The organism is Mesorhizobium sp. URHB0026 (assembly GCF_054059755.1).
The window spans coordinates 1,837,894-1,893,916 of the sequence record NZ_JBSSCN010000001.1; the positions used below are offsets into that span (position 1 = coordinate 1,837,894).

Annotated in this window: 52 protein-coding genes and 1 pseudogene (2 of these 53 running past the window's edge); 31 read left to right on the forward strand and 22 right to left on the reverse strand. The window is 63.9% G+C overall.

What is annotated here, in order from left to right:
• Together ureG and ACVWWD_RS09345 are read left to right on the forward strand one after the other, a co-directional pair.
• Positions 1-268, forward strand: the 3' end of a protein-coding gene (gene ureG, locus ACVWWD_RS09340; RefSeq protein ID WP_023781856.1) for an urease accessory protein UreG. The gene continues 374 nt to the left of window position 1, outside the view; 268 of the gene's 642 nt are visible here — the last part of the coding sequence; its start codon lies off the left edge, out of view; its stop codon occupies positions 266-268.
• A gap of 81 nt (positions 269-349) precedes the next feature.
• The gene (locus ACVWWD_RS09345; protein ID WP_023781855.1) at positions 350-1,117 is read left to right on the forward strand and encodes a class II aldolase and adducin N-terminal domain-containing protein; all 768 of its coding nucleotides are present in this window, start codon (positions 350-352) and stop codon (positions 1,115-1,117) included.
• Positions 1,118-1,120: 3 nt separating this feature from the next.
• On the opposite strand, the gene ACVWWD_RS09350 is transcribed toward ACVWWD_RS09345, so the two are convergent.
• Positions 1,121-1,753, reverse strand: a complete 633-nt coding sequence (locus ACVWWD_RS09350; RefSeq protein WP_352552950.1) for an HAD family hydrolase — start codon at positions 1,751-1,753, stop codon at positions 1,121-1,123.
• Positions 1,754-1,995: 242 nt separating this feature from the next.
• Between ACVWWD_RS09350 and ACVWWD_RS09355 the strand changes: the two genes are divergently transcribed.
• Entirely contained in the window at positions 1,996-2,955 is a 960-nt protein-coding gene (locus ACVWWD_RS09355; protein ID WP_023772211.1) for a sugar-binding transcriptional regulator, read from the forward strand.
• A 25-nt stretch (positions 2,956-2,980) separates the two neighbouring features.
• On the opposite strand, the gene ACVWWD_RS09360 is transcribed toward ACVWWD_RS09355, so the two are convergent.
• On the reverse strand, positions 2,981-3,166 hold the full coding sequence (locus tag ACVWWD_RS09360) for a hypothetical protein (protein WP_023772212.1): 186 nt from the start codon (positions 3,164-3,166) through the stop codon (positions 2,981-2,983).
• A 110-nt stretch (positions 3,167-3,276) separates the two neighbouring features.
• Here ACVWWD_RS09360 and gcvA (ACVWWD_RS09365) point away from each other — a divergent pair, with 110 nt between their 5' ends.
• From gcvA (ACVWWD_RS09365) to ACVWWD_RS09405, 9 genes are all read left to right on the forward strand, one after another.
• Positions 3,277-4,182, forward strand: coding sequence for a transcriptional regulator GcvA (gene gcvA, locus ACVWWD_RS09365; protein ID WP_023772213.1), 906 nt, complete (start codon positions 3,277-3,279; stop codon positions 4,180-4,182).
• Positions 4,183-4,416: 234 nt separating this feature from the next.
• On the forward strand, positions 4,417-5,727 hold the full coding sequence (locus ACVWWD_RS09370) for an ABC transporter substrate-binding protein (RefSeq protein ID WP_023772214.1): 1,311 nt from the start codon (positions 4,417-4,419) through the stop codon (positions 5,725-5,727).
• A gap of 124 nt (positions 5,728-5,851) precedes the next feature.
• Positions 5,852-6,724: a carbohydrate ABC transporter permease gene (locus ACVWWD_RS09375; protein ID WP_023772215.1), complete on the forward strand. Its 873-nt coding sequence runs from the start codon at positions 5,852-5,854 to the stop codon at positions 6,722-6,724.
• A gap of 11 nt (positions 6,725-6,735) precedes the next feature.
• Positions 6,736-7,560, forward strand: a complete 825-nt coding sequence (locus ACVWWD_RS09380) for a carbohydrate ABC transporter permease (RefSeq protein ID WP_023772216.1) — start codon at positions 6,736-6,738, stop codon at positions 7,558-7,560.
• Positions 7,561-7,611: 51 nt separating this feature from the next.
• Positions 7,612-8,616, forward strand: a complete 1,005-nt coding sequence (locus ACVWWD_RS09385; protein ID WP_023772217.1) for an ABC transporter ATP-binding protein — start codon at positions 7,612-7,614, stop codon at positions 8,614-8,616.
• A gap of 52 nt (positions 8,617-8,668) precedes the next feature.
• Complete coding sequence (locus tag ACVWWD_RS09390) at positions 8,669-9,439, forward strand: L-iditol 2-dehydrogenase (protein ID WP_352552943.1); 771 nt, start codon at positions 8,669-8,671, stop codon at positions 9,437-9,439.
• A 164-nt stretch (positions 9,440-9,603) separates the two neighbouring features.
• A complete protein-coding gene (locus ACVWWD_RS09395) occupies positions 9,604-11,082 on the forward strand; it encodes a mannitol dehydrogenase family protein (RefSeq protein ID WP_457103037.1) in 1,479 nt (492 codons plus the stop codon).
• Between the two features lie 15 nt (positions 11,083-11,097).
• Entirely contained in the window at positions 11,098-11,781 is a 684-nt protein-coding gene (locus ACVWWD_RS09400; RefSeq protein WP_352549910.1) for an HAD family hydrolase, read from the forward strand.
• Positions 11,778-13,364 (forward strand): FGGY-family carbohydrate kinase, encoded by a 1,587-nt coding sequence (locus ACVWWD_RS09405; protein ID WP_352549909.1) that lies wholly within the window; start codon positions 11,778-11,780, stop codon positions 13,362-13,364. The genes ACVWWD_RS09400 and ACVWWD_RS09405 overlap by 4 nt, the downstream gene beginning before the upstream one ends.
• Positions 13,365-13,375: 11 nt before the next feature.
• Here the strand turns inward: ACVWWD_RS09405 and ACVWWD_RS09410 are convergent, their stop codons facing one another.
• The 6 genes from ACVWWD_RS09410 to ACVWWD_RS09435 all read right to left on the reverse strand — a co-directional run bounded on the left by ACVWWD_RS09410 (position 13,376) and on the right by ACVWWD_RS09435 (position 19,750).
• Complete coding sequence (locus ACVWWD_RS09410) at positions 13,376-14,461, reverse strand: ABC transporter ATP-binding protein (RefSeq protein WP_352549908.1); 1,086 nt, start codon at positions 14,459-14,461, stop codon at positions 13,376-13,378.
• A gap of 2 nt (positions 14,462-14,463) precedes the next feature.
• Positions 14,464-15,510 carry an NAD(P)-dependent alcohol dehydrogenase gene (locus tag ACVWWD_RS09415; RefSeq protein WP_023772224.1) on the reverse strand — a complete coding sequence of 349 codons (1,047 nt, stop codon included), beginning with the start codon at positions 15,508-15,510 and terminating at the stop codon, positions 14,464-14,466.
• Between the two features lie 15 nt (positions 15,511-15,525).
• Positions 15,526-16,338 (reverse strand): carbohydrate ABC transporter permease, encoded by an 813-nt coding sequence (locus ACVWWD_RS09420; protein WP_352549907.1) that lies wholly within the window; start codon positions 16,336-16,338, stop codon positions 15,526-15,528.
• Positions 16,335-17,201 (reverse strand): carbohydrate ABC transporter permease, encoded by an 867-nt coding sequence (locus ACVWWD_RS09425; RefSeq protein WP_352549906.1) that lies wholly within the window; start codon positions 17,199-17,201, stop codon positions 16,335-16,337. The genes ACVWWD_RS09420 and ACVWWD_RS09425 overlap by 4 nt, the downstream gene beginning before the upstream one ends.
• 118 nt (positions 17,202-17,319) lie before the next feature.
• Positions 17,320-18,591: an ABC transporter substrate-binding protein gene (locus ACVWWD_RS09430; RefSeq protein ID WP_023772227.1), complete on the reverse strand. Its 1,272-nt coding sequence runs from the start codon at positions 18,589-18,591 to the stop codon at positions 17,320-17,322.
• Between the two features lie 241 nt (positions 18,592-18,832).
• Positions 18,833-19,750 (reverse strand): AraC family transcriptional regulator, encoded by a 918-nt coding sequence (locus ACVWWD_RS09435; protein ID WP_352549905.1) that lies wholly within the window; start codon positions 19,748-19,750, stop codon positions 18,833-18,835.
• 240 nt (positions 19,751-19,990) lie between these two features.
• Between ACVWWD_RS09435 and ACVWWD_RS09440 the strand changes: the two genes are divergently transcribed.
• Both ACVWWD_RS09440 and ACVWWD_RS09445 read left to right on the forward strand, forming a co-directional pair.
• Entirely contained in the window at positions 19,991-21,394 is a 1,404-nt protein-coding gene (locus ACVWWD_RS09440) for an MATE family efflux transporter (protein WP_352564459.1), read from the forward strand.
• A gap of 149 nt (positions 21,395-21,543) precedes the next feature.
• Positions 21,544-22,461: an NADP-dependent oxidoreductase gene (locus ACVWWD_RS09445; RefSeq protein WP_023781843.1), complete on the forward strand. Its 918-nt coding sequence runs from the start codon at positions 21,544-21,546 to the stop codon at positions 22,459-22,461.
• Positions 22,462-22,607: 146 nt separating this feature from the next.
• Here the strand turns inward: ACVWWD_RS09445 and ACVWWD_RS09450 are convergent, their stop codons facing one another.
• The 4 genes from ACVWWD_RS09450 to speB all read right to left on the reverse strand — a co-directional run bounded on the left by ACVWWD_RS09450 (position 22,608) and on the right by speB (position 25,848).
• On the reverse strand, positions 22,608-23,255 hold the full coding sequence (locus tag ACVWWD_RS09450) for an amino acid ABC transporter permease (protein ID WP_023781842.1): 648 nt from the start codon (positions 23,253-23,255) through the stop codon (positions 22,608-22,610).
• A complete protein-coding gene (locus ACVWWD_RS09455; protein WP_352549903.1) occupies positions 23,252-23,908 on the reverse strand; it encodes an amino acid ABC transporter permease in 657 nt (218 codons plus the stop codon). The genes ACVWWD_RS09450 and ACVWWD_RS09455 overlap by 4 nt, the downstream gene beginning before the upstream one ends.
• Before the next feature lie 6 nt (positions 23,909-23,914).
• Positions 23,915-24,718 carry a transporter substrate-binding domain-containing protein gene (locus ACVWWD_RS09460; RefSeq protein WP_031240273.1) on the reverse strand — a complete coding sequence of 268 codons (804 nt, stop codon included), beginning with the start codon at positions 24,716-24,718 and terminating at the stop codon, positions 23,915-23,917.
• 68 nt (positions 24,719-24,786) lie between these two features.
• Complete coding sequence (gene speB / locus ACVWWD_RS09465; protein ID WP_352549902.1) at positions 24,787-25,848, reverse strand: agmatinase; 1,062 nt, start codon at positions 25,846-25,848, stop codon at positions 24,787-24,789.
• 210 nt (positions 25,849-26,058) lie between these two features.
• Here speB and gcvA (ACVWWD_RS09470) point away from each other — a divergent pair, with 210 nt between their 5' ends.
• The 8 genes from gcvA (ACVWWD_RS09470) (at position 26,059) to ACVWWD_RS09505 (ending at position 34,750) form a co-directional block, all read left to right on the forward strand.
• Positions 26,059-27,030 (forward strand): transcriptional regulator GcvA, encoded by a 972-nt coding sequence (gene gcvA, locus ACVWWD_RS09470; RefSeq protein ID WP_023781839.1) that lies wholly within the window; start codon positions 26,059-26,061, stop codon positions 27,028-27,030.
• A gap of 119 nt (positions 27,031-27,149) precedes the next feature.
• Positions 27,150-28,454, forward strand: coding sequence for a nicotinate phosphoribosyltransferase (gene pncB / locus ACVWWD_RS09475; RefSeq protein ID WP_023772236.1), 1,305 nt, complete (start codon positions 27,150-27,152; stop codon positions 28,452-28,454).
• Between the two features lie 3 nt (positions 28,455-28,457).
• Positions 28,458-29,903, forward strand: coding sequence for a hypothetical protein (locus tag ACVWWD_RS09480; protein WP_352549901.1), 1,446 nt, complete (start codon positions 28,458-28,460; stop codon positions 29,901-29,903).
• A 158-nt stretch (positions 29,904-30,061) separates the two neighbouring features.
• A complete protein-coding gene (locus tag ACVWWD_RS09485; protein ID WP_352549900.1) occupies positions 30,062-31,366 on the forward strand; it encodes an ABC transporter substrate-binding protein in 1,305 nt (434 codons plus the stop codon).
• 102 nt (positions 31,367-31,468) lie between these two features.
• Entirely contained in the window at positions 31,469-32,350 is an 882-nt protein-coding gene (locus tag ACVWWD_RS09490; protein WP_352549899.1) for a branched-chain amino acid ABC transporter permease, read from the forward strand.
• Positions 32,347-33,309, forward strand: a complete 963-nt coding sequence (locus ACVWWD_RS09495; protein ID WP_352549898.1) for a branched-chain amino acid ABC transporter permease — start codon at positions 32,347-32,349, stop codon at positions 33,307-33,309. Before ACVWWD_RS09490 ends, ACVWWD_RS09495 begins: the two co-directional genes overlap by 4 nt.
• On the forward strand, positions 33,306-34,031 hold the full coding sequence (locus tag ACVWWD_RS09500) for an ABC transporter ATP-binding protein (protein WP_457103038.1): 726 nt from the start codon (positions 33,306-33,308) through the stop codon (positions 34,029-34,031). The genes ACVWWD_RS09495 and ACVWWD_RS09500 overlap by 4 nt, the downstream gene beginning before the upstream one ends.
• The gene (locus tag ACVWWD_RS09505; RefSeq protein WP_352549896.1) at positions 34,028-34,750 is read left to right on the forward strand and encodes an ABC transporter ATP-binding protein; all 723 of its coding nucleotides are present in this window, start codon (positions 34,028-34,030) and stop codon (positions 34,748-34,750) included. The genes ACVWWD_RS09500 and ACVWWD_RS09505 overlap by 4 nt, the downstream gene beginning before the upstream one ends.
• Here ACVWWD_RS09505 and ACVWWD_RS09510 read toward each other — a convergent pair whose 3' ends face one another.
• Together ACVWWD_RS09510 and pncA are read right to left on the reverse strand one after the other, a co-directional pair.
• The gene (locus ACVWWD_RS09510) at positions 34,751-36,133 is read right to left on the reverse strand and encodes a sodium:proton antiporter (RefSeq protein ID WP_352549912.1); all 1,383 of its coding nucleotides are present in this window, start codon (positions 36,131-36,133) and stop codon (positions 34,751-34,753) included.
• 66 nt (positions 36,134-36,199) lie between these two features.
• Positions 36,200-36,811, reverse strand: coding sequence for a bifunctional nicotinamidase/pyrazinamidase (gene pncA / locus ACVWWD_RS09515; RefSeq protein ID WP_352549895.1), 612 nt, complete (start codon positions 36,809-36,811; stop codon positions 36,200-36,202).
• A 326-nt stretch (positions 36,812-37,137) separates the two neighbouring features.
• On the opposite strand from pncA, the gene ACVWWD_RS09520 reads away from it, so the two are divergent.
• The 6 genes from ACVWWD_RS09520 to ACVWWD_RS09545 are packed head-to-tail and all read left to right on the forward strand — an operon-like array spanning position 37,138 to position 44,199.
• Positions 37,138-37,989 carry an FAD binding domain-containing protein gene (locus ACVWWD_RS09520; protein ID WP_352549894.1) on the forward strand — a complete coding sequence of 284 codons (852 nt, stop codon included), beginning with the start codon at positions 37,138-37,140 and terminating at the stop codon, positions 37,987-37,989.
• Positions 37,989-40,742: a molybdopterin-dependent oxidoreductase gene (locus tag ACVWWD_RS09525; RefSeq protein ID WP_352549893.1), complete on the forward strand. Its 2,754-nt coding sequence runs from the start codon at positions 37,989-37,991 to the stop codon at positions 40,740-40,742. The genes ACVWWD_RS09520 and ACVWWD_RS09525 overlap by 1 nt, the downstream gene beginning before the upstream one ends.
• Positions 40,739-42,280: a 6-hydroxynicotinate reductase gene (locus ACVWWD_RS09530; protein WP_457103039.1), complete on the forward strand. Its 1,542-nt coding sequence runs from the start codon at positions 40,739-40,741 to the stop codon at positions 42,278-42,280. The genes ACVWWD_RS09525 and ACVWWD_RS09530 overlap by 4 nt, the downstream gene beginning before the upstream one ends.
• On the forward strand, positions 42,280-43,164 hold the full coding sequence (locus ACVWWD_RS09535) for a UPF0280 family protein (RefSeq protein ID WP_352549891.1): 885 nt from the start codon (positions 42,280-42,282) through the stop codon (positions 43,162-43,164). Before ACVWWD_RS09530 ends, ACVWWD_RS09535 begins: the two co-directional genes overlap by 1 nt.
• Complete coding sequence (locus tag ACVWWD_RS09540; protein ID WP_352549890.1) at positions 43,157-43,741, forward strand: amino acid synthesis family protein; 585 nt, start codon at positions 43,157-43,159, stop codon at positions 43,739-43,741. Before ACVWWD_RS09535 ends, ACVWWD_RS09540 begins: the two co-directional genes overlap by 8 nt.
• The gene (locus tag ACVWWD_RS09545; protein ID WP_352549889.1) at positions 43,738-44,199 is read left to right on the forward strand and encodes a MarR family winged helix-turn-helix transcriptional regulator; all 462 of its coding nucleotides are present in this window, start codon (positions 43,738-43,740) and stop codon (positions 44,197-44,199) included. Before ACVWWD_RS09540 ends, ACVWWD_RS09545 begins: the two co-directional genes overlap by 4 nt.
• A 117-nt stretch (positions 44,200-44,316) precedes the next feature.
• Here the strand turns inward: ACVWWD_RS09545 and ACVWWD_RS09550 are convergent, their stop codons facing one another.
• The 3 genes from ACVWWD_RS09550 to ACVWWD_RS09560 are packed head-to-tail and all read right to left on the reverse strand — an operon-like array spanning position 44,317 to position 48,178.
• Complete coding sequence (locus ACVWWD_RS09550) at positions 44,317-45,285, reverse strand: substrate-binding domain-containing protein (protein WP_023772253.1); 969 nt, start codon at positions 45,283-45,285, stop codon at positions 44,317-44,319.
• Entirely contained in the window at positions 45,282-46,595 is a 1,314-nt protein-coding gene (locus ACVWWD_RS09555; protein WP_352549888.1) for an ABC transporter permease, read from the reverse strand. The genes ACVWWD_RS09550 and ACVWWD_RS09555 overlap by 4 nt, the downstream gene beginning before the upstream one ends.
• Complete coding sequence (locus ACVWWD_RS09560) at positions 46,592-48,178, reverse strand: sugar ABC transporter ATP-binding protein (protein WP_457103040.1); 1,587 nt, start codon at positions 48,176-48,178, stop codon at positions 46,592-46,594. Before ACVWWD_RS09560 ends, ACVWWD_RS09555 begins: the two co-directional genes overlap by 4 nt.
• Before the next feature lie 221 nt (positions 48,179-48,399).
• Here ACVWWD_RS09560 and ACVWWD_RS09565 point away from each other — a divergent pair, with 221 nt between their 5' ends.
• Entirely contained in the window at positions 48,400-49,419 is a 1,020-nt protein-coding gene (locus ACVWWD_RS09565; RefSeq protein WP_352549886.1) for a LacI family DNA-binding transcriptional regulator, read from the forward strand.
• A 40-nt stretch (positions 49,420-49,459) separates the two neighbouring features.
• Here ACVWWD_RS09565 and ACVWWD_RS09570 read toward each other — a convergent pair whose 3' ends face one another.
• The 4 genes from ACVWWD_RS09570 to ACVWWD_RS09585 form a co-directional block, all read right to left on the reverse strand.
• Entirely contained in the window at positions 49,460-50,254 is a 795-nt protein-coding gene (locus tag ACVWWD_RS09570) for an inositol monophosphatase family protein (protein WP_352549885.1), read from the reverse strand.
• 76 nt (positions 50,255-50,330) lie between these two features.
• Positions 50,331-51,332, reverse strand: coding sequence for an LLM class flavin-dependent oxidoreductase (locus ACVWWD_RS09575; RefSeq protein WP_352549884.1), 1,002 nt, complete (start codon positions 51,330-51,332; stop codon positions 50,331-50,333).
• Positions 51,329-52,162 (reverse strand): arylamine N-acetyltransferase family protein, encoded by an 834-nt coding sequence (locus ACVWWD_RS09580; protein ID WP_352549883.1) that lies wholly within the window; start codon positions 52,160-52,162, stop codon positions 51,329-51,331. The genes ACVWWD_RS09575 and ACVWWD_RS09580 overlap by 4 nt, the downstream gene beginning before the upstream one ends.
• A gap of 69 nt (positions 52,163-52,231) precedes the next feature.
• Entirely contained in the window at positions 52,232-53,401 is a 1,170-nt protein-coding gene (locus tag ACVWWD_RS09585) for an AI-2E family transporter (RefSeq protein WP_457103041.1), read from the reverse strand.
• 93 nt (positions 53,402-53,494) lie between these two features.
• Between ACVWWD_RS09585 and ACVWWD_RS09590 the strand changes: the two genes are divergently transcribed.
• Positions 53,495-54,271 carry a carboxymuconolactone decarboxylase family protein gene (locus ACVWWD_RS09590; RefSeq protein WP_352549881.1) on the forward strand — a complete coding sequence of 259 codons (777 nt, stop codon included), beginning with the start codon at positions 53,495-53,497 and terminating at the stop codon, positions 54,269-54,271.
• 122 nt (positions 54,272-54,393) lie between these two features.
• Positions 54,394-55,207: pseudogene (locus tag ACVWWD_RS09595) on the forward strand (helix-turn-helix domain-containing protein).
• A 56-nt stretch (positions 55,208-55,263) separates the two neighbouring features.
• Here ACVWWD_RS09595 and ACVWWD_RS09600 read toward each other — a convergent pair.
• A protein-coding gene (locus tag ACVWWD_RS09600; RefSeq protein ID WP_352564434.1) for an LLM class flavin-dependent oxidoreductase crosses the window boundary here: on the reverse strand, positions 55,264-56,023 show its 3' portion. It continues 302 nt past the right edge of the window; 760 of the gene's 1,062 nt are visible here — the last part of the coding sequence; its start codon lies beyond the right edge, outside the window; the stop codon is at positions 55,264-55,266.

Here is a 56,023-nt window from a genome sequence, read left to right on the forward strand (position 1 = left end):
CATCTCGGTCTGCCAAGGTGAAGAAATCCCGCGCAAAGGAGGCCCGGCGATCACGCGGTCCGATTTCCTGGTTATCAACAAGAGCGACCTAGCGCCCTATGTGAACGTCAATCTCGATGTCATGGAGAGCGACGCCGGCCGCATGCGCGGCAAGCGACCGTTCGGCTTCACCGATCTTTCGCGCGGCAAGGGCCTGCGGGAGGTGATCGATTTCATCGTCGAGCACGGCGGACTGCGAACCGTTGGCGCCGCAAGCACGGCGGCATAACCGACTTTCTGCACCAAGCGAAAGCGGTTGCGGGCACCAGCGGCGCGCGGCATTCTGGATCAAACCGGAGGATCTTTTACGATGAGCATCGCCCGCCTGCAGAAGGAAACGCTGACCAACCTGCCCTTCTACGAGGAGCGCGTCGATCTCGCCTGCGCCTTCCGCTGGACGGCGCGGCTCAACATGCACGAAGCGGTGGCCAACCATTTCTCGCTGGCGGTTAACGACGACGGCACCAGGTTCCTGATGAACCCGAACCAGGTGCATTTCTCGCGTATCAAGGCGAGTGACCTGATCGAAATCGACGCCAACGACCCCGAGACGCTTTCTGGGCCGAATGCGCCAGACCCGACGGCATGGGGTCTGCACGGCGCCGTCCATCGCAATGTGCCGCACGCGCGCTGCGTCATGCACGTCCACTCGATCCACGCCACCGTGCTGGCCTCGCTTGCCGACTCGACGCTGCCGCCAATCGACCAGAATTCGGCGATGTTCTTCAAGCGTCACGTCGTCGACGCGCATTATGGCGGGCTGGCCTTCGAGGAAGAGGGCGAGCGCTGCTCGCAGCTTCTCGCCGACCCTAAGGTCAAGGTGATGGTGATGGGCAACCATGGCGTGCTGGTCATCGGCGACACCGTCGCCGACGCCTTCAACCGCATGTTTTATTTCGAGCGTGCCGCCGAGACCTATATCAAGGCGCTGTGGACCGGCCGGCCGCTGCGCACCCTGTCCGACGCGATCGCCGAGAAGGCGGCGAGCGAGATGGACGACTATCCCGGTCAGGCCGAACGTCATCTCGCCGAGTTGAAAGCGATCCTCGACGAGCAGGAGCCGGTGTACCGGAACTGAAGGCTACAGTCCGAGCTGAGCCCGCAATTCCCCGGCGCTGTTGATGACAATGGCGCCGGGCGGTCCTTCCATCGGCTTTTCAGGCCAGAAGATCGTCTTCATTCCCGCCGCCAGGCCCGCCATGGCGCCCGGCCAGCTGTCGTCGACCGCGACGGCTTGCGCGGGATCGACGTCGGCCAGATAGGCGGCGCGAAGGAAAGGCTCTGCGTGCGGCTTGCCTTCCCGCACATCGTTGCGGCTGATCGTCTTCATGCCGGGGTAGGTCAGCCCGACCATATGCAGATTGGCGTCGACGATCATCCGATCCGAGTTTGAGACCACTGCCTGCTGCACGCCGAGCGCGCGCAACTCCTTGAAGACCTCGATGGCGCCTGGGCGCGGCTTCAGCCCTTCGACCAGCGGCAGGTAATGCTCATATTTGTGAACGATCCATTCGTCGAAGGGCAGTCGCAGCCCGAACTCGTCGCGCATCATTTCGTAGACCGGCCAGGCAGCGACGCCGAGCACGCGCTCATGCAGATCAGCCGGTGGGGTGAGGCCGGCGTTGCGCATCGCTGCGATGAGGGCTGCCTCGTGCAGCGGTTCGCTGTCGACCAGCGTGCCGTCCATGTCCCAGAAAACCGCCTTCGGTGTCATGAAGCGCTCCTTTTTGCGATCCCTTAAAGGGTTTGCGCCGTGAGATAAACCTTTGGCTGCAATTCAACATGCTTCCAGATGGTAAAACGGACCCGCCGCGCCTTCTCCGATAGGAATGCCGGCGGAGAACCACCGCGGCTTCGGCGCAAGCATTTGCTCTTGAGATTGACAATTGCGCAGGCGATCATTCCCTGCGAAACTGATACGACCGCCTGATGATCGGCGATTTCGGGAGGCAGGACGTGAATACCCGGCAGGACAGCGGCAGCAACAGGCTGGACGACGCCGCGCGCGCCGGCTGGCTCTATTATGTTGCCGGCAACACACAGGACCAGATAGCCGCCACGCTCGGCATCTCGAGGCAGACGGCGCAGCGGCTGGTGTCGCTGGCGGTGTCGGAAGGCCTGATCAAGGTCCGCGTCGATCATCCGATCGCCAACTGCCTGGATCTTGCCGCGCGGCTGAAATCGCGCTTTGCGCTCGACCTGGTCGAGGTGGTGCCGAGCGATCCCAATTCATCCTCCACCACCATCGGCATCGCCGAAGCGGCGGCCGCCGAGATCGAGCGGCGGTTGCGGTCGCCAACGCCGATCGTCATGGGCATCGGCACTGGACGCACGCTGAAGGCGGCGATCGAACAATTGCCGCCGATGGAATGCCCGCAGCACAAGGTGGTGTCCTTGACCGGCAACATCTCGCCGGACGGCTCGGCCGCTTTCTACAACGTTATTTTCACCATGGCCGACAGGGTCAAGGCGCGGTCCTTCCCAATGCCGCTGCCGGTCATCGCCTCCTCGCCGCAGGAGCGCGAGATGCTGCTCGCCCAGCCGATGATCCAGCCGACACTGGTGCTTGCGGCGGAGGCCGACGTCACCTTCATCGGTATCGGCGACCTTGGCCCGAAGGCGCCGCTCTACGAGGATGGCTTCATTTCCGAAAGCGAACTGAAAGCCTTGCAGAAAGCCGGCGGCGTCGCTGAAATCGTTGGCTGGGTGTTCGATCGCGAGGGCCGCATGATCGACGGCATCACCAATGACCGGGTGTCGTCGGCGGCGCTGCCGTCGCGCGAGAAGTCGCTGGTGATCGCGCTCGCCATGGGCGAGCGCAAGCTGCCCGGCATCATGGCGGCGGTCAACCGACGGCTGGTCAACGGGCTCATCACCGACGAGCGGACGGCGGCCGCCCTGCTGGCCAGCATTTGACGGCTTCGCGATAAAGCCAGCAAGGCTATTGGTGCCGGCCGAAAGGATCGTTGCCATCGAGGAAACCGAGGTCGCGCTGCAGATGCGGCGACAGGTCCCTGATGTCGAGATGCGCCCTTTTTCTGGTCGCGAACCAGCCAAATCCGTCCGCAAGCCACGAAATCCAGCGATGATCGGGAGCGGGAGTGCATTTTTGCTGCGCCATGGTCATGATCGTCAACCTTCGTTATCCTGAACCCGAATGACGGGTTGAGGATGAATGTCGGCCTTGCCAGCCGCTTTTGCCAATCGAACGTCGATAACGACCCATAAGGAGGTTTTATGCCTGACCTCAGCGCGCCACAGGTTTCGCAGCTGCCGCCATTGCAGGCGATCCGGGTGTTCGAGGCTGTGGCGCGGCATCTTTCCTTCACCAAGGCCGCCGGGGAGCTCGCCATGACGCAGGCGGCGGTCAGCTATCAGATCAAGGTGCTGGAGGATCGCGTCGGCACTCCGCTGTTCCTGCGCCGGCCGCGACAGATCGAACTGACCGAAGCCGGCCAGCGCCTGGCGCCGGCGGTCAGCGAGGCCTTTGCCATTCTTAGCCAAGCCTACGCCGCCGCGCGCGGTGGCGCCGACGGGTTGTTGTGCGTCACCACGGTGCTGACCTTTGCCTCGAACTGGCTGGCGCACCATCTGGGCGCATTCCAGATCGCGCATCCGTCCCTTGCCGTGCGGCTCGACACGTCGAGCCGGCTGACCGATTTCGCCCGCGAGGATGTCGACCTCGCCATCCGTTCGGGCGGCGGCAAATGGCCGGGGCTGGAAGCCCACAAGCTGCTCGACGCCGATTTTACGCCGATGCTGAGCCCGAAGCTCGCGGCGAGCATCGGCGGCATCAACGAGCCGGCCGATCTGCTCAAGCTGCCGATCCTCGACCCAAGCGACATCTGGTGGACGCAGTGGTTCGAGGCCGCCGGCGTGCACAGCCACGACCTTGCCAAGCGGCCCGGCAGCAGCATGGGCGCGCAGGCCTACGAAGCCAACGCGGCCATATCGGGCCATGGCGTGGCGATCCTGACCCGGGCGCTGTTCAAGGCCGAACTCGCCGACGGCCGGCTGATCCAGCCATTCGACCTGGTCGGCGACGACGGGCACGCCTACTGGCTGGTCTACCCCGAGGCGCGCCGCAACGTGCCCAAGATCCGCGCCTTCCGCGACTGGCTGCTGGCTGAGATCGCCTGCTGACCGGCACATAAGCTGACGTCAGACCGGGGCAACAAACGATAGCCGTTCGAGAGGCTTTGACCCCGCTGCCTGGACGCCAGCCGCAGCAATCCGAGCGCTGTCGCCGAACCTCCACCCCATTTGCCGGCCGTGTGCTGCGCTGCAGCATCGAATCCGGCTTGACATAATTAAGACTAAGTGAGTAATTGCTCACAACCAAGGCAAATGCTCAACTTGGTTTATGGGAGGAATTTGATGAAACTTCGCACGCTCACCCTGGGCTTGTTGTCGGCCAGCACGCTTGCATTCGCCGCACACGCCGAATCCATCACCATCGCCACCGTCAATAATGGCGATATGGTCCGCATGCAGAAGCTGACCGACGACTTCACCAAGGCTAACCCGGACATCCAGCTCAACTGGGTCACGCTCGAAGAGAACGTGCTGCGCGAGCGCGTCACCACCGACATCGCCACCAAGGGTGGCCAGTATGACGTGATGACCATCGGCACCTACGAGGTTCCGATCTGGGCCAAGCAGAGCTGGCTCCTGCCGCTCGACAAGCTCGGCGACGACTATGATGCCAAGGACATCATTCCGGCCATTGCCGGTGGCCTCTCGGTCGATGGCAAGCTCTACGCCGCGCCTTTCTATGGTGAGAGCTCCTTCGTCATGTACCGCAAGGACCTGATGGAAAAGGCCGGCCTCAAAATGCCTGATGCCCCGACCTGGGACTTCATCAAGCAGGCGGCCGACAAGATGACCGATCGCGCCAGTGGCGTGAACGGCGTCTGCCTGCGCGGCAAGGCCGGCTGGGGCGAGAACATGGCCTTCCTGACGGCCATGTCGAACTCCTTCGGCGCCCGCTGGTTCGACGAGAACTGGAAGCCGCAGTTCGATCAGCCGGAATGGAAGAAGACGCTGCAGTTCTATGTCGACCTGATGAAGGCCGACGGTCCCGAGGGCGCCTCGTCCAACGGCTTCAACGAAAACCTGGCGCTCTTCCAGCAGGGCAAGTGCGGCATGTGGATCGACGCCACCGTCGCCGCCTCCTTCGTCTCCGACCCGAAGAACTCTACTGTCGCCGACAAGGTCGGCTATGCACTGGCGCCGGATAATGGCTTGGGCAAGCGCGGCAACTGGCTGTGGGCGTGGTCGCTGGCGATCCCGGCCGGCACGCAGAAGGCAGATGCCGCCGAGAAGTTCGTGTCCTGGGCGACCAGCAAGCACTATGCTGAGCTCGTCGCGTCGAAGGAAGGCTGGGCGAACGTGCCTCCAGGCACACGCTCCTCGCTCTATGCCAATCCCGAGTACCAGAAGGCGGCTCCGTTCGCCAAGATGACGCTGGACTCCATCAATGCCGCCGACCCGACGCATCCGACCGTCAAGCCGGTGCCCTATGTCGGCGTGCAGTTTGTCGCCATCCCTGAATTCCAGGGCCTTGGCACCACCGTCGGCCAGCTCTTCTCGGCGGCTCTTGCCGGCCAGTCGAGCGTCGACGATGCGCTGAAGCAGGCCCAGGACGCCGCCACCGCGTCGATGACCGAGGGCGGTTACATCAAGTAAGGCTCCTCCCGGTGCCGAACGCCGGTCACCTCCTTGACCGGCAACGGCCGCCCGAAACCCAGTTCGGGCGGCCGCCTTTCCAGAGCCTGTGAAAATTCAGCCTGATCCTTGAAGGGTGACCGTCATGGCTACTCAGCAGACCCGTTCGCTTGCCCGATTCATGATGGCGCCTTCCGTGGTGCTGCTGTTCGTCTGGATGATCGTGCCGCTGGTCATCACGATCTGGTTCTCCTTCCAGCAGTACAATCCGCTCAACCCGATGCGCGACGGGTTCGTCGGCTTATCCAACTACGCGCTGTTCTACTCCAATCCGGCCTTCCTGCAGTCGATCCTCAACACGCTTGTCCTGGTGGTCAGCGTGCTGCTGATCACGGTGATCGGCGGCATCCTGCTGGCGCTGCTCATCGATCAGCCAATGTGGGGCCAGGGGATCGTGCGCATCCTCGTCATCTCGCCGTTCTTTGTCATGCCGCCGGTGGCCGCATTGGTCTGGAAGAACATGATCATGCATCCGCAATATGGCGTGTTCGCCGACATAGCGCGCTTCTTCGGGGGACAGCCGATCGACTGGTTCGGCCAGCATCCGATGACAGCGATCATCATCATCGTCGCCTGGCAGTGGCTGCCTTTCGCGACATTGATCCTCTTGACCGCGTTGCAGTCGCTCGACGGCGAGCAGAAGGAAGCCGCTGAGATGGACGGGGCCGGCTTCATCAGCCGCTTCATCTATCTGACGCTGCCGCACATGTCGCGGGCGATTACCGTTGTCATCCTGATCCAGACGATTTTCCTGCTGTCGGTCTACGCCGAGATCCTGGTCACCACCAATGGCGGTCCTGGATACGCCTCCACCAACCTGCCCTTCCTCGTCTACCAGAAGGCGTTGCTGGAATTCAAAATCGGCCAGGCATCCGCGGGCGGCGTGATCGCCGTCATTCTCGCCAACATCGTCGCCTTCTTCGCCATGCGCGCCGTCGGCAAGAATCTGGACAAATAAGGGAGGATACGATGGCACGCTCAGTCACCACCCAGCACAAGACAATCGCGACAATTGCCGCCTGGGCCGTCGCGCTGCTGATCTTCTTCCCGATCCTCTATACGATCATCACCTCGTTCAAGTCGGAACAGGAAGCGATCCAGGGCTTCAACCTGATCCCCTCCGGGACCTTCGAGAGCTATGCCGAAGTCCAGGCGCAGAGCGGCTATTTCAAGTTCTTCCTGAACTCGGTGCTGCTTTCGGTCGGCTCGACCATCCTGGCGCTGTTGGTCGCCATTCCGGCGGCCTGGTCGATGGCGTTTTCGCCGACCAAGCGGACCAAGGACATATTGATGTGGATGCTGTCCACCAAGATGATGCCGGCGGTCGCCGTGCTGTTCCCGATCTACCTGATCTTCCGCAATCTCGGCCTGCTGGACTCGCGCATCGGCCTGATGATCATGCTGATGCTGATCAACCTGCCGATCGTGGTCTGGATGCTCTACACCTACTTCCGCGAAATCCCGGGCGAAATCCTGGAAGCCTCGCGTATGGACGGCGCATCCTTGTGGGGTGAAATCTGGTACGTGCTGACGCCGATGGCGGTGCCGGGCATCGCCTCGACCATGCTGCTCAACATCATCCTGGCCTGGAACGAGGCGTTCTGGACGATCCGGCTGACCACCACGGAAGCCGCACCGCTCACCGCCTTCATCAGTTCCTTCTCCAGCCCGCAGGGCTTGTTCTGGGCCAAGCTTTCGGCCGCCTCGACGCTGGCCATCGCGCCGATCCTGATCATGGGCTGGTTCAGCCAGAAGCAGCTGGTGCGCGGCCTGACATTTGGCGCGGTGAAGTGACGGAAATTGCCTGAAGCAATCGGCGAAAAACAGCCCTCGGGGAAGGAAACCATGGGAAACATCACGCTCAAGAACGTCTCCAAGTCCTTTGGTTCGACGTCCATCATCCCCGGCCTCGACCTGGTGATCGAAAACGGCGAGTTCGTCGTTTTCGTCGGCCCATCGGGTTGCGGCAAGTCCACGCTACTCAGGCTGATCGCCGGCCTTGAGGACACCAGCGGCGGCACCATCAACATCGATGGCCGCGACGTCACCGGCGAGGCGCCGGCCAAGCGCAAGCTCGCCATGGTGTTCCAGTCCTATGCGCTCTACCCGCATATGACGGTGGCCAAGAACATCGCCTTCCCGCTGAAGATGGCGGGCGAGGACCAGGCGACCATCGACAGGAAGGTGAAGGACGCGGCGCGCGTGCTCAACCTCACCAATTACCTCGAACGCCGTCCCGGCCAGCTCTCCGGCGGCCAGCGCCAGCGCGTCGCCATCGGCCGCGCCATTGTGCGCCAACCCTCGGCCTTCCTGTTCGATGAGCCGCTGTCCAACCTCGACGCGGCACTGCGCGGCACCATGCGGCTGGAGATCAGCGAACTGCACCATCAGCTCAAGACCACGATGATCTACGTCACCCACGACCAGGTCGAGGCCATGACCATGGCCGACAAGATCGTCGTGCTCAACGCCGGCAACATCGAGCAGGTCGGCTCGCCGATGGAGCTCTACAAGACGCCGAAGAACCTGTTCGTCGCCGGCTTCATAGGCTCGCCCAAGATGAACCTGATCGAAGGCGCGCCGGCTGGCAAATATACCGCCAAGACCATCGGCATCCGGCCCGAACATATGCAGATCTCGACCACGGCGGGCGACTGGAAGGCGACGGTCGGCGTTGCCGAGCATCTGGGCTCCGACACGTTCCTGCACGTTCAAGCCGACGGCGTCGGGCCGCTGACGGTGCGTGCCGACGGCGAACTGGCGGTTCGCCATGGCGACACCATCTATCTCACCCCTGACCAAGCCAAGTTGCATCGCTTCGGCGCTGACGGCAAGGCGATGGCCCAGTGAGGATGGGCCAGTGAGGATGGGCCAATGAGGATGGGCCGGTGAGGATAGGACAGTGAGGCTGCAAGGCAAATCGGCGCTGATCACGGGATCGGCGCGAGGCATCGGCAGGGCTTTCGCCGAAGCCTATGTGCGCGAGGGTGCCACTGTCGCGATCGCCGATATCAACCTTGAAGCCGCGCAGAAGACGGCCGCCGCGATCGGCGACAATGCCTATCCCGTGAAACTCGACGTCACCGATCAGGCATCCATCGATGCCGCGGTGAAGGCGGTGGAGGACAAGGCGGGCGGTCTCGACATCCTGATCAACAACGCCGCTCTGTTCGACCTGGCGCCGATCGTGGAGGTATCTCGGGCGAGCTATGAAAAGCTTTTCTCAGTCAATGTCGCTGGCACGCTGTTCATGCTGCAGGCAGCCGCCCGGTCGATGATCGCGCGGGGCAAGGGCGGCAGGATCATCAACATGGCAAGCCAGGCCGGGCGTCGCGGCGAGCCGCTGGTCGCGGTCTATTGTGCCACCAAGGCCGCGGTCATCTCGCTGACCCAGTCGGCCGGGCTCGATCTGATCAAACACCGCATCAACGTCAACGGCATCGCGCCCGGCGTCGTCGACAGCGATATGTGGGACGAGGTCGATGCCTTGTTCGCCAAATACGAGAACCGGCCGAAGGGCGAGAAAAAGCGGCTGGTCGGCGAAGGCGTGCCTTACGGCCGCATGGGCAAGCCGGAAGACCTCTCCGGCATGGCCGTGTTCCTCGCCAGTGACGAGGCCGAATACATCGTTGCCCAGACCTACAATGTCGATGGCGGCCAATGGATGAGTTGAAAAGAACGATTTGAGGGGGACGGCGCCTCTTTCTTTCCTCCGGAGAAGGCGCCGCGGGGGCGGGTGAGGGGCCGCATGCTGGAACACCAGGTGCGGCCCCTCACCCTCGCCCTCCCGAAGGAGGCGAAACAGTCGGGCTGCAAATCGGCCAAAGGGTAAAGCAGATGACCGTGAAACTTTCTTCCTCGAGCCTCGCCGGGCTTCCGCCCAAGGTCGCAGGTCCCAACTATGACCGCTCGGCGCTGAAAGCCGGCATCGTGCATTTCGGTGTCGGCAATTTTCACCGCTCGCACCAGGCCGTCTATCTCGACGACCTGTTCGGTCAGGGCATCGGTCATGATTGGGCGCTGGTCGGCGCCGGCGTGTTCGACGGCGAGAAGATCGGCCGCGGCAAGCTTGAAGAGCAGGACTGGCTGACCACCGTGGTCGAGCAGGACGAGGGCCATATGAGCGCCCGCGTCACCGGCGCGATGATCGATTTCCTGATGCCGGGCGATGCCGGCGCCATCATCGATCGGCTGGCCGACCCGGCGATCAGGATCGTTTCGCTGACCATCACCGAAGGCGGCTATTTCATCGACCCGGCTTCCGGCGTCTTCAACCCGACCCATCCCGACATCGTCGCGGACGCGCAGCCGGGCGCCACACCAAAGACTGTGTTCGGCATCATCCTGGCCGGGCTGGTGCGACGCCGCGAGGATGGTATCGTGCCGTTCACCGTGATGTCCTGCGACAACATTCCCCACAACGGCCATGTCACGTCGGATGGCGTGATCGGCCTTGCCCGCCTGATCGACGAGGATCTGGCGAACTGGGTCAGCGACAAGGTCGCCTTCCCGAACGCCATGGTCGACCGCATTACGCCGGCAACCAGCGACCGCGAGCGCAAGATCCTCGCCGACGATTTCGGCCTCGAGGACAATTGGCCGGTGTTCTGCGAGCCGTTCCGGCAATGGGTGCTGGAAGACCATTTCACCGATGGCCGCCCGGCGCTGGAAAAGGTCGGCGTGCAGTTCGTCAAGGACGTCGCCCCTTATGAGCTGATGAAGATCCGCATCCTCAATGGCGGCCACGCCACCATCGCCTATCCGGCCGGGCTGATGGACATCCACTTCGTCCATGAAGCGATGCAGGAGCCGCTGGTGCGCGGGTTCCTCGACAAGCTCGAGCACGACGAGATTATCCCGACCGTGCCGCCGGTGCCGGACACGGTGCTGGAAGACTATTACCAGCTTATCGAGAAGCGCTTCTCCAATCCCAAGATCGGCGACACGGTGCGCCGGCTCTGCCTCGACGGGTCCAATCGCCAGCCGAAATTCATCATCCCGACCATCGCCGACCGCCTGAAGGCCGGCAAAGGCGTTGCCGGACTTGCGCTGGAATCGGCCCTTTGGTGCCGTTACTGCTTCGGCACGACGGACAGCGGCGCCGTCGTCGAGCCCAACGACCCCGGCTGGGACCGGCTGAAGGCAACGGCGAAGGCGGCAAAGGACGCGCCCGCCGCGTGGCTTGCGATGGACGATATCTATGGCGATGTCGGCCGCGCCGCCGCCTTCGTCGAGGCCTTCGCCCACGCGCTCAACGTGCTCTGGGCCAATGGCACGCGCACCACGCTGACGCGCTATCTCGCCAGCAAGCTCTGAGAGCCAGCCGGCATCATGACGCCTGAACTGGTCATCTTCGACTGCGACGGCGTGCTGGTCGACAGCGAGGCGCTCTCCGTTTCGGCGCTGCTCGGCATGATCGAACTCGCGGGCGGCAGTCTCGGCGAGGACGCTGCCTACGAGCATTTCCTAGGCAAGAGCATGAAAAGCGTGCGCGAGATCCTCAGCCGCGACTTCGGCCTGGAGATCACCGATCAGCATCTCACCGCCATGCGTGTCGACCTCATGCGAAAGTTTTGCGAGGAGCTGAAGCCGATCCCCGGCGTCAAGGAGATGCTGTCGAACCTCGGCCTGCCGTACTGCGTCGCCTCTTCCGGCACGCTGGAACGCATTCGTTACGCGCTCGATGTCACCGGTCTGCTGACGCTGATGGAGCCACATCTGTTCAGCGCTGCCATGGTTGCCAAGGGAAAGCCGGCGCCCGACCTGTTCCTCCACGCCGCCGCGACCATGCGAGCCCATCCGCGCGGATGTCTCGTCATCGAGGACAGCCCGGCCGGTGTCGCCGCCGCACGCGCGGCAGGCATGCGCGTCCTTGCCTTTACCGGCGGCGCGCACGCCGGCAATCCGGGATTGAAAGCGCGGCTTGCGTCGACCGAACCGGACTTTATATTCGCTGACATGCTGCAATTGCCCGATCTGATTGCAGGCCTGGGAGCGAGAGTTAGAGCATCTTGACGAAACAGTTTGTCTGCGCGGTCGATGTCGGCACCGGGAGCGCTCGCGCGGGCATTCTCGACGCCAGTGGCGCCTTGCTCGGCCGTGCCGAGCGGCCGATCGCCATGAACCAGCCGAAGCCCGATCATGCCGAGCACGATTCGCGCGATATCTGGTCCGCTGTCTGCACAGCCGTGCGTGCAGCGCGGGAAAAAGCCGGCGTCGCAGCCGGGGATATTGCCGGTATTTCCTTCGATGCCACCTGTTCTCTGGTCGTGCGGGACAGGCAAGGCGGCCAGCTCAGTGTGTCGACGAGCGGCGATAAGCGCTGGGACACCATTGTCTGGCTCGACCACCGCGCCATCGCCGAGGCCGACGAATGCACGGCGAGCGGCCACGAGGTGCTGAACTATATCGGCGGCGTCATGTCGCCCGAGATGGCGACGCCGAAGCTGATGTGGCTCAAGCGAAATCTACCGAAGACATGGAATGAAGCCGGCTATCTGTTCGACCTGGCCGATTTCCTGACCTGGAAGGCAACGGGCTCGCTGGCCCGCTCGCAATGCACGCTGACAGCGAAGTGGACTTATCTGGCGCACCAGGACATCGCATGGCAGCGCGACTTCTTCGAACTCGTCGGCCTCGACGATCTTTTTGACCATGGCAATCTGCCCGAAAAGGCAAGCCCGGTTGGCGTCGATATCGGCCCGTTGACAGCGCAGGCAGCGGCGGAACTCGGCCTGACCGAAAACTGCCGCGTCGGCGCCGGCGTCATCGATGCCTATGCCGGGGCGCTTGGCGTGCTCGGCGGCTTTGCCGGCGACGACCAGAATATTGGCCGCCATCTGGCGCTGATCGCAGGCACATCCTCCTGCGTCATGGCGATGTCGCCCGACCCGCAGCCTTTCGCCGGCGTATGGGGCCCTTACTACGGCGCCGCGCTGCCGGGGCTGTGGTTGTCGGAGGGTGGCCAGTCGGCGACCGGGGCGTTGCTCGACCACATCATCCGCTGGCACGGTGCCGGCGGCGAGCCGAACGCGGCCATGCATGCCAGGATCGCCGCGCGCGTCGCCGAACTGCGCGCCGCCGAGGGCGAGAACCTTGCCCCCCGATTACACGTGCTCCCGGATTTCCACGGCAACCGCTCCCCTCTCGCCGACCCGCACGCCGTCGGCGTCGTCAGCGGGCTGACGCTGGATTCGTCTTTCGACAGCCTGTGCAAGCTCTACTGGCGCACCGCCGTCGGCATCGCGCTCGGCGTGCGCCATGTGCTGGAGGCGCTGAACGAGAACGGCTACCTGATCGACACGCTGCACGTCACCGGCGGCCACACCAAGAACCCGCTCTTGATGGAGCTCTATGCCGACGCCACCGGCTGTACGGTGGTCGAGCCGCTGGCCGACGAGGCAGTGCTGCTCGGCACCGGCATGGTGGCGGCGACCGCCGCCGGGCTGTTCCCCGATCTCAACGCCGCCTGCCTTGCCATGCAGCAGGGCGGCAAGACACGCGCCGCCAACCCGGCGGCCGGCGCCCGCTTCGATCGCGACTACCGCATTTTCCTGGAAATGCACCGGCAGCGGCAGGTGCTCGACGCCATCCGGTAGGTTTTGGCGCTCTATTGCTTGCGCAGGGACGCGCCCGATGTCGCGTCGAACAGGTGGATCGCTTCCTCCTCGAACGCATAGCGGACGGGAGCATGCAGCACCGGGCATTCGCGCGCCGGAACCAGAGCGCTGATCTCCTTGCCGCCGGAGCCGAAGGTCACCAGCGCGTCATTGCCATGGAATTCGATGAGATCGGCAGTGCCTTGCAATATGCCGGCGGCGCCGGCGCCGGCCGTCTTCAGGTCCGGCGGGCGGATGCCCAGCACGGCGCGACCGCCCGGCTGGAGATGAAAGCCCGCCCCGTCCATCGAAAGCACCGTTCCGGCGCCGGTCAGCGTCCAGCCGTTGCCGGCCCGGGCGACCGTCACATCGACAAAATTCATGTTCGGCGTGCCGATGAAGCCGGCCACGAAAATATTGCCCGGCCGCCGGTAGATTTCCGCTGGCGAGCCGATCTGCTCGATGACGCCGTCCTTGAGCAGCACGATGCGGTCGGCGAGCGTCATCGCCTCCAGCTGGTCATGGGTGACATAGACAGTTGTGGTCTTCAGCGACTGGTGCAGCCGCGCGATCTCGACGCGCATATGGTTGCGCAATTTGGCGTCGAGATTGGACAAGGGCTCGTCGAACAAGAACACCTTGGGCGTCTTGATCATGGCCCGGGCGATCGCCACGCGCTGCTGCTGGCCGCCGGAAAGTTCGGCCGGCTTGCGGCCGAGATAGGGATCGAGCCCCAGCGTCCTCGAAACCGCTTCGACCCGCTTGCGGATCTCGGCCGCCGGCACCTTCTGGCGCCGCAGCCCGAAGGCGATGTTGTCGAAGATCGTCATGTGCGGATAGAGCGCGTAGTTCTGGAAAACCATGGCGATGCCGCGATCCCCCGGATCGAGGTCGTTGACCACCTTGCCTCCGATCGAAACCTCGCCGCCGCTGATGTCCTCCAGACCCGCCAGCATCCTGAGCAAGGTCGACTTGCCGCAGCCGGACGGGCCCAAGAACACGACGAATTCGTGCTCTTCAATGCTGAGGTTGAGATCGCGGATGACCGTGGTGGCGCCATAGGCCTTGTCGACATGGGAGCAAACGATCGCGGACATTGTCAGCCCTTTTCGCCTGTAAGCAGGATCTGCAGCTTGACGTCCTGCGGGTTGCCTTCGGCGGCCCGTTCGAACGCCTGGATGCTGTCGGCGAAATCATAGGTGCCGGTGATCAGGGGCTTGAGGTCGACCTTGCCGGAGGCGATGAGTTGCAGGGCGCGGTCGAAGATGTTGGCATAGCGGAACACCGTCTCGATGCGCACTTCTTTCGAGATCGCCGCCGGCACGTTGAGGGTCACCGGCTCTACCGGCAGCCCGACCAGCACCACCGCGCCACCTGGCCTCACGACATCGAACAGGTCGGCGAAAGCCTTGGGGCTGCCGCTCGCCTCGAAGACGATGTCGGCGCCCCAATTGTCGGTCGCGGCCGCGACGGCATCGACAAGCGACTGCTCGCCGATGTTGACCGGCACGATGCCGGCATATTGCGCTGCGATCTTCAGCTTGGGCGCGGAAAAATCGGAAATCAGCACTTTCGAACAGCCGCCGGCAAGGGCGGCAAGCGCGATCATGATGCCGATCGGGCCGCAGCCGACAACGACCGCGACATCGCCCGGAACGATCCGGGCGCGGCTTGCAGCCTGCATGCCGATGGCAAAGGGCTCGACCATGGCGCCCTCGGCGAAGGAGACATTGTCGGGCAGCCTGTAGGTGAAAGCCGCCGGGTGCACCGCATAGGGAGCAAGAATGCCATGCACCGGCGGCGTCGCCCAGAAGGTAACGTCAGGGTCGACATTGTAGATGCCGAGTTTTGTCGCGCGCGACGACAGGTTCGGCACGCCGGGCTCCATGCAGACGCGGTCGCCGACCTTCAGACTCCTGACATTGGGGCCGACCTCGACGATTGTGCCGGCGGCCTCGTGGCCGAGCACCATCGGCGCCCGCACGACATAGCTGCCGATGGCGCCATGCGTATAATAGTGCACGTCGCTGCCGCAGACGCCGACCGTGTGGATGGCGATCCTGACATCGTCGGGTCCGACATCGAGTGGCAACGCGATCTCGCGCAGCGACAGTTCGCCTTTTTTCTCAAGTACCAAAGCCCGCATCGGGTCGTCCTCACTTCAAGTCTTTTTTTGCCGGAAAACGGAATTCAGGAAACCGCTGAGCACGCCGAGGAAAAGCAGCGGCGGCAGCGACAGGAGCACGACCGAGGCGTTCAAGATTCCCCACGGCACGTTCATGCCTTGCTGGGAGAGTTCGGACGCGACGATCGGCAAGGTCTTTGCGTTGGAACTCGACAGCATCAGCGCGATCAGGAACTCGTTCCAGACCAGCACGAAGCTGAAGGCAACCGCGCCGATCAGCGAACGGGCAGCCACGGGTAGCGCGATCCTCCAGAACACCGCGTAAGCGCCGTAACCATCGACGAAGGCGGCTTCCTCGATTTCTTTCGGCACGGCCTGAAAGGCCGGAATGGCCAGCCACATGATCACCGAGATGGTGAGCAGGGAATAGGTGACGATCAAAGCCGGCAAAGTGTCGTAGAGGCCGATTTGCAGCCAGATCACCATCAGCGGGATCGCCACCGCCACCGGCGGCAGGAAACGCAGCGACAGCACGAAGAACTGGATGTCGCCGGCCCAGCGGTTGGGATAGCGCGCTACGGCGTAGGCCGCGGGCAGGCCAAGCACGACGCCGATCAGCACGGCCGTGCCGCAAACGATGACCGAATTGTAGAGGCCGGTGATGACGCTGTCGCGGCCAAGGATGTAGCTGATATTGGCAAGCGTCGGCGTGAACACCAGGCGGGGAACGCGGGTGATGATGTCGACGCTGTTCTTCAGTGAATTGAGCGCCGTCCACAGCAGCGGGAACACGGCCAGAAATCCGGCGAAGGCCAGGACGGCCTTGGCGATGATGCGACCGGGCTTCATGCCTGCACCCGCTTCCACAGCATGGTGAAGGTGATGACCGTGGCGATCATCATCAGCACGGCCATGGCCGAGGCGTAGGAGACCTTGCCGGACTCGATGAAGCCTTGCGAGAAGGCGTACATGTCGAGCGTTTCGGTTGCCACACCGGGGCCGCCGCGGGTCATCACATAGATCAGGTCGAAGGAGCGCAGCGACTCGATCATCTTGACGAACATCAGGCTGATCAGCGGCGCCTTCAGCATCGGCAAGGTGACGTAGGCGTGGATCTGCCAGCGCCGGGCATGGTCGAGCCTGGCCGCCTCGATCGGCTGCGGCGGCAAGGTCTCCAGCAGCTTGAGCACGATGACGGCGAAGAACAGGCCCCATTGCCAGACATCGACCGAAGCCACCGCGAACAGCGCCGTCGCGGGCTTGGACAGCGGGTCGAAGATAAGCCCGCCGGTGAGCAGCCGATAGGGGTAGGTGGCGATTCCGTAGAGCGGATGGTAGGCGAACTTCCACACGAAGGCGGCCGAGACGCGCGGCAGCAGCACCGGGATGATGAACAGCAGGCAGTAAAGATTGCGCAGGCGCGGCGACGCGACCTCGAACATCAACACGCCCAGCCCAATGGCCACTGCCATTGTCGCCACGACGGTGACGATCTCCCACTTCACCGACACCCAGACGGCGTTGAGGAAGCGGCGGTCGGAGAATAGATCCAAAAAGTTCGAGAACCAGACCCAGGAATAGGCCGTCGAGCTCAGCTCGCGGTTCTGCAGGGCGATGATGACCGCGTAGAGCGTCGGCACCATCGACAGGACCAGCAGAATGACCAGTGTCGGCACGACAAAGGCGACCGGCAGGGATGAACGTCGAGGCATTGGTCTCAGGCCTTGCTGTGTCTTTGATATCTGGACATGACTGGTGGGCCCTCCTGCGACGCACAGGATCCAGCAGTCCCGAGACTGCCGCGAACCGCGCGCCGCAAGCGGGAGGGACCTACTTCTTCACCAGCTCATTGGCATAGGCCTCGAGCTCGTTGAGGCTGCCCTTGACGTCGGTGCGCGTGCCGGCGATCAATTCCTCAAGGATGATGCCCCAGCGGTCGCCGAGATCCGGCCAGCGTGGGTCCTGCCAGAAGTTCACCGCCGTCACCTTGCCGGTTTCGGCAAGCGCCTGGCCGAGATCGGCGCCGTAGATATCGGCGAACTCCTTGCTGGACAGGATGCTGGTGCGGTTCAGCTCACCGAATTGGTGGGCGTCGAGCCGGCGCTTCTCGTTTTCCTTCGACGTCGCCCAGGCGATGAACAGGCCGGCGCATTTCTTCGAAGCGTCGTCGGCATTGGCTTTTGCCGCGATGGCAAGGCCATGGCCGTAACCGCCGCCGGGGAGTGGCGAGGGCGGCGGCAGGAAGCCGATCTTACCGACCACTTGCGAGGTTTTCGGGTCGACCGCCATGCCCGAAAGCGGCGTCGATTCGACGAGGATCGCGACCTGGCCCGACAGGAAGGCGCCGGTCGATTCGTCCCAGCTGCCGGTCTGCGTGCCGGGTGCCGAATCCTTGAACAGCTTCAGATAGGTCTCGGTCGCCTTGACCGCGGCCTCGGAATTGAAGGCCGGCTTGTCGCCATCGAACCACTTGCCGCCATAGGCCTTGAAGAACGGCATCCAGCGCCAGACATTGGCGCCCGAGCCGCGTGCGCCGCGCAACGCGATGCCATACATGCCCTTGTCGGCATTGGTCAGCTTCGGCACGTCGGCGATCAGCTCGTCCAGCGTCTTGGGCGGCTGGATGCCGGCGGCCTCCAGCACGTCCTTGCGGTAGACCATCAGGTCGCCGCCGCCGGTCAGCGGCGCGAACCAGACCTTGCCGTCATAGGTGGCAACCTTCTGGCGGCCTGGGTCGAAGTCGGCATAGTCGTAGTCAGCCGGATAAAAATCGGTCAGCGGCACGATCCACTTCGACGAGGCGAAAAGCGCCACATTCGCTTCATCGACATAGTAGACGTTGTAGTTGCCGACTGTGGACGCGTCCGCGCGCGACTTGGCGCGGCGATCGTTCTCGTTGAGATAATCAATCTTGAAGCCCGCGCCGGAGAGCTTCTCGAACTCGGCCTTTGAGTCCTCCAGAAGCGTCAGGCCGTCGCGTGGCTGCGCCAGCACCTTGACCGGTGCCGAACAGACCGGCGCCTGCGCCAGGGCTAGGGTTGAAACGGTAGCGGAAAGCACGAAAGCTGCGCCAAGGCTGGCAGCGAGCCGAACTGGTTTCATGATCTTTTCTCCTCCAGGAATACGTGGCGGGAAACGCAGGTCCTCGGGTTGCGCGATCCTCACCATCGCCCGAACGACATGCCACCCATCGCCAAAATGCGCGGTTGCGATGGCCCAAGCTAGAAGCCCCGTTGCAGCAGACCTGTACTTTTATGCATTGTGCAGCGCAAAAATCGGCGTCCACATACGGGGCGCGTCACACGAGTATCGATCTGGTCCAAAATGGTGATTCAGGATGCGCTTATGCGCGCATCGCCAGACGCTGCCGCGACAGCTTGCGATAGGATGTCGGCGTCATCTTGTGCTTGCGCAGGAAGGCGCGGTTGAAGTTGGAGATGTTCATGTAGCCGACCTGGAAACAGATGTCAGTGATCGGCACATCGGTGTCGGCCAGCAGCTTGCAGGCCTGCCATAGCCTGAGCTTGGCAAGATGGTCGCTGAACGAATTGCCTGTGTTCTTCTGGAAGAACCGCGAGAAGGTGCTTTCGCTCATGCCGGCCAGCTCGGCCACGTCAGGCAGCTTCAGATCCTCGGCGAAATGCTGGAACAGATAGGTCAGGGTGCGCTGGATGATGTCGAGCGAGGCGGCGTCGAGAACCGGCTGGAAGTTCGGTGATGACAACAGCTCATACTCATCGGTCCGGGCCAGCAGGTCGACCAGTTCGAGGAACAGGCAGAACCGGGCCAGCCCATGCACCGTACCCATCCGCTCCATCAGCGCGGCGCCTTCAAGCGCGGTCCCGCCGTGGAAGACCATGCCGCGCAGCGACCGTTCCAGGAACGGCTCCAGTTCGCGCAATTCCGGCAGCATGTCAGCCGATCCACGCAGCCGCTCGGGATCGAATTGCAGCACGATGTCGCGACCCTCGATCAACTCGCCTGGCTGCACCGCGGTGACCCAGTCATGCGGCAGGCCGCCACCGACGATGGTCAGGTAGCCCGGCCCGAACTCGCCAATATGGTCGCCGACCAGGACCACGCCGGAGGATTTCCGCAGCAGGTGGATCTCGTATTCCGGGTGGAAGTTCCAGACATTGCGCTCCCAGGGATAGTCGTCCAGCCGCCACAGGAAACTGTCGCTCGCCTCGGTGACGATATGCTCGAAGGAAGGCGCCGTGCGCGGGATCGCGGCCGTGTTCTTTCTGGGTTTGAACGCCATCCTGCCTCCCACATTCGCCGTTGCCGAGTTTTTATCCGTAGCAGCCCGGACCGGCAAGGGAACGAGGCGACGCCTCCCGGCAATGGCGCTGGCTCAATCTGTTCTCGCGCCCCCTCCCTTGCCTTCATGTCGCATTTCGTTCAAGAGACGGCGCAAACGCCGCGAAACCGAAGGTTTTGCCGTTTGCAATGCGGCTTCCGGCTCTTTGCCGACGCGCCGCAACCTTGAAAGAGCAGGACAATGTCCGCGATCGAAGCCGGCGCTCGCGCGCCGGAAAATCTTTGGCGTCAGGAAATCAGGGCGACGCTGGCGCTGGCCTGGCCGATGGTGCTGACCAATCTCGGCCAGACGGCGATGACCGCCACCGACGTCATGATGATGGGCCGCCTCGGCGCGGACACGCTGGCCAGCGGCGCGCTGGGCGCCAACCTGTATTTCATGCCGCTGATCTTCGGCCTCGGCCTGATGCTGGCGACCTCGCCGATGATCGCCACCGAGCTTGGCCGCCGCCGCTATTCCGTGCGTGACCTGCGTCGCACCGTGCGCCAGGGCCTGTGGCTTGCGATCCTGATCTCGGTCCCGATCTGGCTCGTGCTGTGGCACGGCGAGGCCATCCTGCTGGCCATGGGCCAGGAGCCGGCGCTGGCGCGTCAGGCCGGCATTTACCTGCGCTGGCTGGAGTGGGCGGTGCTGCCCTTCTACGGCTACATCGTGCTGCGTTCGTTCATCTCGGCGCTGGAGCGGCCGGGCTGGGCGTTGGTCATCGTCTTCGTCGCCGTGGCTTTCAATGTGTTCGCCAACTGGGTGTTCATGTTTGGCAATCTCGGTGTTCCGGCCATGGGCATCGCCGGCTCGGGCCTTGCCACCTCGCTGTCCAGCACGCTGATGTTCGTCGGCATGGCTGTCGTGGTGATGTCGGAGAAAAAATTCCGGCGCTATCACCTGTTCGGCCGCTTCTGGCGATCCGACTGGCCGCGCTTCAAGGGCCTGCTGCGGCTCGGCCTGCCGATCGCCGGCATCCTTGCTTTCGAGGTGACGATCTTCAATGCCGCCGCCCTGCTGATGGGCCTGATCGACGCGGATTCGCTGGCCGCGCACGCCATCGCCATCCAGATCGCCTCGATTTCCTTCATGGTGCCGCTCGGCCTCAACCAGGCGGTGACGGTGCGGGTCGGGCTTGCCCATGGCGCCGGCAATCCAGAAGGTGTGTCGCGTGCCGGCTGGACCGCCTTTGTCATCGGCGTTTCCTTCATGGCGCTGATGGGGCTGGTGATGGTGCTTTGGCCGCATCTCCTGATCAGCGCCTTCATCGACCTTGGCAATCCTGCCAATGCCAGGGTGATCGCGCTTGCCGTTTCGTTCCTGGTTTTCGCCGCCCTGTTCCAGGTCTTCGACGGCGCGCAGGCGGTGGCTGCCGGCATGCTGCGCGGCCTGCACGACACCAAGGTCCCGATGATCTATGCCGCGATCGGCTACTGGGGCGTTGGCCTGCCGCTCGGCGTGCTGCTCGCCTTCCATTTCGGCTTCCGCGGCGTCGGCATCTGGATCGGCCTGTCTTCGGGGCTGGCCGTGGTGGCGGCGCTGCTTCTGGCCCGCTGGCTGCGGCGCGACCGCATCGTTCCGTCAGGCGCGTTCGGACATTGATCCAGGTGGCCGGTTGCCAGCCTGCCGTCATGTCCTAAAATTGCCGCTCACTAACCGGCGCCTTCAGATCGGCCCACGGACGCCCGCTAAGAGATAGGCCCTGAGCGGAAACGTTACCACCAAGAGACAAACGACCGAGGAGAACTATCATGAAGGCAATTGTGGTGACGGACCAGGCTGCGGGAACGGCCGGGATGAAGCTGGTGGAGCGGCCTGAGCCGCGGCCAGCGATAAACGATGTCGTCGTTCAGGTTCATGCTTCGGGATTCGTCCCGACCGAGCTGGCATGGCCCTCCACCTGGACCGACCGCCGCGGCCTTGACCGAACACCGTCGATCCTTGGGCACGAGCTTGCCGGAGTTGTCGTCGCACTCGGCTACGGCACAACGGGACTGTCGGTAGCTCAGAGAGTGTTCGGCCTCGCCGACTGGCATCGCGATGGAACGCTCGCGGAGTATGTAGCCATGGAAGCACGCAACCTAGCGCCGCTGCCGGGCGACGTCGACTTCACGGTGGGCGCGAGCCTGCCGATCTCGGGTCTCACCGCGTGGCAGGGACTCTTCCACCATGGCCGCCTTCAGGCGGGGCAGAGCGTCCTCGCGCACGGTGCGGCCGGCGCGGTCGGGTCGATGGTGACGCAACTTGCACGAGAGGCCGGCGCCTATGTCATCGGCACCGGACGCGCCTCCGACCGTCAGACGGTGCTCGATTTTGGCGCGAATGAGTTCGTCGACCTCGAGAACGACGCCCTCGAAGATGTGGGCGAAGTCGCTCTCGTATTCGATGTGATCGGCGGGGAAATCGGCAAGCGGTCCGCCGGCCTGATCCGAGCCGGAGGAACACTGGTGTCCGTCGTCGGACCGACAGAGGCGCGGCCTGCCGACGGCTTGGCGGTCGACTTCGTTGTCGAGTCCGATCGTGCCCAACTGAGCGAGATCGTCCAGCGGGTGCGGGACGGACGACTGCGGACAAACATTGGCAACGTTTCGACCCTCAACGACGCCGTAGCCGCCTTCAACCCTACCGAGCGACGCACCGGGAAGACGATCATCCGCGTTCGTCCGTGATTTGAAATGGCGAAGAGGCAAGAGTCCTCCTCCGGCCGAAAGCTGAAGCATCCAGCATGATCAAGTGGTCTCAATGGGCATCCGAACGCTAAACACCAGGAGTTTGCGGTCGCCGTCGAGGTTGCTCCACGCAACATGCTCTCGGCTCAGCGAGCCGCCGCTCGTTGTTCGAGCCGCCGCGCATACTGCGTCAGCGGAAAGCATAGAGCGAAAAAGATCAGCGCCACCAGCCCATAGACCTTGAACGGTTCGAAGGTAGCGTTGTTGATGGCGTTGGAGGTTCGCACCAATTCCTCGAAGCCGATGATCGAGGTCAGCGCGGTCGACTTGATCAGCTGCACCAGGAAACCGACCGTTGGCGCGCGGGTGATCGCGAACGCCTGCGGCAGGATGATCAGCCTGAGCTCCTGCAGATAGTGCAGGCCGAGGCTGGCGCCGGCATCCCATTGGCCCAATGGCAGCGCATCGACGCCAGAGCGCCAGATTTCGGCCAGATAGGCGCTGGCGAAGAAGGTGAGGCCGAGCACCGCCGCCGTCCACGGCTCGATACGCAGGCCGAGCATCGGCAGGCCGAAGAACATCAGGAACAGCTGCATCAGCAACGGCGTTCCCTGGAACAAGGCGATGTAACCGGAGGCAACGCGCCGGCTCCATTTATTCTCTGAGATCCTCAGGAACAGCACCGCCATTCCGACCAGCGCGCCGCCGACGAAGGCGGCCAGCGACAAAAGTACGGTCCAGCGCGCGGCAAGCAGAAGGTTGCGCACGATGTCCCAGAGGGTGAACTCGATCATGACACCCCAGCTCCGAGCGCGCGGCGGCCGCCTGCAACCAGCAGCCGCCGCAAGGCCATCGACATCAAGAGATAGACCAGCGTCACGACGAAATACGTCTCGAAAGAACGGAAGGTGCGCGCTTGCAGCATGTCGGCCTCATAGGTCAGCTCGCGTACAGCGATCTGCGACACCACGGCTGATTCCAGCATCATGATGACGATCTGGCTGGTCAGCGCGGGGTAGATGATCTTGAGCGCCTGCGGCAGCACGATCTTGATGAACAGCTGGCGCGGCCTCAGCCCGAGCGCTAGTGCTGCTTCCGTCTGCCCGTGCGGCACCGCGTCAAGGCCAGCGCCGACGATCTCGACCGTGTAGGCGGCCATGTTGAGCGTCATCGCCAACATGGCGGCCAGGATCGGATCGAGCCTGATGCCGAGGCTCGGCAGGCCGAAGAAGATGAAGAACAGCTGCACCAGGAACGGCGTGTTGCGCATCACCTCGACATACCAGCCGATGGCCCGGCGCAGCAGCGCGGGGCCACTTCGCCGCCCGGCGGCACCGAGGATGCTGAGCAGCGTGCCCACAAGCGTGGTGACGGCGATCAAAAGGATCGTCGTCGCCGCGCCGTGCGCGATGTCGCCCACGGCACCTGGAAGCCAGCCGAAGGCCACGTCGACTCAATCCTTGAGGTTGTCGGGGTTCAGCGGCGTCTTCAGCCAGGCCTTCGAGCTTTCGTCCAGCTTGCCATCGGCCAGCATCTTGGCAATGGCGTCGTTGACCGCCTTCTTCAGGGCGTCCTCGTTCTTGTTGAGGCCGATATGCGACGGCGAGGTCAGAAGCTGGAACTTCTGCTCCGGCTTCAGCGCATCCTGCTTGGCCAGCACCTGCGCGCCGACATCGTTGCCGACGACCATCAGCTGGGTCTGGCCGGAGATGAAGGCCTGGATCACCGAATTGTAGTTATCGAAACGCTTGATGTCCGCCGAGGCCGGTGCTGCTTCGGTTAGCGAGGTGTCTTCCAGCGTGCCGCGATTGACGGCGATCGACTTGCCGGCAAGATCTTCCTTGCCTTTGACTGGCATTGCCGCCGGACCGATCACCGCGATGTAATAGGGCGCGTAGGCAGCGGCGAAGTCGATGACCTGCTCGCGCTCTTTCGAGTAGCCGACGCTCATCAGGATGTCGACGCGATGGTCGTTCAAATAGGGGATGCGGTTCTGGCCGGTGACGGCAACGGTGTTGAGCTTCACCTTGAGCGTGTCGGCGATGTACTGCGCCACATCCATGTCATAGCCCTTGAGGCTCATGTCGGCACTGGCTGAGGAGAAGGGCGGGAAATCGGCGAAGACGCCGACATTGATGGTGCCGGCCTTGGTGATGTCGGCCAGCGCGTCGGCATTGGCGGCTTGCGGGGCGAAGCCCGCTAACCCCAGGAGCAGAACGGCGGCGATGGATGATTTGAGGTGGATTGTCATTGTCATTCCCCTTCTGGAAGCTTTTGATTGTTTGGGTCGGGCGCCGGCTCCAGTGCGGCGGCCGCCTTTCTTTGTCAGGCTCCCTTGCCTGATACTGCCGGGCTGAACACCATCAGGCTCAGGATCTCGAACAGCACCTGCGCCCCGGCGTGCGCGGTGTTGGTGGTGGCATCATATTGCGGCGCCACCTCGACGACATCGCCGCCGACAATGTTGAGGCCTTTGAGGCCGCGCAGCAGTTCGAGCACTTCGCGCGTCGTCAGTCCGCCGACTTCCGGCGTGCCGGTGCCCGGTGCGAAGGCCGGATCGACGCTGTCGATGTCGAAGGACACATAGGTCGGGCCGTCACCGACTATTCTGCGCGCCTTCTCGATGATGGCGGGAATGCCGAGGCCGGTCACCTCCTCGGCATGGACAACGGTCATGCCGGACTCGTAGGTGAACTCCCACAGATATTCGGCCGAGCCGCGGATGCCGATCTGGATTGTACGCGTCGGATCGAGCACGCCGTCCAGCACCGCGTTGCGAAACGGGCCGCCATGGTGGAATTTGGTCAGGTCGAACAGGCCGCTGGTATCGCAATGGGCATCGATGTGGATCAGCCCGACCGGCGCCTTCTTGCCGACCGCCTTCAGGATCGGGTGGCTGATCGAATGGTCGCCGCCGACCGACAACGGGATGACCCCGGCGTCGACGATCTGGTTGATGCGCCGCTCGATATCCTCATGGCTGGTCTCCAGCCGGTAGCGGCTCTGGAACGGAACGTCGCCGATGTCGGCGACCCTGAGTTCATGCGTCGGCGCGCATTCCAGCACGTGATTGTAGGGGCCGATGCGCTCGATCGCCCGCAAGGCGCGCGGCCCGAAGCGCGAGCCCGGCCGGTTGGTGACGCCGAGATCCATCGGCACGCCCGTTATCGCCACCTGCAGATCGCCGAAGTCCGGATTGTCAGCCGATATTTCGCGGTAGGGCGCGGCAAGGAAGGTCGGGATGCCGGAATAGGGCGCCAGCCGCGTGCCGCTCTTGGAAAAGATTTTGTCGGCGACCTTGCGGAATTTCGGGTCGAACATCTCGCCGCCATGGCTTTCGCCATATTTGCGACGCAGCGCATCGAGCTTGCCGCGATCATATCCCATATCCGCTCCTCCTCGGCTGATGCAGTCGTGCCGGCGGTGACCTCGGGCGAACCGACCGTCATCCGGCCGGGCCGTTGTCCCGCCGGCTGTCTGCAGATTTCACGTCTTGATGTTGTCTTGGGGTAAAGTGTCCGGCAGCCGCTTTGAAAAAGCAATTGATATTGTTAGGGTGGCTCCTGTGAGAAAAGCTCACAATAAAGCCGAGCATTCATGGCCAAGCGCCTGCCACCTCTCAACCCGCTGCGCGCCTTCGAGGCTACGGCCCGCCATGCGTCGCTGACCAAGGCGGCGAGCGAACTGAATGTCACGCACGGCGCCGTCAGCCACCAGATCAAGGCGCTAGAGCAATCGCTTGGCGTCAAGCTGTTCGAGCGCGTCGGCCAGCGGGTCAAGCTGACCCCGCATGGCGCCGAACTTTTGCCGGCGGTATCGGTCGCCTTCGACGGCATCGCCGCCGCCACCCAACGGCTGACGCGGCCGGTAAGCAGCGGCGCGCTGTCGGTGTCCTGCGTGCCGGCCTTGCTGCTCTTGTGGATGACGCCGAGGCTGGGCAGCTTCACCGCGCAATATCCCGACATCCAGCTGACGCTCATTCCCTCCAACGATCCCAGGGATATCCGGGCCCCGCATATCGATGTCTGCGTGCATTATGGCGATGGCAGCTGGACCGATTGCTGGATGCGCAAATGGTCGGGCCTGGAGCTGTTCCCGGTGGTCAGCCCGACGCTGATCAACAACCGGCCGATCCGCAATGTTCGCGACCTCGCCGACCATGTCTTGCTGCATGGCGACGACGGCCGCGAGTGGCACACCTGGCTGGCCGCCGCTGACGCGCTGGAGCTGGAGCGCGGCCGGCGCCATCATCTCGGCGATGCACGCATGACGACGGAAGCCGCCGTCCATGGCCACGGCGTGGCGCTGGGCGACTCGGTGACGGCAAGCGCCCTGCTGGCCAGGGGAATGCTGGTCGCGCCGTTCAGCCTGTCGGTGCCGGCGGTCGACGATTTCTATGTCGTTTGCCGCAACGAAATGCGGGCGACGCCGATCGTGCAGGTGTTCATCGACTGGCTGTTCGCCGAGAAGGCCGGGGATGACGGCCGCGCCGACGCTCCGGTCGCGGGCCGCCTCGTCACCCGCCGCAAACGTCCCGCGCTCAAGGTGATGGGCGGCAAACCCTCGTAGCCGCACGCAGGGCGTTCTTTTTGTCGGGCCAGCCTGAAAGCGGGCAGCGTTTTTGCCAATTCGATGCTATGAGGCCTGTCGCGATTGTGGGTGGCAGGCAGCGAAGGCGGTGACGAGATATGGCCAGGACCGATATTGCGCGGCGCGTCTATAACCACACCTGGAAGCTCGACCCGATCGTGCGCAGTTTGCTCGACACCGACTTCTACAAGCTCTTGATGCTGCAGATGATCTGGGGCATGTACCCCAAGGTCGACACCACCTTCTCACTGATCAACCGCACCACCTCGGTGCGGCTCGCCGACGAGATCGATGAGGGCGAGCTGCGCGAACAGCTCGACCATGCCCGCACCTTGCGCTTCTCAAAGAAGGAGATGATCTGGCTCGGCGGCAACAATTTCTACGGCCGCAAGCAGATTTTCGAGCCGGAGTTCCTCGCCTGGCTGGAAGGCTTCCGGCTGCCCGGCTATGAGCTTTCCAAGCGTGACGGCCAATACGAGCTCTCTTTCTCCGGCCCCTGGATGTACACCACGCTTTGGGAGATCCCGGCGCTCGCCATCATCAATGAATTGCGTTCGCGTGCCGCTTTGCGATCGTTCGGGCCTTTTACGCTCGACGTGCTCTATGCCCGCGCCAAGGCCAAGATGTGGGCCAAGACCGAACGGCTGAAGGCGCTGCCCGGCATCCGCATCTCGGATTTCGGTACCCGCCGGCGCCATTCCTTCCTGTGGCAGCGCTGGTGCGTCGAGGCGCTCAAGGAAGGCATCGGCGAAGCCTTCACCGGCACCTCCAACGTGCTGCTGGCCATGGACAACGATCTCGAAGCGCTCGGCACCAACGCGCATGAACTGCCGATGGTGTTCGCGGCCCTCGCCAATTCGGAAAAAGAGCTGAAGCAGTCGCCCTACAAGGTGTTGCAGGACTGGCAGCGCTACTATGGCGGCAATCTCTTGATCGTGCTGCCCGATGCCTTCGGCACCGCCTCGTTCCTGCGCGACGCGCCGGACTGGGTCGCCGACTGGACCGGCTTCCGCCCCGACAGCGCGCCGCCGATCGAGGGCGGCGAAAAAATCATCGATTGGTGGCGCGAGAAGGGCAAGGACCCCAGGCAGAAGCTGCTGATCTTTTCCGACGGCCTCGAGGTCGAGACCATCGAGGAGACCTACCGTCATTTCAAGGGCAAGGTGCGCATGTCTTTCGGCTGGGGCACAAATCTGACCAACGACTTCGAAGGTTGCGCGCCGACGCAGACCAACAGCCTCGACGCCATATCGCTGGTCTGCAAGGTCACCGAAGCCAATGGAAGGCCGGCGGTGAAGCTGTCCGACAATCCGGCCAAGGCGACGGGCGATCTCAAGGAGATCGAGCGGTATTTGAGGATTTTTGGGCAAAAGGATCGCGTGGAGCAACTCGTCAAGGTTTGAGGGATGGGCGGACTCTTGGACAGTTCGAGTTCCGCCGTAGAACGCCTCCGTCTGCCGTTTGCCTTGTCGTTCTCGGCCTTGTGGCTCGTCTCCCCCACTCCCGCCTTCGCCCACGCCTCCGACCGTGGCCACGTCCTGCTCCTCCCCACCGGCTACTACATTATCGGCGGCGCCTTTGCCGTCGCCGCCAGTTTCCTTGTCTTGGCATTGCTGCCGCCCGACACCCTCGACCGTTTCTGGCGCCGACGCCTACCGCTACTCGCCTTCGGTGACAGCGTCCGCGCCGCCATCAGCCTGATCTCATTTGCCGGCTTTGCAATTCTCCTGGCCGCTGGCGTCCTCGGCAGCCGCGACCCGCTCTCCAACCCGCTGCCACTGGTGATCTGGACGCTGCTATGGGCCGGCCTGACACTGCTGCAAGGCGTGTTCGGCGATCTCTGGTCGTGGCTCAACCCTTGGTACGGCCCATGGCGGCTGCTGTCGCGGCTGATCGGCGGAAGCGATGACGGGTTCAGGCAACTTCCGCAATGGTTTGGCTGCTGGCCGGCCGTTATCCTGTTTCTAGCTTTCGCCTGGTTCGAACTCGTCTATCCCGCTCCTGACGATCCGGCGCGGCTGGCCTTTGCCGCCGGCCTCTACTGGCTGTTCACCCTGCTGGCCGCGCTGGTGTTCGGTTACGACAAATGGAGCCGCAGCGGCGAATTCCTCGGCCTGGTCTTTTCGATGGCGGCGCGTTTCGCGCCGATCGAGCGCGGGGACAAAGGCCGTCTTGCGCTGTGCTGGCCGGGCGCCAAACTGCTTCAGGCCGAGCCGCTGCCCGCCAGCGGCATCGCCTTCCTGCTGCTTGCTTTGTCCTCGGTCTCCTTCGACGGCCTGTCGAAGACTTTCTTCTGGCTCGGCCTGTTCGGCATCAACCCGCTCGAATTTCCGGGCCGCACGGCCGTGATCGGCAGTGGGACGCTCGGGCTCGTTGTGACATTAGCGTTGCTCGCGGCGGTGTTCCTGCTTGCCGTCGTGCTCGGCCAGCGTCTTGCCCGCGGCGACCAGCCTTTCGCCCAGGCAGCGGGCATGCTGGTGTGGTCGATCGTGCCGATCGCGCTCGCCTACCATGTCGCGCATTATCTGACGGCGCTGCTCGTCGACGGCCAATATGCGCTGGCCTCCCTGTCCGATCCCTTCGCGCTTGGCTGGAACCTGTTCGGCACCGCCGACATGCGGGTCGAGGCCGGCATCGTCGCCGGCGCGGCGTCGGCATGGTGGCTGTGGAATGTCCAGGCGGGCGCCATCATCCTTGGCCATGTGCTCGCTGTCCTCGTCGCGCACGGCTTTGCCTGGCGCCTGCATCCCCAGCCTGCCCGCGCCGCGCTCAGTCAGTTTCCGCTCACCGTGTTAATGATCGCCTACACCATTTTCGGTCTCTGGCTGCTTGCCACGCCGACAGTCGGATGAGACAAGCCATTTCCTGTGAGCCATGCCCCCACGGAAAGCTCGCTTGCCAGACCAAGGCTTTGGTGATTTAGTTTGTACACATGCAATTTTGCATCCTCTTGCCGAGGATGTTCGAGCCGCCTTATCGTTGGTCAAAACACAAAAACAGGGGAACGAACGTGACTGACAAGAACGGATTTTTCGATCTCTCCAAAACCACACTCACCCGCCGTACCACGCTGAAGGGTCTCGCCGCCGGCGCTGGCCTCGCCATGGCGCCCGGCTTCGTCCGCTACTCCCAGGCACAGAGTTCGGCGCCGATCAAGATCGGCTTCCAGTCGCACCGTACCGGCATTGGCGCCGCCTACGGCCGCTGGTACGAGAAGACGACCGCCGCCGCGATCAAGGCGATCAATGCCGCCGGCGGCATCAATGGCCGCCAGGTCGAGGTGATCATCGAGGATGACGGCACCGATCCCGGCCGCGGCGCCGAAGTGGTCGGGAAGTTCGCCACCCAGCACAAGACCGACATCGTCTTCGGTACGCTGTTCTCGCATGTCGTCATTGGATCGGCGCCTGCCGCCGGCGAAAACAAGATGCCCTACTTCGTCGTCAGCGAAGGTCACCACGTCGCCTCGACCAAGCTCAACCGTTATGTCTTCCAGCCCGGCATCACCGACGTGAAGAGCCAAATCCAGTCGATGGCGCCATGGATCGCGGCCAATGCCGGCAAGAAGGTGACGCAGATATTCCCCGATTTCGCCTTCGGCTATGACCATCGCGACTACCTGCCGCCGGCGCTGAAGGCGCAAGGCGCCGAGGTGATCGCGCAGATCGCCATTCCGCCGACGGAATCGTCCTTCACCAAGTACTTTCCGCAGATCCCGTCCGAGACCGAGGTGATCTACCACGTCATGGTCGGCCCGGCGGTGCTCACCTTCGTCAAGGAACTCGGCGAGTTCTACGGTTCCAACCGGCCGCAACTCTTCGGCTTCATCGATTCGCTGGAAGCTGTCGACATCAACAGCCCCGGCCTCGAATTCCTCGACGGCAGCCATTTCTGGGAAGGTTCGCCGCGCTACGCCCAGTCCGACGACACCGAGGCGCAGAAGGCCTATCGGGCCGCTGTCGGCATCGACGACAATGGCGCCGCCGTCGGCGACGCCAAGGACGTCTCCACCGCCGCGCACATGTTCGGCTGCTGGGAAACGCTCTACGTCGTCAAGAAGGCGATGGAAGACGCCGGCTACAAGGGGCCGGAAGACCGCGCCAAACTGGTCGAGGCGACCGAGGCGCTGAAGGAATTCGCCGAAGGCCCGGAGCATCCGCAGGGGCCAAAAACCTTCAACGGCAAGATCCACCAGTGCTTTGGCATCCAGAACATCTCCAAGGTCGAGGGCGGCAAGCTGAAGGTCGTGCACAAGACCAAGATCGAGGACGGGCTTTACGAGGCCGAAGGGGATTACACGACGCAGGCGCTGTGAACTCATTCCAGCCAGCGTGAGCGCCAGGCCACCTCCCTCTACCCTGCCGGGCCGGGCAGGGCAGAGGGAGGCGCTTCGCGCCACCTATCGGGCGTGTAATCGATGCACTTCGGACCCCACCTTCTCCTCGCAACACTTGAAGGCCTCGTCACCTCGGCCGTGCTGGCGCTGACGGCGCTGGGATTGTCGCTGGTGTTCGGCGTCATGCGTGTCGTCAACGTCGCCCATGGCGAGTTCTTCATGCTGGGCGCCGTGCTTGCCTGGGCGATCACATCGGCAATTGGCGGCCATCCGGCTCTTGGCTTCCTGGCGGCGCTGGTTATCGCGCCGCTGATCGTCGGCGCCATCGCGCTGGTCGCCGAACGGCTGGTGCTGCGCCGTCTCAACTACAATCCGGAAGCCACCATCGTCGCCACCATCGGCATGCTCTACATCATCCAGCAGCTGGCGCTGACCTTCTATGGCCCCGAAGCGCGGCCTGTGGAGCCGCCATTCAGCTATCGCATCCTTCTGCCGTGGTTCGGCTATTCCGGCTACAAGCTGTCGATCATCGCCGCATCCGCTCTTCTGCTGATCGCGACATGGCTGGTGCTGACGCGCACCAGGATCGGCCTTGTCATGCGTGCCACGCAGTATGACAGCGAGACGGCGCAGGCCTTCGGCATCCCGGTCGGCCGCGTCTATGGCGGCGTCTTCGCGCTCGGCGCCATGCTGGCGGCGATCGCCGCGGTGCTGATCGTGCCCATCAGCCAGGCGCACTACCTGATGGGGCAGGATCCGCTGCTCTTGTCCTTCATCGTCGTCATCATCGGCGGCCTAGGCTCGTTGCGCGGCACGGTCGTCGCCGCCGTGCTGATCGGCCTCTCCGACGGCGTCATATCGATGTTCTTCTCGCCGACGCTGGCCAAGATCATCGCCACGCTGCTGGTCGCCATGGTGCTGGTGTTCCGGCCGCAAGGCCTGTTCGGGACGACATCGCGATGAGCGAAGCTTCGCCGGCAAAGGCCTATGCGCTGCATCTCGGCGTGATTGCCCTGCTTTTCGTGCTGAGCTTCCTCTTGCCTGGCTATTACCACGGCCTGCTCGCCCGCATCATGGTGCTGGCGGTCTTCGCCATGGGCTACAACATGCTGTTCGGCTATGTCGGCCTGCTCAGCCTCGGCCATGCGATGTTCTTTGGCGCCGGGCTTTATGGCGCCGGCCTTGCCGTCATCCAGCTCGGCTGGAGCGTGCCACTGGCGTTCATCGCCGGCATTGCCTGCGGCGCGGCGTTGGGGCTGGTGATCGGCCTCCTGGCGCTGCGCACCACGGGCGTCGCCTTCATGATCGTCACCATGATGTTCGCGCAGGTGTTTTATCTGGCCATCCTCTATTTCGCGACCTGGACCGGCGGCGATCAGGGTCAGGTGGTGCCGCAATCGGCGCGTGTTCTCAATCTCGGCGCCACCTCGCTCGATCTCACCAACCCGACCGTACGCTACATGACGGCGCTCGGCTTGTTTTCGCTCGTGCTGGTGATCACGCTTGCTGTCGTCCGGTCCAGATACGGTCGCGTGCTGATCGCGATCCGGGAGAATGAGGAACGCACCAAGATGCTGGGCTACGACACCTTCTCCGACAAGCTTGCCGCCGTTGTCGTCTCCGGCACGATCTGCGCGGCGTCCGGCGCCGCCTACGCACTGCTGTTCGGCTATGTCGGGTCGAGTTTCGCCTCGGTACAGTATTCGATCCTGCCGCTGCTGTGGGTGCTGCTCGGCGGTGCGGCCACAACGCTTGGACCACTGATCGGCACGGTGTTCATGTACTATGTCATCGACGTCACCAGCGGCTACACGTCGGCCTACCTGCTGATCGTCGGCATAGCACTCATTCTGCTGGTGCTGTTTTTCCCGAAAGGCATTCTCGGCACCATCCGCCAACGCTGGCTCGGATGGCTGCCATGACACCGCTGCTGACCACGAAGGGCCTGTCGCGCAGCTTTGGCGGCCTGCATGCGGTCGACAATGTCGATTTCACCCTGATGCCAGGCGAGATCCGCGCCATCATCGGTCCGAACGGCGCCGGCAAGACAACCTTCGTCAGTCTGATCAGCGGCCGCGTCCAGCCGTCTTCGGGCGCGATCATCTTCGACGGCGCCGATATCACCAGCCAGCCGGCCTACATCAGGGTGGGCCAGGGCATCGCCTATACGTTCCAGATCACCAGCGTCTTCGCCAATCTCAGCGCCTACGACAATGTCGCGTTGCCCGTGCAACGGACCCTGAGCGATGGGCGCTCGAAAGGCGCGGTGCGCGCGGGCGTCATGTCGGCCCTCGAACGCACGGGCCTGGCCGACCGCGCCCATATGCCGGCCGGTGAGTTGTCATATGGTCACCAGCGCCTGCTGGAGGTGGCGATGGGCTTGGCGCTCAAGCCGCGGCTGCTGATCCTCGACGAGCCGACGCAGGGGCTCGCCGACAGCGAGATAGACAATTTCATCGCGCTGGTGCGCGACATCGCCAAAGGCGCGACCGTGCTGCTGATCGAGCACAACATGCCGGTCGTGATGCAGCTTGCCGACCGCATCACCGTCTTCAACGCCGGCAGGATCCTGGCCGAGGGCACACCCGAAGCCATCCGCGAGAACGCGGCGGTTCAGGAAGCCTATCTGGGAACGGCACCATGACTGAGGCGAGCAAGGCCGAATCGCTGACGATTTCCGGGCTCGATTGCTTCTATGGCGAGGTCCAGGTGCTCTATGGGCTCGACCTGGTGCTGAACAAGGGAGAGGTGCTGTGCCTGTTCGGCCGCAACGGCGCCGGCAAGACGACGACGCTGAAGGCGATCATGGGCCTGGTTCCGGCGCGTGCCGGCTCGATCAGGCTCGCAGGGCAGGAATTGACCGGCCTGCCGGCGCATGAAGTGCCGAAGGCTGGTGTCGCCTACGTGCCGCAGGGCAGGCGGCTGTTCGCCGAGATGACGGTGGCCGAAAACATCGAGATCGGGCTGATGGCGCGCGGCAAGGGCAAGGCGACGCGCGAGAACGTTCTCGACCTCTTCCCGCTGCTGCGCCAGCGGCTACGGCAGCGGTCGGGCACCTTGTCCGGGGGCGAGCAGCAGATGCTGGCCATGGCGCGCGCGCTTTGCCTTGAGCCGCAGGTGCTGTTGCTCGACGAGCCGACCGAAGGGTTGATGCCGTCGATGATCGCCAAGATCCGCGAGACGGTGTCGAAGCTGCGCGAGATGGAGGTCTCCACCATCCTGGTCGAGCAGCGGGTCGATGCCGTGCTGTCGGTCGCCGATCGTGTCTGCTTTATTGAAAACGGCCGCAACCGCGAGACGGTCGATGTCGAGGCCCTGCGCGTCGACCCGTCCGCGGTCCGGCGCTATGTCGGCGTGGGTTGATCAACCGAAAAACAGAAAACCCGCGACCAAGAAGGTCGGGACCAGCACCAGCCCGGACCACAGCATATACCCAAAGAAGCCCGGCATCTTGACGCCGCGATGCCTGGCAATGGCATAGACCATGAAGTTGGGCGCGTTGCCAATATAGGTGTTGGCGCCCATGAACACGGCGCCGGCCGAGATCGCGGCAAGTGTCGAGGCGAACTCCGTCATCAGGTGGCGGGGATCGCCGCCCGCCAGCTCGAAAAACACCAGGTAGGTCGGTGCATTGTCGAGGAAGGACGACAATGCACCGGTCAGCCAGAAATAGGCGAGGTCGTTGGGCGTGCCTTGCGCCGAGGTGACGAGCGCGACCAGCGGCGCCAGCGCACCGTTGTGGCCGGCCCTCAAAATGGCGACGACCGGGACGATGCAGATGAAGATGCCGGCGAACAATTTGGCCACTTCCGCGATCGGACTCCAGTTGAAGCCGTTCGCCTCGCGGTGGCTCTTGTAGGAGAGCGGAAGCGATAGCAGGGCCAGCGCGAGGATGATCACGTCACGGACCAGGTTCTGCAGTTCGAGACCGACGCCGAACACGGAAAAACTCACGCCCGGCTTCCACGCCGCCGACAGCAGGATGGCGCCGATCACACCGGCCAGCAGCGGGAGGTTGGCGAGGCCGCGCAGGCGCACCTTCGTATCGGGTGTCGGATCCTTGATCTTCGGTGCGCCAGCCTCGCGCCGGTGCAGGATGAGGTCGATCGCCAGGAACGCCGCCAGCACGACGAGGCCAACGAACAGCGTCTCTCGGTAGAGGTTGGTGGTCGTCCAGAAGAAATCGACGCCGCGCAGGAAGCCGACGAACAGCGGGGGGTCGCCGAGCGGCGTAAGCGAGCCGCCGATGTTGGACACCAGGAAAATGAAGAAGATGACGACATGGGCATTGAAAGGCCTGTTGTCGTTGGCGCGCAGGATCGGCCGGATCAGGATCATCGAGGCGCCGGTCGTGCCGATCACCGAGGCCAGCAGCGCCCCGACGATCAGCAGCCCGGCATTGACCAGCGGTGTGCCGTGGATGTTGCCGGCAAGCAGGATGCCGCCTGAAATCGTGTAGAGCGCAAACAGCAGGACAATGAACGACATGTATTCCGTGAGCAGCGCGTGCAGAACTGCCTCGGTTGCCGCGGGAGCACCGAAGGCAATCGCGAGCGGCACGATCACCAGCGCCGCCCACAAGGCCGCGATCTTACCATAGTGATGTTCCCATACATTGTGGAACAGCAGCGGCCCGGTCGCGATCGACAACAGCAGCCCGGCAAAAGGCAGCGCCCACCAGAACGACATGGCGGCGCCGGGCAGGCCGTGCTCTTCGGCCGCGAAGGCCTGTGATGGAAACAGCATCGCGACGACGATCGCGCTGCCCGCCCCGGTCGCTATCGGCAAGTATCCCCTTCTGCCCGCCACGAGTCAGCCCGATGTGTGATCTTCGAGCGTCACGCCGGCATCGCGCATCTTCGCCAGCATTGTCTCGAGCGATCCGTTGAGATCGATGCCACGGCAGGCATCGAGCCTGACCGTGGTCCTAAACCCCTGTTTGACCGCGTCCAGCGCCGAGAAGGCGACGCAGAAATCGGTCGCCAAGCCGACCAGGGTCAGTGTGTCGATGCCGCGTTCCCGCAGATAGCCGGCGAGGCCCGTGGGCGTCGCGTGATCATTCTCGAAGAAGGCGGAATAGCTGTCGATGGCGGGGCGAAAGCCCTTGCGGATGACGAGTTCGGCCTTGGTCCAGGCAAGGCCGGAGTGGAAATCCGAGCCGAGACTGCCCTGGATGCAATGGTCCGGCCACAGCGTCTGCGGACCATAGGGCATCTCGATCGTCGAATAGGGCTGCGACCCCGGGTGGCTGGAGGCAAAACTGGAATGGCCGGCCGGGTGCCAGTCCTGTGTTAGCACGACATGGTCTGTTCGCCGGATCATGTCATTGACCAGCGGCACGATCTCGTCGCCGCCCGCAACGGCCAGCGCGCCGCCCGGACAAAAGTCGTTCTGCAGGTCGATGACTACGAGCGCTTCGGCCATGGGCTTCCTTCCTGTCAGGCTGGGGTCGGGCTTCGAACGAGGCACCCGGCGAAAGAAAAAGCCGCTGGCGCGACTGGAGGAGAAACTTGACCAGATGGCGGGCCGCGTCAACCTCCAGCGGCATAACAAATGCGTGGCGATGCCAGCCAGACGGGTGCCGGCGCAAACTCTGGCTTTGACAATTTCCGCCGTCTTGATATCATTTGCATACGAATGAATTTACCGGTCAAAGCCGGTAAAGACCATCTCTGGGCAAGCGCCTTGGGAGGGCCAATTTCGGGGAAGGCCTACCTTATCGGGAAGGCCCACCTGTCGGGAAGGAAAGCGTGATCCGTTACGCGAAACCCACCACGGTCGACGAAGCACTCGCGCTGCTTGGCGGGGACGCTTGGCGTATCCTTTCGGGTGGCACGGATTTCTATCCGGCGCAGGGCAGCAAACCATTTCGTGACAATGTCCTCGACATCAACGGCCTGACAGCGCTACGCGGCATCGCCGAGACCGGCAGCCACTGGATCATCGGCGCGCGCACGACATGGGCCGACATCATCCGCCATCCCTTGCCACCGGCCTTCGAGGCGCTGAAACAGGCCGCGCGGGAAGTGGGTTCACCACAAATCCAGAACGTCGCCTCGGTCGCCGGCAATCTCTGCAACGCCTCGCCGGCCGCCGACGGTGTGCCGGGGCTGCTGGTCCTTGATGCCGAGGTCGAGCTGCGCTCGGCGACGGCGACGCGCCATCTGCCCTTGTCGGCGTTCATCCTCGGCAATCGCCGTACGGCTTTGCGGCCTGGCGAGATGCTGACGGCCATCCACGTGCCGAAACCCGCCGGCACATCGGCCTTCGTTAAGCTCGGGGCGCGGCGCTATCTCGTTATTTCCATTGCCATGGTGGCGGTGCGTCTGGCTGGCGAGAATGGCACTGTCGCGCAGGCGGCCGTCGCCGTCGGCTCGTGTTCCGCCGTGGCGAGGCGGCTTGCCGGTGTCGAGGCGGCGCTGCTCGGGCTTCCCCTGGACGCCGGGGTTGTTGCCGCGGTCCGGTCGGCGCCGATGGCTGAGCTGCAGCCGATCGCCGATGTGCGCGGCAGCGCCGAATACAGGCTCGACGCGGTGCGCGAGATCGTTGCGCGCGCCGCGCTTGAGGCCGCGCGCAAGCCCTCGGACGACAAGGTGGCCTGATGAGCATGGATCGCGCCGATATCGCCTTCGCGGTCAATGGCGCCGCCGTTTCGGTCAACGTGCCACCGCTGCGCCGGCTGTCCTCGGTGCTGCGTGACGAATTGCGGCTGACCGGCACAAAGGTCGGCTGCGACGCCGGCGACTGCGGCGCCTGCACGGTGCTGGTCGACGGCGATCCCGTCTGCGCCTGCCTGATGTCGACGGCCTCCGCTGCCGGCACTATGGTGACGACGGTCGAGGGCCTCGCCAATGGTCACCTGTCGGCGCTGCAAGCCTCGTTTCTGGCGCATGGCGCCGCGCAATGCGGCATCTGCACGCCGGCGCTGCTGGTCGCGGCGTCAGCGCTGCTGGACACGAAACCCAGGCCGAGCGAGACCGAGGTGCAGGATGCGTTGGGCGGTATCCTCTGCCGCTGCACCGGTTACCGGAAGATCATCACCGCGGTGATGGAGGCTTCCCTCCAGACCGCGAGCCTGGACTTCCGTCTGCCTCGGTCCGGCCACGCCATCGGCGCGTCGCCGGTCAGGCTCGACGGTGTGCCAAAGGTGACCGGTGCCGAGAAATTCGGCGGCGATTCCTTCCCGGCCGATGCGCTTGCGGTGCTGGTGATCCGCTCGCCGCATCATCATGCCGGCTTCGCCTTCGGCGACATCGATGGTTGGGCAAGCAGCCATCCCGGTATCACGGGCGTTTTCACGGCCGCCGATATCCCGGGAAAAAACTGCTTCGGCGTTATCGGCCCGTTCGCCGACCAGCCGGCGTTGGCCGAGGGCTTTGCCCGGCTTCGCGGCGAGGCTGTCGCGCTGGTCGCCGGCGAGCGCGAGGCGATCCTCGATCTGGATCTGTCGGATTTCCCTGTCCGCTGGACCGAACTGCCGCATGTGCTCCAGCCAGGCGATGCGCAGGCCGAAGGTGCGGCGCTGATCCATGAGAACCGCCCGGCCAATTTGCTGACCAAGGGCTTCGTCGAACGCGGCGATCCCGAGTCGGCACTTGCCAACTCGGCCTTTACCGTCAGCGGCACGATCGACACCTCCTATGTCGAGCACGCCTATATCGAACCGGAAGCCGGCTATGCATATCTCGACGGCGACACGCTCGTCGTCGTCGCCTGCACGCAGGCGCCTTACATGGATCGTGACGACACGGCTAAAGTGCTCGGCCTTGCCGTCGACAAGGTGCGCATCGTGCCGACCGCGACCGGCGGTGGCTTCGGCTCCAAGCTCGACGTTTCCCTGCAGCCGCTGATCGGCCTTGTCGTGCTGAAGACCGGGCGGCCCGCGGCCCTTGCCTACACCCGCAACGAATCCATGATGTCGACCACGAAGCGCCATCCGGCACGGATGAAAGCCACCGTCGGCGCAGATGCCGAAGGCCATGTCATGGGCATGATCTTCGAAGGCGATTTCAACACCGGCGCCTATGCGAGCTGGGGGCCGACGGTCGCCAACCGCGTGCCGGTGCATGCCTCCGGCCCTTATTTCACGCCGAATTACCGCGCCGAGGGCCGCGCCATCCACACAAATGGGCCGATCGCCGGTGCCTTCCGTGGCTTCGGCGTGCCGCAGGCGACGATTATGCAAGAGACGCTCTATGACGAGCTCGCCGGCAAACTCGGCATGGATCGGCTGGATTTTCGCTTGAAGAACTGCCTTCGGAACGGATCCGAAACGGTTACCGGGCAGCTCCTGGACTCCGGCGTCGGCATTGCCGAATGCCTCGAAGCGCTGCGGCCGCCTTGGGCGCGGGCGACAGCCGATGCCGATGCTTTCAACAGCGCCAATCTGGATAGAAAACGCGGCGTCGGCGTCGCTTCGTGCTGGTATGGCTGCGGCAACACCTCGCTGCCCAATCCGTCGACCATCCGGGTCGGTATAGCGGCTGACGGCGCGGTTATCCTGCATCAGGGCGCGGTCGATATCGGCCAAGGATCCAACACCGTCATCACGCAGATCTGCGCCGACGCACTCGGCCTGCCGCTGGAAAAATTCAGACTGAAGAGCGCCGATACGGCGATCAGTCCCGACGCCGGCAAGACCTCGGCCTCGCGCCAGACCTTCGTCACCGGCAAGGCGGCCGAGAAGGCAGGACGCGCCCTGCGCGAAAAGATCCTGCGCTTTGCCAATGTCTCGGACAAGGCTTCGCTTGAACTGGATGGCTCGGCGATCGTCATCCGCGAAGGCGAGGCGACACGAAGCATCGATCTTGACGCGCTCGACGTGGATGCGGACGGCTTCGTTTTCCGTGCCGAGGAGACCTATGACCCGCCAACACTGCCGCTCGATGCCAAGGGCCAGGGCAAACCCTATGCGGTCTATGGCTATGGCGCGCAGATCGCCGAACTTGAGGTCGACCTCAGGCTTGGCACGGTCAAGCTGATCAGGATCATCGCCGCGCACGACGTCGGCAAGGCGATCAACCCGCTGCTGGTCGAGGGCCAGATCGAGGGCGGTATCGCGCAAGGCATCGGCATGGCGCTGATGGAAGAATACATTCCCGGCCGCACCGAGAATTTGCATGACTATCTCATCCCGACCATCGGCGACGTGCCGCCGATCGAGACCATCCTTGTCGAGGTGCCCGATCCCGAAGGGCCGTTCGGCGCCAAGGGCCTGGGCGAGCACGTGCTGATCCCGACGGCGCCGGCGATCCTCAATGCCATTCGTCACGCCACCGGCGTGCTGGTCACCAAGGTGCCGGCAACGCCAAGCCGCATCCTGGCGGCCATCCGCGAGAAGGAGGCACGCGCATGAGCGAGCTTGCCGAGCGTTTCGAAACCCATGATCCCGGCGAAAAGCTGGTGGCGGAAAAGATCCGCTGCGACGCCTGTCCGGTCATGTGCTACATCGCTGACGGACGCACCGGCGCCTGCGACCGCTATGGCAATGTCGCGGGCCGCATCGTGCGCATGGACCCGCTGACCATCCTCGACCACGCTGCCGAGACCGGGGCTGCCATGGTGCCCTTTGTCGCCGAGGGCGAGCAGTGGGATGGCGAACTCATCAACACCGGCCGCCGCTTCGTCACGGCAATCGGCGCCGGCACAACCTATCCCGACTACAAGCCCGCTCCCTTCATCGTCAGCCAGGAGGTGGAAGGCGTCGATCTCGTCACCGTGGTGACCGAAGGCATCTTCTCCTATTGCGGCGTCAAGGTGAAGATCGATACCGACCGTCATATCGGACCCGAAACAGCTATTGTGCGGGCTGAGGGCGAAGCCATCGGCCATGTCACGACGGGAGAATATGGCTCGCAGATGCTGTCGCTGGGCGGCGTGCATCATCTGACCGGCGGCTCCAAGGCGGAAGGCCGCGCCACTTGCGACGCGCTGCTCAACCTGTGCAACATCAAACCGGTGGAACTCACCATCGACGGCGGCGCCACGGTCATTGTCGAAGCCGGCAAACCGCCCGTCATCGACGGCAAGCAGGAACACCGCATGCGCGTCGGCTGCGGTTCGGCCACCATCGGCATGTTCGCCACGCAATGGCGCGGGCTGGTCGACGAGGTGGTGGTGGTCGACGACCACATCACCGGCGTCGTTTCCGAACACCAGGCCGGCAAGGTGTTGGGCTGGCAGGATACCGGCATCAAGATCGTCGGCCGCCGCTCGACACCGGGCCGCTATTTCAAGGTCTCCGAGCCCGGCCTCGGCTGGGGTGGCACCTCCATCTCAGATCCGCTGTCGATCCTCGGTGAATGGAACGCGAAGAAGGGCGCGCGCCCGGGCCTGTCGCTGCTGATGGTTTCGACCACCGGTGAGCAGTTCGCCTATTACGAGCTCGACGACGACTTGAAACCGGTCGAACAACCGTTTCCGGAGCGGCTGCAAAAATCGGTCAACCTGATCGAGGACAATTGCGAGCCGGCTTTGTGCACCGTGCTGTTTATCGGCGGCGCCGGCGGGTCACTGCGTGCCGGCGTCACCGAAAACCCGGTCAATCTCACCCGTTCCGTGCAAGGCCTGAAAACCTACGTCACGGTCGGCGGCGCGCCGGTCTATGTCTGGCCGGGCGGCGGCATCACGCTGATGGTCGATGTCACCAGGGTTCCGCCAGGCGCCTTCGGCTATGTGCCGACGCCGGCGCTGGTGGCGCCGATCGAGTTCACGCTGCGTCGCGACGACTATGTCAGGCTTGGCGGCCACGAGGCCGAAATCCGCAGCGTCGCGGATATTGTCGCCAAGGGCGGCGAATACCTCAATCCCCGGCGCGGCACCGGTGCCGTGGCCAGCAATCCATGGCCGCCGCTGGCGCAGTTGCGCCGCGCGGGCTCGGATGGGGCCGGCTGATGGAAGGCCCGCAAGCGCATTGGCTGCAGGACGGCAAGCGGCTGCATCTCAACCATGGGCCGATCGACCTGATCGTCGAGGCCTTTGGCGAGGCTGACGAGTGTCGCGCCGCCTATGCGCAAGCCGTCGCCCGCTTCCAGACGATCCTGATAGAGTTGGTCGAGGAGCTTCCCGAGCTGCGCCTCCCGGCATTTTTCTTGGCGCCGCGAACCTTCGCCGGCCCGACGGCGCGTCGCATGGAAGCAGCCGTCATGCCCCTGGCGGAATGCTTCATCACGCCGATGGCCGCCGTCGCCGGATCGGTAGCCGACGAAATGCTTGCCGCGCTGCTTGCCGGCCGCAGGCTCGACCGTGCCTACGTCAACAATGGCGGCGACAGCGCCCTCCATCTCGACAAGGCCGCGTCGATTGGCTTGGCGGTCGCCGGTACCGGCAACGGCATGGCCGACCGGATCACGATCCGCGCGCAAGATGGCGTGCGTGGTGTCGCAACCAGCGGCTGGCGTGGCCGCTCCTTCTCGCTTGGCATCGCCGATGCCGTCACCGTGCTCGCGCGCACCGGCGCCGAGGCCGACGCGGCGGCGACGCTTATCGCCAACGCCGTCGACCTGCCCGGCAATCCCGCCATCAGGCGCACTCCCGCACGCGACCTGTCGCCCGACAGCGATCTTGGCGCGCGGCTGGTGACACAAGGCGTCGGCACGCTTGCCTCTGGCGAGGTGGCGCGGGCGCTGGACAATGGCCTCACCGTCGCCGAAGATTTTCGCCGGCGCGGCCTGATTGCCGCATCGGCGCTGTTTCTCGGCGGGGAGGTCCGTATCAGTGGCTCCGTTGCACTCGGCCCGCCCAACAAGCATGAACCGGAGGAAGTTGCCCATGACTGAGTTTCCGATCCGCAAGATCGCGGTGCTGAGCGAAGAAATTTTTCACGACGGCGGACCGGCCGCTGCGGTGCCGCGCCGGCGCGCCGCTGCCATGGCTGTGGTCAAGAACCCTTTCGCCGGGCGCTATGTCGAGGAACTGCAGAGCGCCATGGACGATCTGAAGCCGCTCGGCCTGCTACTCGCCGACCGCTTGATCGCGGCGCTCGGCGGCGACGTGAAACAGATCGACGGCTACGGCAAGGGCGCCATCGTCGGCAGCGCAGGCGAGCTGGAACACGGCGCGCTGTGGCATGTACCCGGCGGTTACGCGATGCGCGAGCGGCTGGGCGATGCCAAGGCGATCGTGCCTTCGGCCAAGAAGGTCGGCGCCTTCGGATCAAAGCTCGACGTGCCGCTCGGCCACATCAACGCCGCCTATGTGCGCAGCCATTTCGACGCAATGGAAGTCGGCATCAGCGACGGCCCGCGTCCTGACGAGATCCTGTTCTGCCTCGCCATGACCTGCGGCCCGCGCATCCACAACCGCATGGGTGGCCTCGCCGCGGATGACATAAAAGACTGGGACGGGCTGCGGTGAGCGGCGAGGACAACCTGCTCAAGCCGGTCGAGGCCGAACAGGCCGACGATCACGACTACCTCCTGCAGGAACAGGTCGGCTTCATCCTGCGCAAGGCGCACCAGCGCCATGTCTCGATTTTCGCCGCCCGTATCGCCGATCTGACGCCGCCGCAATTCGCCGCACTGGCCAAGCTGCGCGATGTCGGCGAGACCTCGCAGAACCAGCTTGGCACGTTGATCGCCATGGATGCCGCGACGGTGAAGGGCGTCATCGACCGGCTGAAGGCGCGCGGCCTTGTCGAGCTTTCCAGGCATGAGGTCGACAAAAGGCGCCTGCTGGTCAATCTGACGGCCGAGGGTCGCGACGCGATCGAGCGGCTGATCCCGCTTGCCCGGGAAATCACACAGGAAACGCTTGCGCCGCTCACGAACAAGGAAATCGCCACCTTCATGAAGCTGCTGGCGAAGCTGGCGTAGATCGGCCGGCGGCGAGGTCCTTTCCTCTCCCCCGTCGATCGGGGGAGAGGAAGGTGCCAAGCTGTCCCTCGGACCAAGAACCTGGACCTTGGGCCGGCGCTTATCTGCGGCGAAAACTCACAGACCGTTGTCCTTCAGCACCTGGGCGGCGTTTTCCTTGGTGATCTTCTGCGTCGGCAAGGTGATGGTCTTTTCCACCTTCTCGCCGTTGAGGAACTTGATCGCCTGGCGCAAGCCTTCCGCGCCCGGGGTGACATAGGTGAAGGTCGCCGTCAGCTCGCCCTTGTTCACCATCTGCACGCCTTCGTTGGGCAGGCCATCGATGCCGATGAACTTGATGTCCTTCTCGCGGCCGACATCCTTGGCGGCGAGATAGGCGCCGTAGGCCATCGGGTCGTTGTGGCCGTAGACGAGATCGATCTTCTCGTTGGTCTTCAGCGCGTTGGCCATCAGATTGTAGGCCTGGTCCTGCTTCCAGTCGCCCGATTGCTGGTCGAGCAAATATTTGATGCCCGGTTCCTTGTCGGTGAATTCATGGAAGCCGTCATGGCGGTCATGCGCCGGCTGGGTGCCCATGCCGCCCCAGATCTCGACGACATTGCCTGCTGCCTTGCCCTTGCCACCGAGCAGTTCGACGGCGTATTCGCCGGCCGCCCGCCCGATCAGGGCATTGTCGCCGCCGACGAACTGCGTGTAGTCCTTGGTGTCGACATTGCGGTCGAGCACGAAGACCGGGATCTTGGCGTCGATCGCCTGCTGCACGACGCCGGTCAGGCCGGCGGATTCTTTCGGCGAGACCAGCAGCGCGTCGACTTCCTGGCGGATCAGGTTCTCGACGTCGGCGACCTGTTTCTCCGTCTTGTCCTCGCCGTCGGTGATGATCAGCTCGACCTCCGGATGCTTGGCGGCCTCGGCAATGATGTCCTTGTTGAACTGGGCGCGCCAGGGCTCGATGGTGGTCACCTGCGAGAAGCCGATCTTCCACTTCTTGTCCTGGGCGAAGGCATGGCCGGTGGAGAGCAGTGCCGTGGTGGTCAGCAATGCCGCGCCGAGTGCAGCAAGCTTCAGCATGTCACGTCGTTTCATTTCTTGTTTCCTCCGAGATTGAGAGACGGTGTCTCTTGCGACGGCCGTTTTGCGGCGGCCGTTTCCTTGTGCGCTGCTCCGGGCAGGCGCAGATAGGCCATGAGATCGCCGGCATTGCGCTCCTGCACGAGCACGGTGCCGATGATGATCATCCCCTTCAGCACCAGCTGAAGGTTCGAATTGATGTTGTGGAGCTGCAATATGTTGGACAGCAGCCCGAAGATCAGCACGCCGCAGAAGGTGCCTATCAGGCTGCCGCGTCCGCCCATCAGGCTGGTGCCGCCGATGACCACGGCCGCGATGGCGTCGAGTTCCAGCCCGGCGCCGGCATCCGGCTTGCCTTGCCGGTACTGCGCCACGTAGAGCACCGCTGCGATCCCGGCGAGCAGGCCTGATATGGCATAGGTGGCGATCTTGACCCGGCCGGCGGCGATGCCGGAGAGCCTGGCCGCCTCCTCGTTGCCGCCGATCGCATAGACATAGCGGCCGAACGGCGTGAAGCGCAAGACCGCGCCATAGATGACGATGGCGCCGAGGAAGAACAGGCCGGGCATCGGGATGACGCCGAACACCAGCGAGCGCAGCATCTCGAAATCGGCGGTTGCGTTGGAACCGGTATAGACCGGCAGCACGGCATTGTTCTGGCCGGCGGTGAGCCGGGCGATGCCGAGCGCCGTCACCATCATCGCCAGCGTGACGATGAACGGCTGCAGCCGACCGCCGACGATGATGAAACCGTTGATGGCGCCGAACAGCAGGCCGACGCAGGGCGCCACCAGCAGCACGCCGAGAACGCCGAATTTGGGCTCGATCTGCGGCAGCAGGTACCACAACGAAAGACAGCACAGGACGACGCCGACGGTTGCCGGCGCGACCAGGCCGCGAACGGTGTCCAGCCTGACATCGCGAACGGCGGCATCCGCCCCGGCGCGGGACTTCTCCACATTGAGGAAGATGAAGCGCGTGATGACGAAGCCGAGGCACAGCGCGACCAGGGCGACGGTCGGCACGCCCAGCACGACGCCGGGCGTCACGCCCGGAACCGTCAGCAGCATGGCGCACACCACCGAGCAGATGGCCATCAGCGACCCGACGGAAAGGTCGATGCCGCCGGTGATAATGACAGCCGTCATGCCGGTGGCGATCAGCCCGGTGGTCGACACTTGGCGCAGCACGTCGAGCAGATTGCCGTAGGAGAGGAAGATGTTGTTGCCTTTGGAGCTGACCGGCGAGCCCAGCACGCCAATCAGGAAGATGGCGATCAGGCCCCAGTAGAGCTTGGTGCGGGATAGGAGTTTCAGTGCGGTCATGCGGCGGGTCTCGATAGGGTCCGGCGCGGTGCCGCGAGGCGCATGATGGCCTCCTCGCTCGCCGCGTCGCGCGAAAGGATGCCTGTCTGGCGGCCGTCGGACATGACCAGGATGCGGTCGGAAAGATGCAGCAATTCCGGCAGCTCGGAGCTGATGACGGCGATGGCCAGGCCCTCTCGCGCCAGCCGGTAGATGAGGTCGTAGATCTCGCGTTTGGCGCCGACATCGATGCCGCGCGTCGGCTCGTCGAGCAACAGCACCCTAGGCCTGGTCGCCAGCCACTTGCCGATGACGACCTTCTGCTGGTTGCCGCCCGACAGCGTGCCCGCGGGCTGGTCGATATCCCGGCAGCGGATGCCGAGGGCCTTGACCGCCTGCCGCGCCAGCCCCTGCTCTCCGGCCAGCGAGCGAATGCCGAAGCGCGCCAGCGCGCCGACCAGGGGCAGCGCCACATTGTCCGATATCGAGGCCTGCAGGTGCAGGCCTTGCGTCTTGCGGTCCTCGGTCACCAGCGCGATGCCGAGGCGTCTTGCATCGCGCGGCGAGCGGATATCCACCGGCTGGCCATCGAGCCGGATCTCGCCGCCGGCACGGCCATCGCTCGAGCCGAAGATCGCTTCCATGATCTCGGTGCGGCCTGAGCCCAGCAACCCGCCAATGCCGAGGATTTCTCCGGCGGCCAGATCGAAGCTGACGCCGCCGATCACCTGCCGCCAGCCTTGGCGGTCGGGCTTCGACAGCGACAGGTCGCTGACCGAAAGCACGGTCCTGCCGCCGGGGTCCCGCTCACCTTGGGAGGATGCGAGCAGGTCCCGTCCGACCATCGCCGAAATGATGGCGTTTTCGTCGAGTTCGGCCATCGGCCGCGTCAGCACATGGCGTCCGTCGCGGAAGACGGTGACGCGACCGGCCAGATGCATCACCTCGTCGATGCGGTGCGAAATGTAGACGATGGCGACGCCGCTATCGGCAAGCTGGCCGATGATGCGGAACAGCCGCTGGCATTCGGCCGGCGACAAGGCCGAGGTCGGCTCGTCCATGATCAGGATGCGCGCCGACATCGACAGCGCCTTGGCGATTTCGACCAGTTGCTGTTCGCCGACACGCAAGGCGCCGACGCGAGCGTCCGGATCGAGTTCGATGCCGAGCCGCCGCAGGAGGGCGCTTGCCGCGCGGCTGCTCGCCTTGCGGTCGACGATCAGCCCGGCGATCAGCTTCTCACGGCCAAGAAAGATGTTGTCGGCGACGCTGAGCTCCGGCACTAGGTTGAGTTCCTGGTGGATGATTGCAATGCCGGCATCCTCGGCGTCGCGCACGCCGGCGAAGCCGACCGGCCGGCCATCAACGCTGACCGTGCCTTCATAGCCGGTATAGACGCCGGAGAGGATCTTCATCAGTGTCGATTTGCCGGCACCGTTCTCGCCCATCAGGGCGTGGACTTCGCCGCGTCGCAGTTCGAAGCCGACATCGACGAGCGCGGTGATGCCGCCAAAGCTCTTTGAAATATGCTCGGCGCTCAGAACGATGTCCGGCCGATCCGATGCCGCATTGCGCTTCGAAGAAGGGGAACTGCTCTCTTGCATGACAATGGCGGCCTCCCTTCCGTCGTCGTCAACTCTAGGCAAACGCTAATCTAAACGTTTCGATAGTGTCAAGCCGATATCAGGTGCCAGAAGTTTGATGCATTTCGATTCTTGCTTAAAAAGAGAGGATTCCGTAGGTATTGGCGGCAAAGGGGTGACGAAACGTTTCGAAAATGACTGCGTCAGGGCGAAAAAAACACCGCAAATCCACCGCGCCCACCATGCTCCACGTGGCTGAAGCGGCGCGTGTTTCGGTCGCCACCGTGTCGGCGCTGATCAATGGTACGGCGACCGTCAGCCCGGAGCTCAGCCAGCGTATCGAACAGGCAATCCGCGATATCGGCTACAAGCGCAACGCCATCGCCCGCAGCCTGAAGATGGGCACGACCCGCACCATCGGCCTGACCGTCCCGCACATCACCAATCCGTTCTTTACCGCCGTCGTTTCGGTGATCCAGCAGGCCTTCGACCGTGCCGGCTATGCCGTCATGCTGTGCTGCACCGACGAGGATTTGAACACCCAGGACGACCAGATCAGGCTGCTGCTCGACCGCATGGTCGACGGGCTCATCGTGGCGCGCGTCGGTGACGGTGCGATCCTCGAGCGGATCGTCGCCGACGCCAATGTGCCGGTCGTGTTGCTGGACCGCCTGTGCGAGGGCGTCGACACCGACGCCGTGGTTCTCGACAACCAGCGCGCGGTGTTCGACGCCATCACCTATCTGATCGATCTCGGCCATCGGCGGATCGGCTACATTACCGGCACCTCGGATATTTCACCCATGCATGACCGGATGACCGGATATTGCGAGGCGCTCCAGGCCGCCGGCTTGCCGGTGGCCGAGGAGCTGGTTCGCTCCGGCAATTTCCACGAGATCGACGGCTACAACGCGACCATGCAGCTGCTGTCGCTGCACGACCGGCCAAGCGCCATCTTCTCGGCCAACAACCCGATGGTGATCGGCACGATGAAGGCGATCCGCGACATCGGCCTGTCCTGTCCGGAGGACATTTCTGTAGCCTGCTTCGACGATTTTCCCTGGTCCGACGTGTTCCAGCCGCAACTGACGACGGTGGCGCAGCCCGTTCAAGCGATCGGCGAACAGGCGGCCAATCTGCTGCTCGACCGTCTCGCCGGCAACCGGGACGCGCCGCCGCGCAAGCTCGTCCTCAAGGGCCGTTTGATGATCCGCAATTCATGCCGCCCGCTTGGGGCGGTGGTGCAGAGCTTGAGTGCCTGAGCATGACGCCGAAGGGGTGAAGCGGTTTTCGGGTAATTGATCAGGGCGTGAAGACACCGGAACACAGTTCCTGCAGCTTCGAAAACACGCCTTTGCCGCCGGTGATAATTTGTGTCCCGCTCTGCAACACCGTCTTCGGATCCGCCTTCAGGATCGTGCCGCCGGCCTCCTCGATCAGCAGCATGCCGGCGAGGCAGTCCCAAGGGTTCATGTGTTCCTCCACATAGCCAAGCAGCCGGCCCGAGGCGACATAGGCAAGCATCAGCGCGCCTGACGCGTTGCGGAAGAAGACGCCGCCCTCGGCCAGGATCTTCTTGATCAGCACGGCGATGTTCTCGGCTTCGGCCCGGTTTGAGAAGCCGGTGCCCACCGAGCCCTCTTCCAGGCTGGTGGCCGCACTCGTCTTGATCGGCCTGCCGTTGACAAAGGCGCCGCCGCCCAGCCTTCCGTGGAAGGTCTCGCCGGTCGCGGGCTCGTGAATGACGCCGACGATCGTCTCGCCATCCCTTGCGCAAGCGATCACCACGCACCAAGCCGGAATGCCGCGTACGAAATTGGCGGTGCCGTCGATGGGGTCTATGACCCAGGCATGGCCGGTCGAGCCGGCCACCGAGGCGTGCTCCTCGCCGATAATGGCGTCTTGCGGATAGTCGGCGGCGATTGCAGCGCGGATGAACAGCTCGACCTCGCGGTCGGCCTGCGAGACCAGGTCCTGATGGCCTTTGCTCTCGATGGTCAGGCTGTCGAGATCGCGGAAATATTTCAGGCCGAGTTCGCCGGCGCGCCGCGCCAGGTCGATGGCAAACTGCTCGCGTCTGTCGAGATCATGGGGCAAGGCAAGGCTCGCTGCTGCAAAGGATACCCCGCACTTAGCAGAGCATCGACGTCGGCAAAAGCTCTAGGCCGCCTGTTCAAGCCGCTTGCGACAAGGATCTGTGCGCCTCCGCCAAAATCTCGAAGGAGCGCACGCGAGCGGCGTGGTCTGATATCTGCGCTGTGATCATCAGCTCGTCGGCGCCGGTGCGGCGCACGAACGCATCGATGCCTTGCCGGACTGTTTCCGGTGAACCGACGACGGCGCAGGACAGCGCCTGGCTGAGCATGGACTTGGCCATGGGGTCGAGATCCCGGTCATAGTTCTCGACCGGTGGCGGCAATTTTCCCGGCCTGCCGGTGCGCAGATTGACGAAGGCCTGCTGCAGCGAGGTGAACAGCAGCCGCGCCTCGGCGTCGGTGGGTGCCGCAAAGACGTTGAGGCCGAGCATGACATGCGGCTTTTCGAGCTGCTCCGACGGCTGGAAGCGCGAGCGGTAGATGTCCAGCGCATGATCGAGTTCCGCCGGCGCGAAATGCGAGGCGAAAGCGTAGGGCAGGCCGAGCATGGCGGCGAGCTGCGCGCCGTAGAGGCTGGACCCAAGAATCCAGATCGGCACCGTCTGGCCCTCGCCGGGCACGGCGCGCAGACGCTGGCCTTCCTCGGCCGGCAGGAAATAGCCCATCAGCTCGACGACATCCTGCGGGAAATTGTCGGCGCCGGCCTCGAGATTGCGGCGCAGCGCACGCGCCGTGTTCATGTCGGTGCCGGGAGCGCGACCGAGGCCAAGGTCGATGCGGCCGGGAAACAGGGCGGCGAGCGTGCCGAATTGCTCGGCGATCACCAGCGGCGCATGGTTGGGCAGCATGATGCCGCCGGCGCCGACACGGATGGTTTTGGTGCCGCCGGCGACATGGGCGATGACGACCGATGTGGCCGCACTGGCGATGCCTGGCATGTTGTGATGTTCGGCCAGCCAGTAGCGTTTGTAGCCGAGCCGCTCGGCGTGGCGGGCGAGATCGAGCGAATTGGCGAGCGATTGCGAGGCATCGCTGCCTTCGACGATCGGCGACAGGTCGAGAACGGACAGTTCGGTCATATACTGGTCTCCACGATCTTCTTCTCGCGCACCCGGGCCTCGAAGGCCTTGCGGTCGGGAATGGTGATGCCGAGTTGGCCTTCCAGCGTGTCGGCAAGTTCGGCGGCGGTGGCGATCTGCTTCTGCTCGGTGCGGCCATCGATGTGATGGATCGACAGGCGATTCCCCCGCAAGCCGTAGCGCCGGTCGGGCGCGGCGCGGGCCGCTATGACGGAGGTGAGGAAATGCGATGCTGGGTTGGTCGACAGGAAGTAATTGGTGACGGAATAGTCGACCTCATAGTTCGGCTGCAGGTCGAAGCGATACAGCGAGCGCCAGTCGCCGCCGATCGAGGCCTGCAGGCGAAAATGATCGCCGGCCTCGACAATGCGGAATGTCTCGTGCGGCGTTTTTTGTTCGCGGCCGGGCTCCAGCAGGAGAGGCGCCGTAAGCGTCAGGCCGCCGAATCCGACGTCGGCGATATAGGTGTGGCCGTCGAGCTCAACGCGCAAAAGCATGTGGCTACACGCCGTGATGGCGTCGTCGCTCTGACCCCAAAGCACACGCGCGGCAAGGCCGCCGACCTTGAAGCCAAGCTCCTTCAACGCGTGCAAGAGGAGGAGATTGTGCTCGAAGCAATAGCCGCCACGCCCACCAAGGACGATCTTGCCCTGCAGCGAGGCGGCATCCAATCGGACCGGCCGTCCCAGAAACGGATCCATATTCTCGAACGGGATCGCCTGCGGATGCAGGAAATGGAGCGTCTTTAGCGTGTCGAGCGAAGCTTCCGTGGAACCGGCGTGGCCGATCCGGGCGAAATAGGCTTCGAGGTCGAAGGGAACGTCGTTCATCGGGAAGGCACCGGGCACTGATCGGCCGGATATAGGCATTCGATGCCGCCGTCGCAAACCGTGCGCCGGTTATCCGGCTGCCGCGGCGTCCTGCTCGTCGGCTTCGTCCTCAACGACCGCCGTGTGTTGTGCGGCGAGAAAATTGCCGACGTGACTGAGGCTCTCGAAATGATCGCAGAACACCTTGACGACGACCAGCAGCGGCACCGCCATCAACGCGCCGACAAAGCCCCACAGCCATGACCAGAATGCGATGGCGATGAAGATCGCCACGGCGTTGATCTCGAGCCGCCGCCCGACCACCATCGGCGTCACGAACTGGCCTTCGATGATGTCGCACAAAACCAGGAAGGCAGGCGCCAACAGCGCATAGGCGATCGTGTCGAAGGTGATGAGCGCGATGACGGTGACCAGGACAAGCGTGATCATTGCCCCGACATAGGGCAGGAAATTGAGCAGGGCGGCCGCCGCGCCCCAGACCAAGGGATTGGGCATGCCGAGAGCCCACAGGCCGAGGCCGATGACCGTGCCGAGGCCGGTGTTGATGATGGTGACGGTGAGGAGATAGTGCGAGATTTCCCGCTCGACGTCGTAGACGACGCGCAGCGCCCGCTTCTTCTCGGTGAGGCTGGCGAAGGACTGGATGATCTTCTCATAGAACATCGTGCCCGAGGCGAGCAGGAACAGCGACAGCACGAAGATGATCGTCAGGCTTGTTCCAGCCGACAGGATGTTGCTCGCCGCCGACGAGAAGAAGCCGGACTGCGCTACCGCGACCTTTTGCACGCCCGGTTCCTGCGTTGTCTCGGTGAGCCCTTCGATCTGGCGCGCAATGTCCATGATCCTCTCAAGAGGCCGTCGCAGCTGCGCCAACCGCTCGGTCAGCTGCTGGCCGATGGACGATGTGTTGTTGATGAGATCGATAATGGGCCCACTGAGCACATAGCCGGCGCTCGCGAAGACGAAGATGGACACAAGCACCAGAAGCGTCGCCGAAACCACTTCGGGAATGCCGCGCTTGCGCAGCAGTCTTACGATCGGGGTCAGCGTCAGCGCCAGCAGGAAGGCCAGGATGACCGGCATAAAAAAAGCGCGCGCGAAATAGAGCGCATAGACGGTCATGAACAGGAATATACCGATGAGCAACGAGCGCATCAGGCGCGTATCGGCACGCGCCGCCACACGCGACTCTTCAGCTTCGGCAACGCCTGCGCCCAAAGCGGCGGGTTCGGCCTTCATCGCGATCCCCTCGGCGGGCACATCACAACTGATGCAATCCGCAGACGGAAACGCCAGCGCTGCTTCAAGGTTCCGTTAGCCGGCACCGATGGCGTGGCCGCCATCGAGCGGGGGCGCCGTCAAGATAGCTCAAACCGTCGGCTCGGCTGCGAGCGTTCCACGATTACATGCCGTGTAATTGAGTCCGGGCAGGCGGCGGGCCTAGTACGGGAGCAGGCCTTCGCAACCCAAGGGCTCGCAAGGCCGGCGCGGCGAGGATGTCGCCGGCACGATTACTTCCTACCCCTGAAAGAGGACATCACGATGCAAAGATTTACCCTTCAAACAGCCGAGTCGGCGCCGGAGAAATCCAGGCCCGCGTTGAAGGCGCTCGAGGAGAAGTTTGGTTTTCTTCCGAACGTCATGGCGACGATGGCCAATAATCCGGTTCTCCTCAACGGTTTCGTCAGCAGCTTCGGCAGTTTCCACGGCGGGAGCTTCGACGAGATCGAAAAGCAGGTGCTGCTGCTGACCAACGCGGTCACCATCAAATGCCCCTGGACCGTCGCCGCGCATTCGACATTCGCCATCGAGGATGGGATTGCGGAAAGCGAAGTCAAGGCGATCCGGGATGGCAGGTTGCCGACGGACCCGAAATATGCGGCACTCTCGGCCCTGACGAGGGCACTGATCGAAAACAAGGGAAACGTGAGTGACGCGGACATCGATGCGTTTACTTCGGCGGGCTATTCGGAAGCCCAGATCCTGGAAGTGGTAACCGGTGTCGGCGTCTCCACCATGGCGGCAACCACCACCAACATGGCCGGCACGCCGATCGAAGAGCGCTTCCAGCCGCAGGCATGGTCTCCCGCCGCCGCGATTGCCGCCTGACCCGATCGACGGCGCATGGATCTTCTGGTGCATGCGCCGTCAAGCGATGCGTTATCGCATGGCGTGTATCGTTCGAGGGACTGCGAGGACAGCGGGATATGAGGATCAATTCCAGAACGGCCATGACACCCGACCTGGGCACGCTCTTGCGTTACTGGCGCGATGTGCGTGGCAGAAGTCAGCTTGATCTATCCCTCGATACGGGAATTTCGCAAAGACAGATCAGCTTCATCGAAAGCGGACGCAGCGTTCCCGGCCGTGAGACCTTGATGGCGATCGCCGGGGTGCTCGATGTCCCTTTGCGCGAGCGCAATGCCCTGCTTTTGGCGGCAGGCTACGCGCCGATGTTCCCCGAAGGCGCCTGGAACTCCATGGAAATGAAGAGCGTCACCGATGCCCTGACGCGCATCCTGCGCCAGCATGAACCCTATCCGGCGCTGGTCATGGACCGGTACTGGAATGTGCTGATGACCAACGAAGCCGCACCGCTCTTCTTCGGCTGTTTCCGCGACATGGCCGCTCGGGAAAGGCCGCGCAACATGCTTCACCTCATGTTCGATCCCGAAGGCATGCGCCCGTTCGTCGCCAATTGGCCTGATGTGGCGCGGAGCCTGTTCGAGCGGGTCTATCGCGAATCCATTGGCCGCGTCGTCGACGAAAAGACCAGGGAGTTGCTGGCGGCGTTGCTCGCCTACCCGGACGTGGACAGCGATTGGAAAAATCCGGTGGCGATCGGCTTCATGCCGGTCATTCCGCTTGGCTTCATCAAGGACGGTCGCCGCCTGGACTACTTTTCGATGGTCACCACGGTCGGCACCCCCCAAACCGTCGCGCGCCCAGGAACTGCGCATCGAGTGTATGTTCCCAGCCGACGAGGCGACCGAAATCCATCATGCCGCGATGATGGATGCGGCAGCGCATGGGATAACGCTATAAGCCTGCCCACCGCGAGCGGATGGAATGAGGCCCTGTTCTCGCGGGCCTCATCACGTTCACGCGACAGGCGCCGCCACGGGCGGGGCGGCCTTCGCCGTTTCCTTGCGCACCATCGGCGCCACCTTGGTGCCGTAGAGCTCGATCGCCTTCATGATCTTGGCGTGCGGCATGGTGCCGATCGCCATCTGCAGCAGGAAGCGGTCGTTACCGAACACCCTGTGCTGGGTCACGATCTTTTCCGCCACCTGCTCCGGATTGCCGACGAACAGCGCGCCGTCCGGACCACGCGACTGGTCGAAATGCGCACGCGATGTCGGACCCCAGCCGCGCTCACGGCCGATGCGGTTCATCACTTCGGCCTGGGGGCCGTAGAAGTCGTCCGCCGCCTGCTCGGTCGTCTTGGCGATGAAGCCATGCACGTTGATGCTTGTGGCCAACCCTGCCGGATCGCTGCCGGCGCGCTTGGCGGCCTCACGGTAGAGGTCGAACAGCGGCGCGAATCGCGCCGGTTCGCCCCCGATGATGGCAAGCGCCAGCGGCAGGCCAAGCGCGCCCGCCCGAGCGGCCGATTGCGGCGTTCCGCCAATGGCGATCCAGACCGGCAGCCTGTCCTGGAAGGGCCTGGGATAGACACCGCGATCGTTGATTGGCGCGCGCAGATTGCCCGACCAGGTAACCTTCACCTGATCGCGGATGGCCAGCAGCAGGTCGAGCTTTTCGGCGAACAACTCGTCATAGTCTTCGAGATTGTAGCCGAACAGCGGGAAGGATTCGATGAACGAACCTCGCCCGGCCATGATCTCGGCGCGGCCGCCC

What these genes read in the sequence shown, in the direction of transcription:
- ACVWWD_RS09345 (WP_023781855.1), top strand. Translation starts at nt 350, where the DNA reads ATGAGCATCGCCCGCCTGCAGAAGGAAACGCTGACCAACCTGCCCTTC.
- ACVWWD_RS09350 (WP_352552950.1), bottom strand. Translation starts at nt 1,753, where the DNA reads ATGACACCGAAGGCGGTTTTCTGGGACATGGACGGCACGCTGGTCGAC.
- ACVWWD_RS09360 (WP_023772212.1), bottom strand. Translation starts at nt 3,166, where the DNA reads ATGACCATGGCGCAGCAAAAATGCACTCCCGCTCCCGATCATCGCTGG.
- gcvA (WP_023772213.1), top strand. Translation starts at nt 3,277, where the DNA reads ATGCCTGACCTCAGCGCGCCACAGGTTTCGCAGCTGCCGCCATTGCAG.
- ACVWWD_RS09370 (WP_023772214.1), top strand. Translation starts at nt 4,417, where the DNA reads ATGAAACTTCGCACGCTCACCCTGGGCTTGTTGTCGGCCAGCACGCTT.
- ACVWWD_RS09375 (WP_023772215.1), top strand. Translation starts at nt 5,852, where the DNA reads ATGGCTACTCAGCAGACCCGTTCGCTTGCCCGATTCATGATGGCGCCT.
- ACVWWD_RS09380 (WP_023772216.1), top strand. Translation starts at nt 6,736, where the DNA reads ATGGCACGCTCAGTCACCACCCAGCACAAGACAATCGCGACAATTGCC.
- ACVWWD_RS09385 (WP_023772217.1), top strand. Translation starts at nt 7,612, where the DNA reads ATGGGAAACATCACGCTCAAGAACGTCTCCAAGTCCTTTGGTTCGACG.
- ACVWWD_RS09395 (WP_457103037.1), top strand. Translation starts at nt 9,604, where the DNA reads ATGACCGTGAAACTTTCTTCCTCGAGCCTCGCCGGGCTTCCGCCCAAG.
- ACVWWD_RS09400 (WP_352549910.1), top strand. Translation starts at nt 11,098, where the DNA reads ATGACGCCTGAACTGGTCATCTTCGACTGCGACGGCGTGCTGGTCGAC.
- ACVWWD_RS09410 (WP_352549908.1), bottom strand. Translation starts at nt 14,461, where the DNA reads ATGTCCGCGATCGTTTGCTCCCATGTCGACAAGGCCTATGGCGCCACC.
- ACVWWD_RS09415 (WP_023772224.1), bottom strand. Translation starts at nt 15,510, where the DNA reads ATGCGGGCTTTGGTACTTGAGAAAAAAGGCGAACTGTCGCTGCGCGAG.
- ACVWWD_RS09420 (WP_352549907.1), bottom strand. Translation starts at nt 16,338, where the DNA reads ATGAAGCCCGGTCGCATCATCGCCAAGGCCGTCCTGGCCTTCGCCGGA.
- ACVWWD_RS09425 (WP_352549906.1), bottom strand. Translation starts at nt 17,201, where the DNA reads ATGCCTCGACGTTCATCCCTGCCGGTCGCCTTTGTCGTGCCGACACTG.
- ACVWWD_RS09430 (WP_023772227.1), bottom strand. Translation starts at nt 18,591, where the DNA reads ATGAAACCAGTTCGGCTCGCTGCCAGCCTTGGCGCAGCTTTCGTGCTT.
- ACVWWD_RS09435 (WP_352549905.1), bottom strand. Translation starts at nt 19,750, where the DNA reads ATGGCGTTCAAACCCAGAAAGAACACGGCCGCGATCCCGCGCACGGCG.
- ACVWWD_RS09440 (WP_352564459.1), top strand. Translation starts at nt 19,991, where the DNA reads ATGTCCGCGATCGAAGCCGGCGCTCGCGCGCCGGAAAATCTTTGGCGT.
- ACVWWD_RS09445 (WP_023781843.1), top strand. Translation starts at nt 21,544, where the DNA reads ATGAAGGCAATTGTGGTGACGGACCAGGCTGCGGGAACGGCCGGGATG.
- ACVWWD_RS09450 (WP_023781842.1), bottom strand. Translation starts at nt 23,255, where the DNA reads ATGATCGAGTTCACCCTCTGGGACATCGTGCGCAACCTTCTGCTTGCC.
- ACVWWD_RS09460 (WP_031240273.1), bottom strand. Translation starts at nt 24,718, where the DNA reads ATGACAATGACAATCCACCTCAAATCATCCATCGCCGCCGTTCTGCTC.
- speB (WP_352549902.1), bottom strand. Translation starts at nt 25,848, where the DNA reads ATGGGATATGATCGCGGCAAGCTCGATGCGCTGCGTCGCAAATATGGC.
- gcvA (WP_023781839.1), top strand. Translation starts at nt 26,059, where the DNA reads ATGGCCAAGCGCCTGCCACCTCTCAACCCGCTGCGCGCCTTCGAGGCT.
- pncB (WP_023772236.1), top strand. Translation starts at nt 27,150, where the DNA reads ATGGCCAGGACCGATATTGCGCGGCGCGTCTATAACCACACCTGGAAG.
- ACVWWD_RS09480 (WP_352549901.1), top strand. Translation starts at nt 28,458, where the DNA reads ATGGGCGGACTCTTGGACAGTTCGAGTTCCGCCGTAGAACGCCTCCGT.
- ACVWWD_RS09490 (WP_352549899.1), top strand. Translation starts at nt 31,469, where the DNA reads ATGCACTTCGGACCCCACCTTCTCCTCGCAACACTTGAAGGCCTCGTC.
- ACVWWD_RS09495 (WP_352549898.1), top strand. Translation starts at nt 32,347, where the DNA reads ATGAGCGAAGCTTCGCCGGCAAAGGCCTATGCGCTGCATCTCGGCGTG.
- ACVWWD_RS09500 (WP_457103038.1), top strand. Translation starts at nt 33,306, where the DNA reads ATGACACCGCTGCTGACCACGAAGGGCCTGTCGCGCAGCTTTGGCGGC.
- ACVWWD_RS09505 (WP_352549896.1), top strand. Translation starts at nt 34,028, where the DNA reads ATGACTGAGGCGAGCAAGGCCGAATCGCTGACGATTTCCGGGCTCGAT.
- ACVWWD_RS09510 (WP_352549912.1), bottom strand. Translation starts at nt 36,133, where the DNA reads ATGCTGTTTCCATCACAGGCCTTCGCGGCCGAAGAGCACGGCCTGCCC.
- pncA (WP_352549895.1), bottom strand. Translation starts at nt 36,811, where the DNA reads ATGGCCGAAGCGCTCGTAGTCATCGACCTGCAGAACGACTTTTGTCCG.
- ACVWWD_RS09525 (WP_352549893.1), top strand. Translation starts at nt 37,989, where the DNA reads ATGAGCATGGATCGCGCCGATATCGCCTTCGCGGTCAATGGCGCCGCC.
- ACVWWD_RS09530 (WP_457103039.1), top strand. Translation starts at nt 40,739, where the DNA reads ATGAGCGAGCTTGCCGAGCGTTTCGAAACCCATGATCCCGGCGAAAAG.
- ACVWWD_RS09535 (WP_352549891.1), top strand. Translation starts at nt 42,280, where the DNA reads ATGGAAGGCCCGCAAGCGCATTGGCTGCAGGACGGCAAGCGGCTGCAT.
- ACVWWD_RS09540 (WP_352549890.1), top strand. Translation starts at nt 43,157, where the DNA reads ATGACTGAGTTTCCGATCCGCAAGATCGCGGTGCTGAGCGAAGAAATT.
- ACVWWD_RS09550 (WP_023772253.1), bottom strand. Translation starts at nt 45,285, where the DNA reads ATGAAACGACGTGACATGCTGAAGCTTGCTGCACTCGGCGCGGCATTG.
- ACVWWD_RS09555 (WP_352549888.1), bottom strand. Translation starts at nt 46,595, where the DNA reads ATGACCGCACTGAAACTCCTATCCCGCACCAAGCTCTACTGGGGCCTG.
- ACVWWD_RS09560 (WP_457103040.1), bottom strand. Translation starts at nt 48,178, where the DNA reads ATGCAAGAGAGCAGTTCCCCTTCTTCGAAGCGCAATGCGGCATCGGAT.
- ACVWWD_RS09565 (WP_352549886.1), top strand. Translation starts at nt 48,400, where the DNA reads ATGCTCCACGTGGCTGAAGCGGCGCGTGTTTCGGTCGCCACCGTGTCG.
- ACVWWD_RS09575 (WP_352549884.1), bottom strand. Translation starts at nt 51,332, where the DNA reads ATGACCGAACTGTCCGTTCTCGACCTGTCGCCGATCGTCGAAGGCAGC.
- ACVWWD_RS09580 (WP_352549883.1), bottom strand. Translation starts at nt 52,162, where the DNA reads ATGAACGACGTTCCCTTCGACCTCGAAGCCTATTTCGCCCGGATCGGC.
- ACVWWD_RS09585 (WP_457103041.1), bottom strand. Translation starts at nt 53,401, where the DNA reads ATGAAGGCCGAACCCGCCGCTTTGGGCGCAGGCGTTGCCGAAGCTGAA.